The organism is Aliiroseovarius crassostreae, assembly GCF_001307765.1.
Lineage (GTDB): Bacteria > Pseudomonadota > Alphaproteobacteria > Rhodobacterales > Rhodobacteraceae > Aliiroseovarius > Aliiroseovarius crassostreae.
The window spans coordinates 565,201-622,871 of record NZ_LKBA01000019.1; the positions used below are offsets into that span (position 1 = coordinate 565,201).

Here is a 57,671-nt window from a genome sequence, read left to right on the forward strand (position 1 = left end):
GAGTGCGGAATTGGACGATCATCTGACAGAAGACCGGTCTGATCCGCCGTCTGAAGGGGCAAACCAGCCGCCAAATCGGCGCAATGGCAGCAGCCAAAAGACGGTAACGACCGGCAGTGGCAAGGTTGTTCTGGACATTCCCCGCGACCGCAACGGCAGCTTCGATCCGCTGCTGATCGCCAAGTATCAGCGGCGGTTTTCCGAGTTCGACACCAAGATCATCAGCATGTATGCGCGCGGCATGACGACCCGGGAAATCCAGGGCCATATTGAGGAGATTTACGGCGTTGAGGCGTCCCCCAGCCTGATCTCGGCGATCACCGACGCTGTCATGGACGAGGTCACTGCCTGGCAGACCCGCCCGCTGGAACCGTGCTATCCGGTCGTGTTCATGGACGCGATCCGGGTCAAGATCCGCACCGATGGCGTGGTCATGAACAAGGCGGTCTTCGTCGCCCTGGCGATCCTCCCGGACGGTACGCGGGACGTTCTGGGGCTGTGGTTCCAGGCCAATGAAGGCGCCAAGTTCTGGGCCAAGGTTCTGAGCGATCTGCGCAATCGCGGTGTTCAGGACATCCTTATCGCCGTCGTTGATGGGCTCAAGGGCTTCCCCCAGGCCATCGAGGCCGCCTTCCCGCAGACCCAGGTCCAGACCTGCGTTCGGCATCGGTCTCGAACCGATGGCGACCAATGCCTCACTCCATCTTCTTCGCCATTCCATGAGCTTTGCCAGCTACAAGGACCGCAAGGCGGTCGCCACAGCGCTGAAGGCGATCTACACTGCCATCGACGCTCAAGCTGCCGAGACCGCGCTGGCCGAGTTCGAAGAAAGCGATCTGGCCGCCCGTTACCCGGCGATCGCGCCGAGCTGGCGGCGGGCCTGGAGCGAGGTTATCCCCTTCTTGGATTACCCGCCGGAGGTGCGCAGGCTGATCTACACCACCAACGCAATCGAGGCGCTGAACTCGAAAATCCGTCGAGCCGTCCGCACCCGGGGTCACTTCCCAAGCGATGAGGCAGCCGCAAAATTGATCTATCTGGCCCTGAATGCTACATCACAGGAGTGGAAGCGCTCCGTGCGTGAATGGCATGCAGTGAAAAGCCAGTTCGCGATCATGTTCGAGGAACGCTTCCCGATGACGTAACAAACGCGTCAGAGCACAAAATATCTGACAGTCTCCTTCAACGGGCGGATGAGAGACGAGCTGTTAAACGGCGAAATCTTCTACTCGCTTCAAGAAGCACAAATCATCATCGAAAGCTGGAACCTCTCGGTGAATGCTGGCATTCACCTGCCGGTCAGCGGGAAACATTACAACACCAAACGACCCCATAGTGCATTGGGCTACCGCCCACCTGCGCCAGAGGCCATCGTACCGATGGACCAAAGGCCGATCATGCACTAACTTGCAATATGGACCACTCAAGTGGGGCTGCTCAATCAGAACGAGGGAAGTTTCGGGTGGCAGGTCGGCGTCACTCCGCGATCGGGCACCAAACGCCGCAACAGGCGTTCAACAATATGACTTGGAAAATGGCCGCATAGGGTCAATAAAGCGTTTCGACTTTAACCTGAGACAGGGAAAAATCGAAACGCTACAAGAGATATCAATGTTGTGGACGTTCGGAATAAATATGTGTGTCAAATTTATCCCGAAACGCTTTAGTGAAACTATCCGGTTATTGGGACAAAAGCCAATATCGCTTCTTATGTATTTCAGAACAATTCAACATCATTGCGTTTTACAATACCAAGTTTGATCAGCGGCAGATCCCTTGCGACCAGTTTTTGGCGGACAAAGCCGGTTCCTGGCCAAAACTCAAGACGACGCGCTTTGTTCCCTCCCAGGTCCCCCCCAAAATACGGGATATTCTCTTTTTTGAGAAAGTCGATGACAAATTCACCATTTCTCACGCCGGCATCTGAAAGCCCTGCTATCATTTGGGCGCCTCCAAAAACTTTTGCCTTCATGTTATTTCTGCGCGCGCCCATGTGAAGCATACCGTTTATCAGTAGTTCCATTCCATTCACACCGTGCCCCAAAACCTCTTCTGCGTTCTGAGTATCATCACAAAAAAGCACATGATTCATGCCGCCAATTTCTAATGCTTTATCCCACAGACAGACAGATACACATGACCCCAACAACGTTGAAATAACCGCTTCAGGCCCCTTTTCTATAGCGAAATCACCTTGCGATATGTAGGTTCGCACAACTTTATTGTGTGGCGGTGAGAACGGCTTCATTTCAATTCGTCCTCTTCAAGCTGGAACACATATCAAGAATGGCGTTAGGGAGCTGAACGAGAGGTAAAACAACGTCGACACCTCCTTTTTCGATCGCAACCCTTGGCATTCCGAAAACTACAGAGCTTTTTTCATCCTGAGCAAGGCAAGTCGCCCCTTGGGCCTTTAACTGGGCCATGCCTTCCGCGCCGTCAGTCCCCATACCAGTCAAAATGACCCCGACCACCCGATTTGCCATAGCTTGGGCAGACAGCATCATTTCATCAACCGAAGGGCGGTGCCCCGTACGTTTAGGAGCTTTGAGAAGGTGAATTTTCGGATCCTGAGGATTAACCAAAACCAAATGCGTTTCGCCTCCTGGTGCTATCAAGATCTCTCCTGGAAGTGGTCGGTCTCCTTCTTTTGCCAAACGAACTTTTGGTTTTGCAATTCTGTCTAGCCGATTGGCAAATTTGACTAAGAACTGTGCTGGCATATGTTGGGTAATCAAAATGGGAGGACAGTTCACTGGCATTTTTTCAACCAGGAACTCCAACGCCTCCACTCCTCCCGTAGATGCCCCAATTAGAACAGTTTTTCCATTCCAGTCACTAAACCCCTGTTGCGATGTCAGGTTTTTTCTTATCGCGCGCCCAACAGGGTCTATGCGTGCTTGCGCTGCGGCGTGGATCGTTTGCGGAAGGCTCTCAAGTGAACTTTGCCCGGCACCGGGACCAGGTTTCAATATGCATTCAAAAGCACCAAGTGATAATGCTGTGATAGCGGCTTCACTGCCTTCAGCAGTCAATGATGAGAACATAACAACCGGCATAGGCTTTGCGCGCATCAATCTACGCAAGAACTCCAACCCGCTCATCCCCGGCATTTCAACGTCAAGCGTCATTACATCCGGAGATTTGGTTTTCACCAATTCCCGAGCTTCTAACGCTGACGCGGCTTCCCCCACGACCACTAGACAAGGGTCTTTTTGAATCCCAAAGCGTATCAGGCTTCGCATAGTCGGACTATCATCCACAATAAGAACCCGTGTAGGCGGTTTCTTTGCGGCAACATTCCATGATCCTTTAAGATCAAAACTCATCCCAATCCTCATAGGTATGGTCTGCTTCGATCTGCTGTGCGATTGCTACGGAGCTTTTGGGGGCCGCGAGGGGGTGGGGATGGAGGGCGCTCTCTTCGGTTTGTAAAACGGGTTCGACAAAAACATCACTTTCAATGATTTGTGCCGCAGGTCGTTCCGCCTGATCAGTTTTGAAACGAGACATGGTGCTGGTCAGCGTTTGGGCCTCACATGTCAAAGAATGGCTGGCTGCGGTTGTTTGTTCAAACATCGCCGCATTTTGCTGCGTCACCTGATCCAACTGGTTTACCGCCTCATTGATTTCCGCAAGACCTGCGCTCTGCTCTCGTGCAGATATGGCAATTTCACCAACATTTCGGCTGATTTCACTAACACTTTCCACAATCCCGACCAGGGCTTCTCCCGCTTGGTCCACCAGATGCACGCCACGTTTCACCTGGCTGCCTGAGGCGGAAATCAGTTCATTGATTTCTCGTGCAGCGTCAGAAGAACGTTGCGCCAAGGCCCGAACTTCCGAGGCGACCACCGCAAAGCCCCGCCCCGCCTCACCGGCTCGTGCCGCTTCGACCCCGGCATTCAACGCCAACAGGTTGGTCTGGAACGCAATATCGTCAATCACGCCGGTAATTTTCGAGATTTGCAAGGACGAGGTTTCAATCTCCCCCATGGCCTCCACGGCCTCCCGCACAACCTCGCCAGAAACTTCTGCATTTTTCCGCGCACTTTCAACCACTTCACTGGCATGCGCGGCACCATCGGCTGCGGAACGCACCGATGATGTCAGCTCATCCAGCGCCGTGGCTGTCTCCTCCAGCGTGGCCGCCTGCCTTTCGGTTCTCTGCGACAGGTCATCCGCCGCATTCGAAATCTCGGACGCTTCCCCCTGGATCATCTCAGCATTCTCAACCACCCCACGCATCGCTGTAAGAAGGTTATCAACAGCCCGGTTGAAATCATGACGAAGCTGTTCGTAATTCTCGGAGAACGCATCCGTGATCTCGGTGGTCAGATCCCCATCCGACAAACGGCTCAACCCATCGCGCAGCGCGTCAACAACGCGGTTCTGCGCCGCCTCCATCTCGGCACGACGAACCTCCGATGCCTCTATCTCCCGCCGCGTCTCCGTAACATCCGTCGCTATCAAAACGATGCGCATCAACCGACCATCAAGATCCCGGACAGGAACAAACCCACCGTCGATAACCAATTGCGATCCATCACTTCCTGTCAAAACAAAGTGGTCATATAGAGATGCGCCCTGAGAAACCTGTTTAATCACCTGTTGAAATTTCTTACTATCTCCGTCAGAGCCGGAATAAAGCTCCTCAAACGCCAAGCCAGGCAGACTTTCAATCTCTCTTCCCAGAAGATCAGAAAAGTGAGCGTTGCAGCTCATGATCTCTCCATCCAAACTGAGATCAACTTTAATCTGGTTTTCGTCAATCGCCTTCATCAACGCATGGTTTACAAAACTGTCCGATATATCCGACCATTCTGCCACATACCCGATGAGAATTTCTTCCGCATCACGGACATCATTGATCATCACGCGATAGCGGCTTTCACCAACGACAAGATCAACCATACAAGGGAGATTTTCAGCGGCTGCAATTCTGTCCAGAACGGTCGGATCTGTTGCTGCCTGCAGAAACGTTTCCAGGCTTTCCCCTTCGACACCGCCCATTGGGAACCCCTTAATACAACTCAGAAATTCCTCTCTTTTTTCGGCAAAAAGCGCCTCCATGGCTGGGTTGATCTCTTGAATGCTCAAGGTGTCATCCATCATCATGAGATTGGTAGAGACATCCCGGAACGCAGTACTTCGGAACTGATTTTGCTTTTCAAGTTCAGCACCCGTAGCAAGTTCTTCCGCAAAGTCACACAACGCTCCGGCCAAATTCCCCATCTCATCACCATGGGCAGCAGCTTTGATTTCCACATCATACTGCCCTTTGGAAATTTTGCGAACAGCCGACCCAATTTGTTTGAGCGGCCCGACGACAACCTTCTGAACTCCAAACATGATCAGAATAAGCGCTACAAGAAAAACCCCCGCCGAAATCGCAGTTGTACGCACTTGTTCAACGCGCACAAGTTCTCGGGTTTTCTTTGCATTCCAAGCGAACGCCAGAACTCCATAGAACTTTTTCCCATCCTCAGAATGTATCGGGTAAGCATAGTAAAGGCCGTCATTCGCCTCTTGCGAGCGTTGCGTTTGCACTGCCTCCGCAACCAGACTTTCCAAAATGGGCATGTCATTCAGCTCTGGTCCCATCTGAGCCAGAACACGGCCATTCTTTGCGACAGCAATGACTGTAGGGGAATAAGGATCTTCGGGATCAACAACTGTCATCAGCCGGTTCTGTACCCCGTTTGCACTCATCACCTGGAATGCCCCCAGCAAACTCTGTCCCAGCAAACGGGTGATTTCCTGGTCTTTCGCCGATGTAAGTTTATCAACGACCTCGTCACTCCCCTTCAAAGAAAGAAAAACCATAGACAGAGCTGCGACGCCTATGGATGCAACTATCGTCGCTGTCAGTTTGACAAACACGGAGTTCAGTTTCTTGGGTGAAAATTTTCCATGAGCATCGGTGGTCATATTTGGTCCCATTCCTTTTGCCGTGTAACCTCGTGAACTGGTCTTCGCCAGACTAAGGCGCGGAGTGTTGAAATGGGGTTAAGATCAATCGCATCCGTCCGGTAAAGGAGCGCACCGGATTAGATTGGACTTGTCCCGGTTTAGTTCCGGACCAAGAGCTCTCATGTTAAGCGGCTTTCCGTTCGAAAGTCACGGGGCTTTTGTATCCAAGGGCTGAGTGCCGTCGGCGTGGGTTGTAAAAACCGTTGATGTACTGGAACAGCGCCAGTTCGTATTGCCGGCGAATGTACCAGGGTTGCGGCCAGGCCAGCTCGGCCCTCAGTGTTTTGAAGCAGGTCTCAAGGGCAGCGTTGTCATAGCAATTTCCCTTGCCGCCCATCGAGACCTTGAAGCCGCGCTGTTTCAGCGGCTTCTGGTCCTCATGCGAACAATATTGGCTGCCGCGGTCGGTGTGATGGATGCAGCCTTTCGGGGGGGCAGATTGATCGCCGTGAACGGTAGCCGATCGGTTACTCCAGGCAGGCCGCAGAGCTGGCGCTGGCTGAGTTTACCGTCGCACTGGTCGATGAATGCGACCCTCACGTCTTTTGCCTCGCGAAAAGGCCGTGGCCTTTTTTAGCACGCCCCTCTCCTCCTTCAGGATGCGGTTCTCCCGTCGAAGCCGTTCACTCTCCCGTGCCAGATCCTGATCGGGCCCGGAAACAACCGCTTCTTCGTCAAAGGATGTGATCCATTTGTTCAGCGTTGAAAGGCCCCCCCAAATCCGCAGAAACCTGTCGCCGCGTCAGGCCGCGCGTCAGCGCGATACGCACCGCATCCCGCTTGAACTCTTCACTGTGTCCGTTTGCCATAGTTCAAGGCAATATTGCTCTCAAAGGGCCGGAACTGAACTGGGACAAGTCCAACGAACCTCTGAACGTTGCGCATTCCCCGATGGCACCCGCCAAGCTGCAGTTTGCTCTGAATTGCAAACAGCGCAAGGCGATGGAAGCCAGGTAACGCAAAACGGCCAAGTCCGGCAAACCGATCGCGTGTTGAGAAATGAACCACAAGGACATCCCCCCGCGATACGGTCAAAGCCTTCTACCCCAGTGACTACGGTTTCAAGAAATTCGAGTGGGTCAAGAAGCCCACTCACATTCCCGAGCCACGCAAGCAGACACTCTATGGCATTGAGGTCGTGGACATGCACGGGAACCCCGCGCCGTTCATTGCGCATCCAAAACCGTTTAAGGATTCGCTGAACTGACGGGCACGAAGCCAGGCTTGGGTGGCGCTGCTATCAGTCAACGGAGCGCGGTATCAGCAGCCCATCGCGCCAAAAAAAGACCGCCACATAGCGATCAAGTTCACACAGACGTTTCCGCGCCGCAAAAATGCCCCGGGACAAACCGGAGAAACATTTTCCGAGCCGCTTAGCCAACCGGTTTCAGGCTTTTGGCGAAATACGCCGCATTGAGCTGATAATGATGGGCCGAGGCCAGAAGTGACTGCTTTGCCGCCTCATCAATCTCTCTCACGATCTTGCCGGGGCTGCCCAGCACCATGGACCCGTCCGGGATCTCTTTGCCTTCGGTCACCAGCGCCCCTGCCCCGATCAGGCATCCTTTGCCGATTTTTGCGCCATTCATCACTGTCGCGTTCATGCCGATCAGGCTGCCATCGCCAATTGTGCAGCCATGCAAAAGCACCTTATGGCCAACGGTGACATTGGCACCAATGGTCAGCGGAAACCCAAGATCGGTGTGAAATACGCAGTTTTCCTGCACATTGGTGCCGTCGCCCACGTCGATCAGCTCATTGTCGCCACGCAGGGTGCAGCCAAACCAGACCGACGCCTTGGCGCCGATCCGAACCCGACCGATAAGATTGGCATCCGGGGCCACCCAGGCCGCCGGATCAATCTCGGGTGTTACGCCATCCAATGCATAGATCATGTTTCATTCTCCTCAAATTCCGATTGCAGCCCGCGCACGAAGTTCAGAAGTCCGGGCTGCTGCGCCCGGCGCAGGCGTTCCGCGGACACGATGGTTTTCAACCGGTCAAACGTCGCCTCCAGATCATCATTGACCAGAACGTAATCATACCCGTCCCAGTGGCTGATCTCGTCCCAGCTTTTCTGCATCCTTTTCTGGATCACCTCGTCACTGTCCTGTCCCCGGCTGACCAGACGACGCCGCAGTTCCGTGATCGAGGGCGGCAGCACAAAAATCGACAGCACATGGTCACGCAGGGCCGAGTTGGAAATCTGCTGGGCGCCTTGCCAGTCCACGTCAAACAGGACATCACGACCGCTTTCGATCGCGTCGCGCACCGGACCTGCTGGTGACCCGTAAAAATTGCCGAACACATGGGCGTGTTCCAGCATCTCACCCTCTGTCACCATACCCTTGAAGGTGGGCTCGTCCACGAAATGGTAATGCACGCCGTTCTCCTCGCCCTCACGCGGGGCGCGGGTCGTGGCTGACACTGAAAAGCGCAAACTGTCATCCCATTGCATCAACTGTCTGGCTAGGGTGGATTTCCCGGCCCCTGAGGGCGAGGACAGGATGATCAGCAAACCGCGACGGTTTTCGAAATTGGCCATGAGACTTACTCCAGATTCTGCACTTGCTCACGCATTTGATCGATCACATGTTTGAGGTCCAGCCCAACCGTGGTCAACGCGTTGAATTGCGCTTTTGAACAAAGCGTGTTGGATTCGCGGTTGAACTCCTGCATGAGGAAATCGAGCTTTCGCCCCACCGGCACCGAACTTGCGAGGTGCTCGCGCGCGGCTGAGACATGGGCCCGTAGGCGGTCCACCTCTTCGCGCACATCGGATTTGACGGCAATTAACGCAAGCTCCTGCACGATCCGGTCCGGCTCAAGCCCGTCTGTGTTGTCCAGAACCCGCGCCATGGCATCGGCAAGCTGAGTCTTCTGTGCCTCCTGCCGCTCAGACAAAAGCTGTTCTGCCTGATCTACAAGCTGGGCCACCTCATCCACCTGTGCAGACAGGATCGCGACCAGTTCAGCCCCTTCCCCTTCACGCGCGTCTACAAACTGGCGGATGAGGTCGGGTATTTGCGCGCTCAGAGCGTTCATGAGCTCACCGGCCTCCTCCTCTCCACCTGACTTCACCTCAAGCACGCCACGCATGGTGGCAATATCTGACGGGCTGACAGGGGCCACGGGCAGTCCCCGGTTCTCGGCCTCTGCGCGGATCGTTCCCAGCAGACCAAGCGCCTGCGCAAGCCCGGCAGGACTGATCGCGGCCTGCCCGCCTTCTTCCCCTCGCGAAACACGCAGCCCAAGTGAGATATTCCCCCGTGTCACATGCCCTTTGAGAGCTTTGCGAATGGCTTCATCCAGCCCGGGGATCCAATCCGGAAGCCTCAGCCGGAGATCCAGACCGCGAGCATTGACCGAGCGGATGTCCCAGTTCCAGCTATAGGTTCCATTTTCTCCGGTGGCGCTTGCGAAACCTGTCATTGATTGGGCCATGGGGCATCCTGTTTGGTTAACCATTTGATAAGATTTATCACCACATTTTAACAGAATATGCCATATTAAGAATGTGGTGAGCATTACCTCGATTTCAGTTAGCAGACGGCCAGCACCGGAACAAGCTGCCAGAAGGCTCTGAGCGTCACTCATCCAGACCGGCCTGTGGGACAGAGACATGAAGATCGACTATGTAAAAGGCGGGAATGTGATTTCAATCACCGCCGCGCGAACCGGAATGAAATTTCCGGCGGTGGCACAGGCCGAAGGCTACTGGGAAGGGCTGCGTGGCAACCGTCTCGTGCCGGCCCGATCTGAACTTGACCCGCGTGGCCTTTCCAACATTCTAGAACACGCCTTCATTTTGGAAAAAATCGCGCCAGGCATGGCCAAGATCCGCCTTTCCGGGCAGGGTCTGAATGATATTTTGGGGATGGAAATGCGCGGAATGCCGATCTCATCCCTGTTCCTGCCCGAGGCGCGGGCCGAGATTCAGGAGGCGTTGGGGCGTCTGTTTGACGGGCCTGCCACCCTTCATGCCAGCCTGACAAGCAAGGGCAGCTTTACCCGTAAAGCATTGGATGCGCAGCTTTTCATGGCTCCGATGCTGGATGATCAGGGCCGGGTAACCCGTGCTCTTGGTGCGCTTCAGATCAAGGGGGGCGTTGATCGGGCCCCGCGCCGCTTTACCTTTCAGGACCTGTCGGTCAGGGACATTATCGTGGATGACCCGAGCGGTATTACGGAGAGTTTGCGCCCGGTCTTTCGCCACACTGAGGATGCATACAACTTCCCGACCGCCGAAGGTGATCTCGGTTTCGCCTCGCGGAAAAATGCTGCAAAAGGCAATGCTGACAAAGACACAGGCAACACCGAAGACCAAGCTGGCACAGCCAAGACCATCCGCCGCGGCCATCTATGGCTGGTAGGTGAAGAGTGAGCCTGCGTTGGCCGCAGACAGCACCTTGGTAGTTGCGGCAGCTTTTGCGTAAGAATACTTGAAGTTATTTCAGTATAACATTGATAAAAAAGAAAAACCCCGGCGAAGCCAGGGTTTTCCTTTTAAAGCGTTTCGGCGTGAGGCCTCATCCGGCCTTGCGCGTTTCGTTCGGTTGACGCAGGGCCGACAGTTCCTCTGCCACCAGGAACGCCAGTTCCAGCGACTGAGACGCGTTCAGGCGGGGATCACAGGCGGTGTGATAGCGATCCGAAAGATCCTCGTCCGTCACGGCGCGCACGCCGCCGGTGCATTCGGTCACATCGGTGCCGGTCATTTCGAAATGCACCCCCCCCGGAATGGTGCCCTGATCCTGATGCACGGCAAAGAACTCCTGCACCTCTTTCAGCACGCTGTCGAACGGGCGTGTTTTATAGCCAGAAGCCGATTTGATCGTGTTGCCATGCATCGGGTCGCAAGACCAGACCACATTGGCCCCTTCGGATTTCACCGTTTCGATCAGGCGCGGCAGATGCTCGCTCACCTTGCCAGCCCCAAAACGCGCAATCAGGGTCAGGCGCCCGGCTTCGTTTTCCGGGTTCAGCTTCTCCATCAGCACTTTGAGGTCGTCTGCGGTGGTGGTCGGGCCACATTTCAACCCGATCGGGTTGATCACACCGCTCAGAAACTCAACATGTGCCCCGTCCGGTTGACGGGTCCGGTCGCCGATCCACAGCATGTGGCCGGAGCCTGCAACGGTTTTGCCGGTGGTTTTGTCCTGACGGGTCAGGGCCTCTTCATATTCCAGCAGCAGCCCTTCATGCGAGGTGTAGAAATCCACTGTCTGCAGCGTGTGCATCCGGTCCGAGGTCACGCCTGCCGATTTCATGAAATCGAGGCTGTCCTGGATCCGCTCGGCCATGGCGCGATATTTTTCGGCCTCGCCCCCCTCGGTGAATTCCAACGTCCATTGATGCACCTGATGCACATCGGCCAGACCACCGGTGGAATAGGCGCGCAACAGGTTCAGTGTTGCCGCCGACTGCGTATAGGCCTGCAACATTTTCTTCGGGTCGGGGATGCGGGCATCAGAGGTGAAATCCAGTTCATTGATGATATCCCCGCGATAGCTGGGCAGTTCCACCCCATCCACGGTTTCGGTCGGTGCCGAGCGCGGTTTGGCAAACTGACCGGCCATACGGCCCACCTTGACCACCGGCACCTTGGCGCCGAAGGTCAGGACCATGGCCATCTGCAGCATCACCTTAAACGTGTCACGAATGCCGTCAGCCGAGAAGTCAGCAAAGCTTTCGGCGCAATCGCCGCCCTGCAGCAGAAACGCTTCGCCGCGGGATGCCTTGCCCAATTCCCGTTTCAAGCGGATCGCTTCGCCAGCAAAGACCAGCGGAGGATATTTGCCAAGCTGCGCTTCGACCTCGGCCAACGCAGCCGGGTCGGTATAGTCGGGCATCTGAACTCTTGGCTTTTCACGCCAGGCCGACTTATTCCAATCCGTCATCATCTTTGCTCCATGTTCAATCAAGCCCCCTCCTCCGGGGCAATAAGGCCCTCTTGATAGCGCCTCTATGTCCGAGGTGCAAACAGTGATATGTTTCAAGAATGTGTCGTCCGAACGGCAAAACGCCTTGAAGCTGCCGGTCAAAACTGGTGTGGTGTCCTTCATGTCAAAATTCAGCCTCATCAAGCAAGTGAGTCGCCAATGAACCACAGCCTGTCCAAGGAGAAGCCACAGACGAATCCGAGCATTCGGTTCGTATTTGTACTGGTGAACGAATTCACCCTGCTCAGCTTTGCCGGTGCTCTGGATGCGTTGCGTATTGCCAACCGGGCGGCGGGACGTAACCTTTACGAATGGCGACTGCTTGGTGAAGGCGGTGAAACGGTCAGCTGCTCTGCCGGGGCCAGCTTTAATCTGGATGGGGATCTGGAAGAGCTGAAGCGCGACGACGTGGTCGTAATCTGCTCTGGTGTCAATGTCCAAAACAACTGCAGCCCCAAGCTTTTGAACTGGATCCGCCGCGAAGCACGTCGTGGGGTTCAGGTCGCAGGGCTGTGCACCGCATCTTATATCATGGCCCGGGCAGGGCTTCTGTCTGACAAACGCGCCACCATCCATTGGGAAAATCATGATAGTTTTGCGGAAGAATTTGATGATGTCGACCTGACCAAGCGGGTCTTTGTCATCGATGGGCCGCGCATGACCGCTGCGGGCGGCACCGCGTCAATTGACCTGATGCTGAAGCTGATTGCGCAACAGCAAGATGAAGATATCGCGAATATCGTGGCGGATCAGCAGATCTACACGTCTATTCGAACTGATCGGGACAGCCAGCGCCTGTCGGTGCCAACGCGGATCGGGGTACGCCATCCCAAACTGTCCGAAGTGATCCAGCGTATGGAAGGCAATATCGAGGAACCGATTTCACCGTCGATCCTGGCCTCGGAAGTCGGCATGTCCACCCGGCAGCTTGAACGCCTGTTCCGGCGCTATCTGAACCGCTCTCCCAAACGCTACTACATGGAATTGCGCCTGCAAAAAGCGCGCAACCTGTTGATGCAGACGGATATGAGCGTGATCAATGTGGCGCTGGCCTGCGGGTTTTCCAGCCCCTCGCATTTCTCGAAATGCTACCGGTCGCATTATGAAACAACCCCCTATCGGGAACGGGGCAGCCAATCAGGATCTGCCAAGACCTGATCTTCTGTCCAGTTTGCCCAGTATCGCCCTTTTATCAGTATGAAGAAGATTTTCATCCGAGTGATCGCCGCGCTGATTTTGGCGGCATGTGCCTATGTGACATGGATCGTTCTGGTTCTTGGGCACGGGCTTTTCTCTTTTTACAACATGATCTGGGGCGAAGACACCAGCCACCTGCCCCGGGTGGATCTGGTCACGCTGGTCGATTTGGAAACAGCCGAGCGTATTGTGTTTCGAAACGGGCGCAAAGGGTGGTATCTGATCGACACGCCGTCAGACGCATCCACCCAGACCATCGGATTTTATGGTGATCGCCTGTTTGAAAGCCTGTTCTCCACCCCTCATCAACCGATGCATTGCGGCTCAGAGCGCGGTAAAATTCTGTGGGCGGTAAAGGATGACAATCTCGTCCGCGAATATGCGTTCTGCAATGCCAACAGAATGGATTTGACACCGCTCAAAGCCGTCGCCCAAAGGGTCGACATGGTCGATGAGGTGCTCCCCTATCATCAGGCCGCAGCACTGATCGAAAGGGTGGATCGCAATCCCGTCGATCTCTGGGTCACACGCCCCACCCTGGCCGGTCAGTTCACCCATTCCCTGTCTATCGATCTGCCCTACATCTGGGAGAGCCGGACTGAGCGGGGACTAAACCCGCGCGATATCGAAGCCGACATCCGCGCACGTATCACGAATGAACTTGCGATACCGGATACGGAGTATCACCTGACCCTGACGCTTGATCGAACCCCGTTCGACCTTGATCAGAACGTGCTGCTGGCCAGACAGGATGGGCAGGTTATGAGCACGAACGCGTTTGCAGGCATTTATCGGCCTGTTCTCCGTTTTCTCTGTAATCAGGACCGATGTAACCAGCTTCGCCGCACCCGTTTCGCCGATATCGCAACCACGTTCCGGCCTGACATCCTTGACGCGGCGTTAGGTGCAGCGCAGGAGGTCACCTCCAGTCCAACCGATGAGGTCCCGACCCTCACCACCTTGCGAAACACCGCGCAAACCGTTGGATTTCCGCAAGAAACCACATTCAGATTGCGTTATGTTTCCTTGCCCTAGACCGGATGGAAAGCCGTAAGAAACCTGACGGATTTCCACTGCATTTCTTCGCATGCGGGTCTTTTCATTTCCCCTATTCGGTCATAATGTGACGGTTGGGAGAATTTTCCAATTGGGAGAAAGATATATGAAAAAGCTGCTGATGGCGACTGCCGCCACCGCTCTGATGACCGGCACCGCAATGGCTGATGACCATGTGGTCAAGCTGGGCACGATCCTGGGCTATACCGGGCCGATCGAAAGCCTGACACCGCATATGGCCGGTGGTGCTGAGCTGGCCATGGCTGAAGTGTCGGACTCGGGCCTGCTGCTGGGTGGCAAGACCGTGGAATCGGTGCGGGCGGACTCGACCTGCGTGGACAGCGCCGCAGCCACCGCTGCTGCTGAAAAACTGATCACCTCGGATGGTGTCAAAGGTCTGGTTGGTCCGGATTGTTCCGGCGTTACCGGTGCGGTTCTGGCCAACGTGGCCGTGCCGAACGGTATCGTGATGATCTCGCCTTCGGCCACCTCGCCGGGCCTGACCGACGCCGAAGATAACGGTCTGTTCTTCCGCACCGCCCCGTCGGATGCGCGCCAGTCCGCAGTCATGGCCGACATTCTGAAAGAAAACGGCGTGGGCTCGGTTGCTGTGACCTACACCAACAATGACTACGGCAAAGGCATGGCCGACGCGTTCAAAGCCGCGTTTGAAGCTGCTGGCGGCGAAGTCACCATCGTGGCCGCCCATGAAGATGGCAAAGCCGACTATACCGCAGAAGTTGGCGCCCTGGCATCGGCTGGTGGTGACGTGCTCGTGGTTGCCGGTTACGTCGACCAAGGTGGCGCAGGCATCGTGCGCGGTGCCCTCGACACCGGCGCCTTTGACAGCTTCCACTTCCCCGATGGCATGATCGGTGAAAACCTTGAAAAGAACTTCGGCGCCGAAGTTGAAGGTTCGACCGGTCAGCTGGCTGGCACCGACAGCCCGGGTGCGGCCACTTTTGCCGAGCTTGCCGGCGACAAATTCACCGTGGGCAGCCCCTATACCGGCGAAAGCTATGACGCTGCGGCCCTGATCCTTCTGGCCATGCAGGCTGCGGGTTCCGCCGAATCCGCCGACTACATGTCGAAGGTGGAAATGGTTGCCAACGCGCCGGGCGAAAAAATCTATCCGGGTGAGCTGGCCAAAGGTCTGCAGATCCTGGCAGATGGCGGCGACATCGACTATGTGGGCGCAACCGCGGTTGAGCTGATCAACGGTGGCGAAGCCTCGGGCGGATACCGCCAGATCGAGATCAAAGACGGTAAGATCGAAACGGTTAAGTACCGCTGATCCTGCTGGCATAACCAAAATGAAGCAGCCCGGATTTTTCCGGGCTGTTTCAGTAAGATACACGACCATCTAAAGGTTGTGAGAGGGGAAGACATGATCGTCATAGAAGACGTTCACAAGCACTTTGGCGGCTTTCGGGCCGTGGATGGTGCAACGATGCGGATCGAAGATCGCTCGATCACCGGGTTGATCGGCCCTAACGGCGCGGGCAAGACGACGCTCTTTAACGTGATCGCTGGTGTGCTGAAACCGACCTCGGGCCGGATCACCATGGCGGGCGAAGACATCACCGGCCTGCCGCCGCATGAACTGTTTCACAAGGGCCTTCTGCGCACGTTTCAGATCGCACATGAGTTTGGCTCGATGACCTGCCGCGAGAACCTGATGATGGTGCCGGGCGGGCAGTCGGGTGAGGCGCTCTGGAACACCTGGTTTGGCCGCAAACGCATCGCCGACGAGGAACGCGCCCTGCGGGCCAAAGCCGACGAAGTTCTTGAATTTCTGACCATTTCCCATATCGCCGACCTGCGGGCGGGTGAGATCTCGGGGGGGCAGAAAAAGCTTCTGGAACTGGGCCGCACCATGATGGTCGACGCCAAGATCGTGTTCCTGGACGAGGTCGGCGCAGGCGTGAACCGCACGCTGCTTTACACCATCGCCGATGCGATCAAACGCCTGAATGAAGAGCGTGGATACACTTTTGTCGTGATCGAACATGACATGGATTTCATCGAGAAACTCTGCGACCCGGTTATCTGCATGGCCGAGGGCAAGGTTCTCGCTCAGGGCACATTGGCTGAAATCAAAGCCAATGAGCAGGTGATCGAGGCCTATCTCGGCACCGGGCTCAAGAACAAGAAAGAGGACGCGTAATGACGGCCCCCTTCCTTATTGGTGAAGGGATGACCGGTGGCTATGGCAAACATGGCCCGGACATCCTGCATGATTGCACCATCTCCGTTGATAAAGGAGAGATTGCGGTGATCGTCGGCCCCAATGGCGCGGGCAAATCGACCGGCATGAAAGCCGTGTTTGGGATGCTCAACCTGCGCCAGGGATCGGTGACACTGGATGGCGAAGACATCACCCGCCTGACGCCGCAGGCGCGTGTGCGCAAAGGCATGGGTTTTGTGCCGCAGAACCACAATATCTTTGGCTCCATGTCGGTGGAAGAAAATCTCGAAATGGGTGGGTTTATCCGCACCGATGATATTTCGGAAACCATTGAACAGGTCTATGAGCTGTTCCCGATCCTGCGCGAAAAACGCCACCAGGCGGCAGGTGAGCTTTCGGGCGGTCAGCGTCAGCAGGTGGCCGTGGGCCGCGCGCTGATGACCAAACCCACCGTTCTGATGCTGGATGAACCCACCGCGGGCGTTTCCCCGATTGTGATGGATGAGCTGTTTGACCGGATCATTGAAGTGGCACGGACCGGGATATCGATCCTTATGGTTGAGCAAAATGCCCGCCAAGCCCTTGAGATCGCAGACAAAGGCTATGTTCTGGTTCAGGGGCGCAATGCGCATACCGGCACTGGCAAATCCCTTCTGGCCGACCCCGAGGTCCGCCAATCGTTCCTGGGGGGCTAATCAATGGATTTCCTCAATGCAATTGTGGCGCTCAGTAACTTTGTTCTGATCCCCGCCATTTCCTACGGCTCGCAGCTTGCCATTGGCGCGCTGGGGGTCACGATGATCTATGGCATCCTGCGCTTTTCCAACTTCGCCCATGGTGACAGCATGGCATTTGGCGCGATGGTCACGATTTTCGTAACCTGGTGGTTCCAGTCGATGGGCGTCTCGATTGACCCGCTGCCCACCGCCCTGCTTGCCCTGCCCTTCGGCATTCTCGGCACGGCGCTCATGGTGCTGGCCACCGACCGAGTTGTGTATCGTTTTTACCGACGGGTAAAAGCCAAACCGATCGTGTTCGTCATGGCCTCGATGGGGGTGATGTTTATCATGAACGGGGTGGTGCGTTTCCTGATCGGCCCCGGTGAACAACGGTTTGCCGATGGCGCGCGCTTCATCATTAAAGCCCGTGAATTCAAAGAGATGACGGGTCTGCGCGAGGGATTGGCCTTCAAGACCAGTCAAGGGATTACAATCATCACCGCCGTGCTGGTTGTGGCGGCTCTGTTCTGGTTCCTCAACAAGACCCGGACCGGCAAATCCATGCGCGCCTTCTCTGATAACGAAGATCTGGCGCTTCTGTCCGGCATCAACCCGGAACGTGTTGTGATGGTGACCTGGATCATCGTGGCAGCACTTATCACCATCGCCGGTGTTCTTTATGGCCTCGACAAAAGCTTCAAACCCTTCACCTATTTCCAGCTTCTTCTGCCGATTTTCGCCTCTGCCATTGTTGGCGGTCTGGGCAATCCGCTGGGGGCCATTGCTGGCGGGTTTGTGATCGCCTTTTCCGAGGTCACAATCACCTATGCGTGGAAAAAAGTGGCAACTTACTTGTTGCCAGAAGCACTGGAACCTTCCGGTCTCGCACAGCTTCTTTCCACCGACTATAAATTCGCGGTCAGCTTCGTGATCCTGATCGTGGTTCTGCTGATCAAGCCCACCGGGCTTTTCAAGGGGCAATCGGTATGACGAAAGACATGCGCACGCCACTCCTGTTTGCCATCATGGCCGTTCTGTTCGTGCTGGAAGGAAGCACGACATTCTGGGTCTTTTCGGGCAGCTGGAACACCTCGCTTGCCATTCTCAACATGGCGCTGATTTCGGCGATCATGGCTTTGGGGGTAAACCTGCAATGGGGCTATGCCGGGCTGTTCAACGTGGGGATCATGGGGTTTGTCGCCCTTGGCGGTCTGGCCACCGTGCTGATCTCGATGCCTGCAACCCCGGGTGCCTGGTCTGCGGGTGGGTTCCGGATCGTGTTCGGCCTCATTCTGGGGGCCGCAACGGTGGTCGCCGGGATCATGACCTTCAAACGCATGGCCCCTGGACGGGTGCGGGGGCTTGTTCTCTTCGCTGTTCTGGCCGCGGGGTTCTTCCTGTTCCGTTATGTGTTTGATGCCGGTGTCGCCGGTGTCGAAGCAATCAATCCGGCCTCGACCGGCAATATCGGGGGCCTGAACCCCGGCGGACCCGACGGCTACAAGGATCACGGATATATGGCGATCCTCGCCTGGCCCGTGGGCGGCCTTCTGGCGGCAGGGGCGGCCTGGTTGGTAGGTAAAACTGCGCTGGGGCTGCGGTCTGACTACCTTGCCATTGCCACGCTGGGCATCGCCGAAATTGTGCTTGCGGTGATCAAGAACGAAGACTGGCTTGCACGCGGCGTGAAAAATGTCATCGGCCTGCCACGTCCCGTGCCCTATGAGATCGACCTGCAAAACAGCGCAGAGTTTATCGCGAGGTCCGAAGGGCTCGGCGTGGATGTCACCACCGCCTCGACCATTGCGGTAAAACTGTCCTACGGCCTGATCTTCACCGTCATTCTCGTAGGCCTTCTGGTTCTGGCGCAATTGTCGCTGAAGTCGCCCTGGGGGCGGATGATGCGCGCGATCCGGGACAATGAGGTCGCCGCACAGGCCATGGGCAAAAACGTCACCAAACGCCATCTTCAGATCTTTGTGCTGGGATCCGCGATCTGTGGCCTGGCCGGCGCCATGATGACCACGCTGGATGGTCAGCTTACACCGGGCACCTATCAGCCGCTTCGCTTTACCTTCCTGATCTGGGTCATGGTGATTGTTGGCGGGTCAGGGAACAATTTTGGCGCCGTTCTGGGCGGTCTGCTGATCTGGTTCTTCTGGATCAAGGTGGAACCGATCGGCAATTGGCTGATGCAGGTGGTGACGATGGGAATGGCGGATGGCTCCGCTCTCAAGGCCCATTTGCTGGACAGCGCCGCACATATGCGTCTGTTCTCGATGGGGATTGTCCTACTTCTGGTGCTGCGTTTCAGCCCGCGTGGCCTGATCCCTGAAAAATAGGACCTGCAAAAATGACGGCGCCCCCCCATCCTTGTGTTGTTCTTCTGGCAGCAGGCCAGTCGCAGCGGATGGGGGGGCAGCCCCCAATCGACAAGCTTTTGCTGCCCCTCCCACGGGCAGGCTTGCAAAAGACCCTCCTAGAAGATCGGATCGACGCGGTGCGCGGCAGCGGGTTGGACCTGGTTCTGATCCTGCCTCCGGAACAGAGTTTTCCCGGTCGCTGGAACATTGCCCGCACATGCGGGATCACCCCGGTCACCAGCCCCCACGCACATCTTGGTATCGGAGAGAGCCTCTCTACGGCCATGGCACATATTGATGGCCGGTATGACAGTGTTCTGATTGTTCTTGCGGACATGCCGAAAATTACATCAGGCAACATGCAAACCGTCGCACATGCGGGGCAATCGGACGAAATCTGGCGTGGTGCTTCGTGTCAGGACAGCTCGAGCCAAAACACGCCGGGCCATCCTGTCCGTCTTCCCCGGCGTCTGTTTCCCCGGATTGCACAGCTATCCGGTGACCATGGGGCACAGAAGATACTGGCCCGGGAAAAGGTCCATCTGATCCCCCTGCCCGGCGACGCCGCTATTCTGGATCTCGATACCGAGGAAGATTGGATTAAAGCGTTTCGGTTTTAACCTGATACAGGGGGAAACCGAAACGCGGTAAGAGATCTCAATGTCGTGGGTGTTTCGGAATAAACATGTGTCTCCAGTTAATCTCGAAACGCTTTAGCAGGCTGCTGAAATAGTCCTGCCTCGACAGCGGTTTGAGAACATGATTCACCATCCGGGATGGTTACGGCGGGGGGGGTATGATGCGCGGAACGGACGAGACGAGCGGGTCGCTGTTCAGCTATGTCGATCTTGAGGAGCGCATCCCGCCGCGACACCCGCTGCGCAAGATCCGGCAGGTGGTGAATGACGCGCTTGCCAGCCTCGATGGCGAATTCGAAGTGCTTTACACGGATTTCGGCCGCCCCTCGATCCCGCCGGAACGGCTGATCCGGGCGAGCTTGCTCCAGATCCTGTTCTCGATCCGCTCCGAACGGCAGTTGATGGAACAGATGGATTACAACCTGATGTTCCGCTGGTTTGTGGGCCTCGGGATCGACGATCCGGTATGGGTCCCCACGGTATTCACCAAGAACCGCGACCGGCTTCTGACCACTGAAATGTCGCGCAAGGTAATGGCGGCGATCCTGGCGCACCGCGAGGTCGCGCCGCTGCTGTCGGACGAACATTTCTCGGTCGATGGAACGCTCATCAAGGCTTGGGCATCGATGAAAAGTTTCCAGCCCAAGGCTGAAGCCGCTCCGCCTGACGATGAAGGATCCGATGATCCGCCCGCGCCTGTTGGCCCCCTTGAGACCGCGCCTTCCGAGACCCCAGCCGAGACAGACCCGATGCCCCGCAACAAACGCCACCACCGCAATGCCGAGGTCGACTTCAAGGGCGAGAAGCGCTCGAACGCGACGCATGCCTCGACCACCGATCCGGATGCGCGCCTTTACAAGAAATCCCCCGGCACGGGTGCCATGCTGTGCTTCATGGGGCATACTCTGATGGAGAACCGCAACGGGCTGGTCGTGCAGGGTGATCTGACCCAGGCCCCTCTCGGCAGATTGCTGCGCAATCGCCTGCCGGGCAATGGACGGTCATGCCGAGCGCAAGGCGGCACTGGACATGATCCATCGACATTCCCCCGGATCGACGCGGCAGCTGACGCTGGGTGCCGACAAGGGATATGACGCGGCCGGGTTCGTGTCCGACCTGCGCCAAGCCTGCGTCACGCCCCATGTCGCCCAGAAAACGAGATTTTCAGCAATCGATGGCCGAACCACCCGGCACGAGGGCTACGCTCTATCCCAGCAGCACCGAAAGAAGATCGAAGAGCCGTTCGGATGGGCCAAAACCGTCGGCGGCATGGCGCAGACCATGTATCGGGGCGTCGAACGCATCCGGTCCCGCTTCATCCTGACCATGGCCGCCAACAACCTTGCCCCGCTGCCGAGGTTGCTGGCGGTATGAAGGGAAAGATGGCCCCAGAAGCGAGCCGTGGGCGCGCCGACAGACATGACACTTCAGTCGAACCGGACCTGACGACGGGAAAGCGTTCCGGCTCAGCGACTATTTCAGCGACCTGTTAGGCATCAGCAGCGATCCTGTTCAAGCTGAACCAGAACACCGGCCTCGCGCTCATCAAGCACTATCCGATCCTGCAGATAATTGGCAATCGACTGATCATGCGCGAGCCGCGGCAGAGCGGCAATGATCTCACTTGCAAAATCCGGTGAGACTGCTTTGATCCGCGCAATATCAGGCACAAGGCTCTCAACCCAGAAATCCCCTGCATGGATCAGTTCGAACCCGTCAAACAGCAGGTGGCACAAGGTTGGTGTTGCCGAGTTTTCCAGTTCCAGGCGGTTCGAAACCGCCAGCCCCCGCGCCGGGCACAGCACTTCTGACTTGCCGAACAGAAGCTCCGCATGGGCAGAGTTAAACAACACAAGATGATCCGCCGTCATCAACATCTGACTGCGGCTGTGGTTTTCATTCAACACCCGAACCAAAGCCGCGTCACGCGCGGCATGACGGGAGCGACCGATCCAACGGAGCGGTTGAAATCCGTGATCCTTCGTTTTCACCAGATCTCCTGCACGAAGGTCACGCGCCAGCACGGTCCCGCGAGCGGTTTTTACCGGCGTATTGCAAGACAGGCCGGATGTGCTGAATTTCTCAGACGCACGGCTCACCGAGGAGATTGGCTCTCCATGGGTTTGCAAAACGTCCAGATAACTCAGTTCATTTTCAACAAACCGGCCTGTATTGCGGAGAAGTACCATTGGCTCACCTCGGAAAAACACTTCGTCCCTCGAACTTACTGATCAAACATGCCCAAAATGTGAACAGACAGCATAAATTACAGATAAATTCGACTAAATTTCAGTGCTTTACCGACCAAGCCACCCTATTTTTGCCGCGGAATTGCCCAATTTTCACTCAGGGGATGAAAACATAAAAAGGGCCCACGCCTAATGCGTGAGCCCTTTGGTTTCAGCCCCCCGCTGAAACCTGAAGAAAGCGATTTCTAAATCGACTGATTCCTCATTTCAGCAATTCCGCCTCATGCTTTTTCAACGTGCGGCGAGCCGCCGAGAAACCTTCCAGCCCTTCCCGTGTTTCCAATTCCGGGAAAAGTTCGAAAAGCTCGTTGCGCTGCGCATTTCCGATCCCCTTGAGCGAGTGATCCCCCGGCTGGAAGCTTTCGGTCCATGCCCCGTCCGACAGAACCACTTCGTGATTGTCGAACATGAAATGGAGATAGGTGGTGCCGCGCGGCTCGACCTGGAAGATCCCCTTGTTGTTGACCAGATGCTTGGCCGCTGCCAGCACTTCGCGTTCGTCGAAATAAAGCGCGGTGCGGTCGTTTGCGACCAGAATACGGTGGTTCGGGCTGACCATCATGTCGCGTTCCGGCAACCCATTGCCCAGAGAGCCCGCCGTGATCAGGATCGGCTTGAGGTGGTTGGCCCCCTGCATTTCCTGCCAGCTGATCGGTTTGGCGCCGGTCCAGCGGATTTCCTGAATGCCATTGTCACGGGTAATCACGCGATCACCAACCTGAAGTTCTTCGACCCGGCGTTCACCTTTCGGCGTTGCAATCAGCGTGCCCGGCGTGAAGCAGGGGATGACGTTCTCAATATTGAAGAACTCCATCGTGCCGGTGCTGATGCCATTTTCATCGAAAAACTCGACCACACCATTTTCGGCATTGTTCGGGTCATAGGTGACATGGAGTGAGCCGTTTTCGGGCGCAGAGCCGCTCAGATCAAGCGTGTCGTAATCATCTCCGCCTTCGTTGCCATCCACGTAATCGCCGGCATTCACGTTGACAAAGGTATCCCGGTCATCGCCACCGAACATACGGTCATTGCCGGCCCCGCCGTCGATCAGGTCATCGCCCTGACCGCCCAGCAGGCTGTCATCACCTTCGCCGCCATAGATGCTGTCTTCGTCGATACCACCGTCGATCGTGTCATTGCCGGCATCCCCATACAGGATATCGTCATCGTCCTGACCGTAGATGACATCATGGCCTTCGCCACCATGGATCGTATCCAGCCCATTGTCCGGGCGCGGATCACTGGCGTCGATGATGTTCAGATCATCCGTACCGGAGCCAAGCCCGCCCCAGATCGTGTCATTGCCGGTTCCGCCGTCGATATCATCCGCACCGTGGCCCCCAATGATCGAGTCATTGTCCGCGCCACCATCGATGATGTCATCATCCAGACCACCGTCAATGCTGTCTTCTCCGGTGCCGCCGGTAATGGTATCGCGGTCATCTCCGGTCGAGATGGTGTCATTACCCGCCCCGCCATCAACGCTGTCGCGGTCATTTTCCATATCGGTGTCTTGCGGGACATAGGGCTCGAACCCGTAATCCGAGGCAGGTTCCGATCCGGATGTGTCAATGAGGTCATTGCCGTCCCCGCCCAGAACCGTATCGGAGCCGTCACCGCCGGTGATGACATCATCATCCGCACCACCATCGATCAGGTCGTCACCTCCCTCACCATGGATCGTATCGTCACCATCGCCACCATTCAGCGTGTCATTGCCATTGGCCCCGGTGTCGATCACCTCACCCGGCACAGGCGAGCTGTATTCGTAATGGGCATTGTCAAAGGTCACACCCGAATTGGTGAGGTCAATGGTCACGACAACATCGTCGAAATCCGCATCCCCCAACCCGTTCAGATCTTCAAAACCAATGGAAATCGAGCCATCGGGGTTTTCGCTGACGCCGGTTGTGTGCACAAGCCCATCCGGGTTCAGATCCACATTGTCGCCATAGCCGGACGAGTAGAACGTGCCTTGGGGGCTGACAATCCCGACACCGATCGTGGCACCGGGGGTGGTGGTATATTCAAAACTATCACCGATATTGTCATGGGCGTTCGGCGTCAGTGTCACCACATTGGTGATCTCTCCGGTGTCCGGATCAATCGTGTAGGCAAAGACTTCATTCTCGAACGCTGCATTCGAAATGTTGATCGAGACAGTGATCGGTTCGGGCCCGGCAGTGGGGTCAAAATCACTGTCGCCATAGATCAGATCGTCGCCAACGCCACCTTCAACCGAGTCATCTCCGCTGCCGGCATAGACATCATCATTGCCCAGACCGGACAGGATCGTGTCGTCCCCTTCGAACCCCAGCACGATATCATCGTCGGGATCTTCCCCCGGCAAGATTGCATCGCCATTGTCGATCATGTCGCCATGGGGATCGCCGGTATAGTTCACGTCGATCAGATCATTGCCATCGGTGCCCTGAACAATCCCGTCCAGGGGCTGCTCGTCAACCGTTACGGTCACATTGGCGCTATCCGTGCCGCCATTGCCATCGGACACGGTATACGAGATGGTCGCCTCTCCTTCGAAACCCGGGTTCGGGTCAAAGGTCAGCGTTCCATCCGTGTTGATTGTCACATCCCCATCCGGCGAGCTGGCGCTGATCACGGTCAGAAGATCGCCATCCACATCCGTATCATTGTCCAGAACCGGGATCACCACGGAGCTGTTATAGGCCGTGGTCGCGCTGTCATCGACCGCAACAGGCGCATCATTCACCGGGGTCACTGTCACACCAACACTGGCTGTATCCGTGCCACCGTTTCCATCCGAAACGGAATAGGTGATGCTGTCCGGCCCGTTGTAATTGGGGTCCGGGGTATAGGTCAGGGTTCCGTCTGGATTGATTGTGACAGTGCCATGGTCGGCCGAGGCCGAGGTAACCGTCAGCGGGTCCCCTTCCGGATCGGTGTCATTATCCAGAACGGCAATCACAACCGAGCTGTCTTCATCCACGGTTGCCAGATCATCATTGGCATCCGGCCCCTGGTTCGGAGGCAGGATCACATTCTCGATATTGATGAAATCCATGGTGCCGGTCGGGGTGCCATACTGGTCAAAGAAGGTAACCGTCCCGTTTTCAGGATTGCTGGCGTCATAATCCACGCGCAGCGGACCGGACCCGGACAGATCCAGCGTATCGAAATCATCCCCGCCTTCGCCACCATCAACGAAGTCACCGGCATTGGCACCGATGAACAGGTCACGGTCATCATCCCCGTGCAGTGTATCCTGACCGGTGCCGCCAATGATCGTGTCATTATCCGCACCACCATAGATCAGGTCGTCCCCTTCGCCCCCATGCAGCTCGTCATTTCCAGCCCCGAGATCAGATCCACCGCTGCTCTCAGCATCAAAATACACATCGGTGATGTTGATGCCCGAATTGTTGCTGCCATCCTGCGAATGCACGATCTCGATCTTGTCGACCGGCCCCGCGATGGAGATCGTCGCAGAATACTCGTCGCTGGTGTCTGCAAGATAGCCACCTGAGCTGTCGATGGTCTCATTACCCGCATGACCGTCGGTGTCCTTGAGCAGCAGCTTGGAACCGCCATCAATATCAACCTCGACCCGTTCCCCATTCACATAGGCATAAACCTTTACAACACCATCGCCATCAATATCGTTGATATTAAAGGAAATATTTTCGACATCCGACGAAAACTCAAGTGTGTAGGTTGCGGTATTCCCGGCCCCATTCAACACGTTGTTGAGCGAGCTGTTGGCGTTGATCACCTCACCATCGCCATGGATATCGCTGATGTTCTGCTGGTCGGTGGAGAATTCGGTCACCGAGCTAGAACTCTGGTTCACGAGGGTGAAACTCACATCCACATTGCCCGTGTTCTGGGTGAAGCTGGTCAGCAAGTCGTCATTATCAATGCTTGTGCTATCATCGGGATCCGGGGCTTTGTCCCACTCGAAGCTTTCCCGGACCGTCTGGGTGCCTGACGCATTGTCGCTGTCACCATAGATCCGATCATTCCCGGCCCCGCCATAGACGGTATCATCCCCGGCGCCCGCGAAAACATCATCATCGCCTTCGCCGGATTTCACCAGGTCATCGCCCCCTTTTGCGATGACAATATCGTCCTGCGGCGCTTCACCTGGTAGGATCGCATCGCCATTGTCAATCATATCGCCATCGGGATCACCGGTGTAATTGACATCAATCACATCCGCGCCTTCGGTCCCCTCGACAATCCCGTCCTGCTGGGGGTCTGGCGCAACCAGCGTGGTATTGTCCACGCTCTGATCGGTATGCCAGCCGGAATAGTTTGCGCCATTGACCTGAACAATCTCGACATTCGAGATCTCAAGATTATCCAGCGTGCCTCCATTCAGCAGATCAGAGATGAACAGGTCACCGTTCTGCATCTGCATGGCCACCACATCAACATAGCTTTGAGAGCCATCGGCCAGGGTCAGCAGGACCTTCAGCTCCATCGTGCCATCGGTATACTGATTGGTGGAACCCGATCCCAGATTGTAGCTGATATAATCGCAATTGGGGTTGCACTCATCATCTTCCATGACACCGTCATTATCGATGTCGACCGCGGTAACCTGCACCAATTGCATCTCGGAGTAATCCTTGGATACCCCCACAAGATTACCCGCGTATTCAGAGGCATAATCCCCCTCATAGCTGTCGGTCGTGGCAAAATTTCCAAGATAGATCAATGTCGGATAAGTATAAGCAGTCATTTCAATTGGTCCCTTTGCTCACATCCGCTGCGGTCCCAGGCTTGGCAGCAAAAATCACATAAATAGTAGAGAGAACGCCGGATACTCCGTCGAAAAGCCGTGCTGACAACACGGCTAATTCTCGCGTGGCATGACCAAACGGCGTTTGATAAAAATTGTCCGGAACTGGCAGTGCATATACCAAGTCTGGCAGTGCATATGCCAAGGATGGACGCAGCGCCCCCCGATTGCACATGCAGAAAAAACCACTATTCACCTAACGTTCCCCTCAACCTCAAAAGCACTTGGCATTCCCAATAACCAATGTGCCAAAACTCCACATTACCGCGTAAGAGATGCGCAGGACGTTCCGACCACTATTTCCAACCGAAGAGGCGTACCAACCAGGTTGACCCTGTTCCGGCACGGTCTCGAAATGTCGGACCACATCGCGTCTATTTCGTCCCAAACCCGTCCGACCTTGGTGGCCGGTTAGCAGAAACCGACCCAGTCATACGAACACACTCCTTACACACCCTATTGAGGAGAAGTCAGACCAGACAAAGCCACAGCATGAACCACCGGTAGAGTGCCTCTACCCGCTTTCATGCGTCACCCTGTCAAATGGCTGTGCAGCACAAATTACGGACACACTCGCCACACGGACTTCTCCATGTTTTACGTGCGGCCGCCCCCGTGGCCTTATGACATTACCCCCCAGTCGGGCTGTTACAATTTATCGAAATCTACTCTCATTCAAAAGAGGAAAATGCACCCGACCTACCCGTAACGTCTCAAAATAGTTAATTTTTATGGAAGGTGAGGAGAGAATGAGAATTTAACCATGAAAGGAATTGTTTCCACCGCGACCACGAATTACAACCCAGAGATGTTGCATTCTGCAAGAAAAGACAGATACAGACAATTTCACACCACCTTTAGGATGTATTTTGGCCCGGACCACCTCTCCTTAAGCGCGGGTTTGTTTCGATCTAAGCGATAGTATCGGGGATGACTTAAGGTAAAGATTAACTCTAAATTTTTTTTAAACTCGACAGCATTCTGCCCCGGGAAAACCCGTTTTCCGGGCGTCAATTTCCGGTTTCCCCGAACATTGAAATCAATTCAGAAACAACTTTTTTCGGCAAATTCGATTCGAGAGCCAACTATATTTTAAAGCGTTTCGATTTTAACCTGACACAGGGCAAAACCGAAACGCGGCAAGAGATATCAATGTCGTGGGCGTTTCGGAATAAATATGTGTCTCAAGTTTATCCCAAAACGCTTTAGGGTCCTGACCTTAGAGTCGAAACGCTTTACTCGGGCATCGCTTCCAAAATGGAGCGGTGACGTGAGCGATCTTTTCTGGTTGATCGACGCGACCCTCCTGAAGGCACACCGCACAGCCTCCAGCCCGGGGCTGAAAAAAGGGGGGGCGGGCGCTGCTGGAGGATCTGCCGCCGGCCAAACACTTGCTCGCTGATCGCGGTTACGATGCCGACTGGTATCGCAAAGCGCTTGAAGACAAAGGGATCAAGCCCTGCATCCCATCGTTATGTTAGTTATCACATAGTTTAATAAGGTCCATTTCAAAGGTTTGATACCGGAAGAGGCTGTAAGTCCCGAGATGCTCCGTGATGATCCTGACGGCGAATATTTGGCCGGATTTCTCGGATCAGCGTTTCTGTTGCCTCTTGGTCCAAGCATGAATGGTGCTCGTGCCAATGCGACGCGGCTCAGGAAAATGCTTCGCCACCTCTTGTGCTATCTGAACGTATGTCAGGCGGTCAATACGCGCAAGAACGTGGGCAGTCTGGACTTGTCCCGGTTTAGTTCCGGACCAAGAGCTCTCATGTTAAGCGGCTTTCCGTTCGAAAGTCACGGGGCTTTTGTATCCAAGGGCTGAGTGCCGTCGGCGTGGGTTGTAAAAACCGTTGATGTACTGGAACAGCGCCAGTTCGTATTGCCGGCGAATGTACCAGGGTTGCGGCCAGGCCAGCTCGGCCCTCAGTGTTTTGAAGCAGGTCTCAAGGGCAGCGTTGTCATAGCAATTTCCCTTGCCGCCCATCGAGACCTTGAAGCCGCGCTGTTTCAGCGGCTTCTGGTCCTCATGCGAACAATATTGGCTGCCGCGGTCGGTGTGATGGATGCAGCCTTTCGGGGGGGCAGATTGATCGCCATGAACGGTAGCCACGATCGGTTACTCCAGGCAGGCCAGCAGAGCTGGCGCTGGCTGAGTTTACCGTCGTACTGGTCGATGAATGCGACCCTCACGTCTTTTGCCTCGCGAAAAGGCCGTGGCCTTTTTTAGCACGCCCCTCTCCTCCTTCAGGATGTGGTTCTCCCGTCGAAGCCGTTCATTCTCCCGTGCCAGATCCTGATCGGGCCCGGAAACAACCGCTTCTTCGTCAAAGGATGTGATCCATTTGTTCAGCGTTGAAAGGCCCCCCAAAATCCGCAGAAACCTGTCGCCGCGTCAGGCCGCGCATCAGAGCGATACGCACCGCATCCCGCTTGAACTCTTCACTGTGTCCGTTTGCCATAGTTCAAGGCAATATTGCTCTCAAAGGGCCGGAACTAAACCGGGACAAGTCCACTACAAACTGGCCTGCTTTTCCTCCGCCACAGTGGCAGGGTTTTACCCTGCCGTTGACATGCGGCGAGAATAGCTTGCTCATCTTCTGATAAACCATCCGCTCCACGAGATCCTTGAAAAATACCGGATAAAGTGTCGCCAATTGGGTTTATGATATTGTTGGGTATCCAGCTGCCGACACCGCTAACTGCATTGCCGATCCCTTCCGCTATCGAACTTATCGCATTTCCGATACTTTCAGCGACTGAGCTGATTGCATCGGATACCCCACCCCAAAAACTCATGATTATAATCCCCTTGAAAGGTTGCCACCGATGCTAGGCCCGTCATCATAAAATTCGCTCACACCAAGCGCGAGATTATGTGAATATTGAAAAACATTAACCGGATGAGAAAATCGTGATCTGGCATTGCGCCTTACCCATTCACGTTCCGCGTCATTTATTGGCGCGCGGTTGGTTCTCACTCGATAACCAATAACGCGGCCCCGATAGTCATAACCCACAGATACTTCAGCCTGGTAAGCGACCTCTGAAAGGGTCGCTTCAGCTATCACATGCTTTTTAAATCCGAGTGAGGTGCGATCTGCACGGTACCTATTATGCACTTCTTCTGAAACTTGCTCCAAGGTTAAATCCTGCGCAGCGGTTACACATTCCCCGGAACGACACCCTGGAAATCTCACACGCCACGCATCGCCATGCCTAGTGATTTGGTCAAAATATATGTCAACTGCAGGCAGCCCAGTATCCTCAAACTGAGCCAGGAAATCGCGGATAACAGTCTGAGGGCTATCACCACGCCTGACACCCATAAGCGCGTATCCCGGCGAACGCACCACAGCGCGCCTGGTGATAGAGGATGTTAAACGATAGTCAGGCATCCTGCGTAACACCATTGCTTGAAACTGCGCGTCTGTTTCTAAGCGTGGATCATATGACGATTGACCAGAGGCGCAGCTTGCCAAACCGAAAACGCTAACGGGGAGTAGTGACATTAAGGTGCGCCTATTGAGGTTGGAAGCGGCCATCCGTAATTCTCCATATCTTTGATGTAGGGGCAAGCCCCTTGTCAAGGTAAGGATTTCCATGGCTGAAGTGTCACATCAGCTGATGGCGCTACGTTTTGAACCGTAATTATTGGTGCCGTCCGAACCTAAAACGGCGGTTTTTGTCACGTACAATCGGAGCGTGAGAATGGCGGAGCAGTACTCGGCCACGGTAGCGGCGGCATAGTGTTGTCGCGGGCGGCGTAAAAGTCGGCCACTTTTGCCCTTTCGGATTTCGGGAGGGTTTGGGGATATTCCCCGTGGATTTATATTTGAAGGTTCGTCCCGCTCACTTTGAAGAAGGGTTGAGCGGACGCCGGATTGCCCGGGATTTTGGGATCAGCCGGGACAGAGGTGGTCGCGGAAATTTGGGCCAGTCGTTAAGGTGGATCGCATGACGAAAGTGATGATCCAAAATGAAGAAAAGAAAGAACCATTCGCCCGAGTTCAAGGCCAAGGTTGCGCTTGAGGCGATCCGCGAAGAAATGACGTTGGCTGAGCTGTCCAAGAAGTACGGCGTCCAACATGAAACGTAATGGGCATCAATGTGGTCGGCACCGTGTACGACGGTTAATGCGTCTGATGCGTTTGGTTCCGATCTATCAGGAACCAAACGCCAGCAAGAAGCATCCACAGCATAAGGTCTGGCCATACTTGCTGCGCAACATGGTGATTGATCGTCCGAACCAAGCCTGGTGCGCGGATATTGCTTACATACCCCCTCTCGGCAGATTTGCCCTGCAAATCGCCTGCCGGGCAATGGATGCGGCGCGGGTTTTTGTACCTTATCGCCATTATGGATTGGCACAGCCGCAAAGTGTTGAGCTGGCAGCTATCGAACAGCATGGACGCAGATTTTTGCGTGGAGGCTCTGAAAGAGGCTTTGGCCAATCACGGCACACCGGAAATCTTCAACAGTGACCAAGGCAGCCAGTTCACCAGTGGCGCATGGATCGACGTGTTGGTGGACGCAAAGATAAAGATCAGCATGGATGGGAAAGGCGCTTGGCGTAACAACCGGATGATCGAGCGACTGTGGCGCTCGTTGAAGTACGAATGCGTCTATCTGAATGCCTTTGAGACAGGCTCAGAAATGCGCACCGGGATCGGCAAGTGGCTGAGCTACTATAATTCCGAACGCCCGCACTCGACACACAGCTTATTGACCCCCGATGAAGCCTATGCAAGCAAAACACAGCCGATGAAAATAGCAGCCTAATGAACCCCTGATCCACCTTAAACCGGCTGCAAACTGGTCTAAAATTTAGGACAACCTCTTTGCTCTTTGTTAACAGAACCCCCGGCAGTAGTTGAACTTGGCAATGCCTACCAAAACTGACAGCAGAAAAGTTCGATCTTGGGCATTAACCAAGCAAAATCGAACTGTAGGACTAGGGTCATTAACCTTTGAATGAGCGCTCATACAGTCTGACTTGAGGCCAAAGTCTTCGCGGACATTGCCCCAAAGCCCCCTAAAACTTCCTATTTTTCTACGGAACTTTTAAACTAGGAAGTACTGCATCAAGCTAAGCACTTAATTTTAAATGATTTCCACACACATGGTCGTTCGCGCGGCATAGTTTGATAGGTATAATGACGTCCTCTGTGGCCGCCATGATCTTGATCCCAAAAACACGTTTCACGGGTTGGTCCGCCGTTACTTCCATGGCGCGCTCAAACCACCTTTCAACGAAGAGAAGCGGGCCGAAGCCGGCTTGCCCCCCGACTTCTACTGGCCGCTTGCCGAAGAGACACCGAAACGTGCAGGGGGCACGCCCCCATAACCACAGACCCACCCGGGATCGGATCGGCGGCATCCTGCCCGGATTGCGACATAACTGCCTTGGGGGGCAAAATTTCTTGCACCAACGCCGGTCGCACGGTAATCCCTTTCCGAACATTTAACGGGCCACGCGAAAAAGGTCCGAAAATGCCGGGGAATGGGAAGCCTCAACCGGGGCGAAAAGCGAGGTCTGTCTTGAAGACACGTCTGATCGACAAAATGAATCACGGGCTGGAGCGTTTCTTTCCGGAGCAGCGCCTGTTCCTGCGATCGGATGATGGCACCCGGTTTATTCGCCTGACCCCCATGACCCAGCTGATCGGCTGGACCGGCTCAACCCTGTTTGTCGCATGGTCCATTATCGCCACCGCCGTGTTCCTGATGGACAGTATCGGTTCGGGCAACCTGCGCGATCAGGCCGAACGCGACAAGCAGCTTTATGAAAAGCGCCTGCAAAGCCTGTCAGCCGAACGTGACACCCGGGCGGAAGAGGCCGCGGCAGCCCAGGCACGTTTCAGCGAGGCGCTCACGGAAATCTCGGACATGCAAAGCGAGCTTCTGGCCTCGGAAGAACGCCTGCGCGAACTGGAAACCGGTATTGGCGTCATCCAGGGCACCCTGCGCCGCACCCTGAGCGAACGGGATGATGCGCGCGACAGCCTCGAAGCAATGATTGCCGAGAAAGCCGGTGAAGAACAAAAGGCCTCACCGCTTCCGAAACAGGCGCGTGACACCCTGACATTCCTGACAGCCGCCCTCGAAAACACCGCGGTCGAACGGGATCTGCTGGCAGAGCAATCCCTTGAAGCGCAGCAATACGCTCAGGAAATGTTCTATGAAAGCCGTCTGCGCGACGAGCGCAACGACCAGATTTTCCGCCAGCTTGAAGATGCGGTCTCGGTCTCGATGGAACCGATGGACAAGATGTTCCGCCAATCCGGCATGTCAGTGGATCAAATCCTGAGCCAGATCAAACGTGGCTATTCCGGCCAAGGTGGGCCAATGACGCCGCTGATCCTCTCGACCCGTGGCGGCGAACCCGATGCCGATGCCACGCGCGCCAACGAGATCCTGAGCCGGCTGGATCAGATGAACCTTTACCGCATTGCGGCACAGAAAATGCCCTTCGACATGCCGGTGAAATCCGGTTTCCGCTTCACCTCCGGGTTTGGGCGGCGCTGGGGACGCATGCATAATGGCACCGATTTTGCAGCCCCGATCGGCACACCGATCTATGCACCGGCCGATGGGGTCGTCACCTTTGCCGGCTGGAGCTCGGGATATGGCCGTCTGGTCAAGATCCAGCATGAGTTCGGAATTGAAACCAGATATGCGCATCAATCTGCCATTCGGGTGAAAAAGGGCCAAAGGGTATCGCGCGGCGACAGAATCGGTGATATTGGAAACTCTGGGCGGTCCACCGGACCACATCTGCACTACGAAGTGCGAGTCGGCGGCAAGCCCATCAACCCGATGATCTACATCAAGGCAGGACGAGATGTTTTCTAAATCCAGGATCAATGAACCGGGCCCCAAGGCCGGCGACACCGACGCAAAAGCAGCCGCCCCCGAAAAGCCCGCCATTCCGACCCCTGCAGCCCCTCCGGCCGCAGCCCCCAAGGCAAAACCGCCTGCATCCACCCTGTCCTCGGACATCGTCATCAAGGGTGACGTCCGCTCGACCGGCGATATCATTATCGAAGGCACCGTCGAAGGGGATATTCGCGCCCATCAGCTGACGGTTGGCGAAGGTGCCACGGTCAAGGGCGAAGTGGTTGGTGACGATGTGGTCATCAATGGCCGGATCATCGGCCGCCTGCGCGGGTTGAAAGTGCGCCTGACCTCGACCGCACGTGTCGAAGGCGACATTATTCACAAGACCATCGCCATCGAAAGCGGCGCGCATTTCGAGGGATCCGTGCAGCGTCAGGATGATCCGCTGTCCAAAGGCGCCAAGCCGATCCCATCGGCCCCTGTGGCCCCGGCGGCTCCGAAAGAATAAGAGCGCTCTACACATGTAGAAAGGCCGCCCCGGGGCGGCCTTTGGCGTTGCAGGCAGATGCCTTTTCTTAAAGCCTTGCCAGATATTGTTGGATCACAGCAATACCTGGAAACGCCCCCTCAGCCCTCAAAACTCATGGTGCGACGGTAAAGATGCCAGGTGGCATGGCCCAGCACCGGCAGCGCGATGAAGAGTCCAAAAAACAGCGGCAGCATCCCCAGCAGTGTGACCACCGTCACGATCCCTCCCCAAAAAACCATCGGCACAAGGTTTTGCATGACCGCCTGAAAAGAGTGAATCATCGCCGAGATAAAATCCATTTCACGGTCCAGCAACATCGGCAGGCTGCACACGGTGATCGAGAACGCCACAAAGGCCATGGCGCCCCCCACCAGCGTTCCCACCGCCAGCATGGAAATCCCGTTTCGGTTCAGCAGCGCGTCCTGCCAGTTCGAAGTGATATTGGTCATGGGCTGCAACCCCATGAACAGCATGAACACAATATGCGCGACAAAGATCCAGAACAGGAACCCCATGATCAGCACCATGGCAATCGACGGAAATTGCCTGTCTTTCTGGTTGACGACAGACCCGAGGATCTGGGCCCAATCCAGCTCGTCCCCCTGCTCCAACCGGCGGCTGACCTCGTAAAGCCCAACCGCGAGAAACGGCGCGAGGAAGGGAAATCCGAACGCGACGGGGATGATCCAGTAGCTTTGCCCCATCACCTCAAACTCAAGATAAAGAACAATTCCACCCAGCACATAAAACAGCGCAAAGAAAAGACCAAAGGCCGGGGCACGCCTGAAATCGGTCCAACCATTCCTGAGCGCCGCCATCACGTCAGAGATTGTGATCTGGTTAATCGTTGGGGGCGCAGAAGCCTCCAGTTCCGTTGCATCCGTCATTCTTTCTCCCTGCGTTTTTTCTTTATCTCGCGCGTGGTTACGAGTGTTACGAGGGAATGGCGTTCCGTCAAGTTCCTGAACATGTGAATTTGTTGCAATGGATATAAAAAAAGGGGCCGCGAGGGCCAGCCCCTGACGGTATATGTTGAAAATGCGGCCGCTGTTGGCCGCATTTTTGCTTAGCAGGCTAAATGAATGTCTAATCAATCATCGAGAACGCGGCCAAGAGCCTTCTTCGCAGCCGTTACGCTCTTCTTCAGAGTAGCCATTTTCAGTTCGATGGCCGATAGATCATTCATTGCCTTCTCGACATCGGTTCCGCTCAAGAGAGTCGGCATGCGAGCAATGCTCTCGACATCACCTCCTGTGACACCTCCATCGCGGCCCTGGAGGATACCAAGGCGGTGTTTACAAGCTGTCCGCTTCTGCCCTGCGGGACAAGTGCAAGTGCACGTTAGATTTGTTCCTTCTCGAACAACGCTCACGTGGTAGATTTCCCCGGTGGATGATGAAGCTACTTCAAAAGAAAACTGTTCTGCCATCAATTCTTCCTTGCCTAATAGTTTGCTGAATAGAGATAGCTCATTTCGCCCGAGAGGAGAAAGCTTCTTCTGTAGTTCACTCGGCCGGCCATCGAAAAAATCTTCGAGACATCCTTTGGAAAGCCTTGCCTTTGGAAGCCGACTAAGTGCTTGTTTCATTGAAAGAAGCTGGCCGAGAAATGGCCAGCCGAATATTTTATCAACATTTACCGTCAGGGGCTGGGCCGCGAGGGCCCCCTTTGCAAAGATCCGCCACCCCGATCAGTCGGTAGCGTTCGCTTCGGCACGAGATTTCCCCGCAACGTCCTGGGCCAGAACAGCGGCCATGAAGGCATCCAGATCCCCATCCAGAACCCCTTTCGTGTCCGAGGTTTCGTGGCCGGTGCGCAGGTCTTTGACCATCTGATAGGGCTGCAGGACATAGGAACGGATCTGGTTGCCCCATCCCGCGTCCCCTTTGTTTTCATGCGCTTCGTTGATGGCAGCGTTCCGCCGGTCCAGTTCCATCTGATAAAGGCGCGATTTCAGCGCCTTCATGGCAATGTCCCGGTTCTGGTGCTGGGATTTTTCCGAACTGGTGGTCACGATCCCCGTCGGGATGTGGGTGATCCGCACCGCCGAATCCGTGGTGTTCACGTGCTGCCCCCCCGCACCGGATGAGCGGTAGGTGTCGATGCGAATGTCAGAGGGGTTGACCTCAATCTCGATATTGTCATCCACCACGGGATAGACCCAGACCGAGCTGAAGGACGTATGACGTTTCGCAGCTGAATCGTAGGGCGAAATCCGAACCAGGCGGTGCACACCGCTTTCCGATTTCAGCCAGCCATAGGCATTGTGGCCGGAAATCTTGTAGGCGGCGGACTTGATCCCGGCTTCATCGCCCGCACTTTCCGATTGCAGTTCGACCTTGTAACCATGCGCTTCGGCCCAGCGGACATACATACGCGCCAGCATCGACGCCCAGTCGCAGCTTTCCGTGCCGCCAGCACCTGCATTGATCTCAAGAAACGTATCGTTGCCGTCAGCTTCACCATCCAGAAGCGCCTCAAGCTCAGCCGCAGCAGCCTTTTCGACCAGCGCCCGCAGACCGGCTTCTGCCTCTGAGACAACCTCGTCATCCTCTTCCATTTCGCCCAGTTCAATCAGGTCAATATTGTCCTGCATGTCCTGCGCCATGGATTTATAGCTGTTCACCGCATCCAGAAGCGTCTGACGGTCCCGCATCAGTTTCTGCGCCCGCTCCGGATCGTTCCACAGGTCGGGATCTTCGGTCATCGCATTGAACTCTTCCAGCCGGTGCTCTGCTGTTTCCCAGCCGATCCGCTCGCGCAGGAGGGCCAGAGATTTCTCGATGGCATCTACGTTTTTCTGAGCTTCTGCCCGCATGGGTTCATCCTCTGTTTCAATTCCGTTCCCCGCAATAGCAATCAGCGGGGCGTTGGGCAAGTTGTGATCCGGGGAAGGATCAGGGGAAGGATGGAATATTTCATCCGGTGTTTGAGCGGCGCGGGCGCGAGAGGGGCCCTGCCCCTTGCACTGCGTGCTCACCCCGGGATATTTCTGTCCAGAAAATGAGAAGGCCCGGGCAGCGCGCGGCCATTGTGAAAGAGATGCAGCTTTTGCGGCTGGATTGAAAGCGACACCCGCCGAGAGCGCAGCCCTGTGTGATCACCGGGCAGTTTGGCGACGATCTTGGGCGTATCGGCGTTTTCTATGGCGAGATGGACATGGCTGACATCCCCAAGAGCTTCGACCCGCTCCACCGAGGCGCTCAGAAGGTCGGGTTCGGGAGACAGGGCGATATGTTCAGGACGCACGCCAAGTGTCACGAAGGCGCCTTCCAGATCCGGGCTGGAGGGCATAGGGGCGCGCACCGCACCGCCCCCGGCAAGTGTGACCTCGGTGTCTGCCCCTGTCCGGCTGATCTGCGCAGGCAGCATGTTCATCTCGGGACTGCCGATGAACTGCGCCACAAACTCGGTTTGCGGGTGGTCATAAAGCTCCATCGGTGTCCCGATCTGAGCAATCCCCTGATCAGAAAGCACTGCAATCCGGTCCGCCAGTGTCATGGCTTCGATCTGGTCATGGGTCACATAAATCATCGTGCTCTCGGGCATCTCGGCCTTGAGTCGGGCAATTTCGCTCCGCATGGAGACCCGAAGCGATGCATCGAGATTGGAAAGTGGTTCGTCAAACAGGTAAAGTTTCGGATCGCGCACCATTGCGCGGCCAATTGCAACCCGCTGCTGCTGGCCACCGGACAATGTTCTGGGCAGGCGATCCAGATATGGCGAGAGGCGCAGGCGCTCGGCGATCCCATGGACCTTGGCCTTGATTTCGGGCTTTGGGTACCTGGCGATTTTGAGCGCATAGGCCATGTTATCAAACACGCTCATATGCGGATAAAGCGCATAGTTCTGAAACACCATGGCCACTCTGCGGGCGTTGGGCGCAACGCAGCCCACCTCCTTGCCCGCGATATGGATGTCACCATGGGTGGGCTTTTCCAGACCGGCAATGAGGCGCAAAAGCGTGGACTTACCGCAGCCCGATGGGCCGACCACCACAAGCAGTTCCCCCCGGCGCAGCTCAAGATCCAGATTGCGCAGCACGCTGACGGATCCGAAGGATTTTGAAAGGCCCGAAATTTTCAGCCCGATCTGTTCATGTTCCCTGCCCTGCATGTTGGTCATTCTCTTGCCGCCGCCCCGCTCAGAAGGCCGTGAATGAAACAACGTTGCAAGACGAAAAAGACCAAAAGCGGCACGATCATCGAGACGAAAGCGGAGGCGGCCAGCAATTCCCATTCGCCGCCATGTGTCCCCATCATCTCAACGATCCGGCCCGTCATCACAAGATGCTCCTCTCCCGCACCCAAAAACACGCGGGCCACCAAAAGATCGTTCCAGACCCAGAGGAACTGAAAGATCGACAGGCCTGCCAGCGCGGGGAATATCAGCGGCAGGACTATCGTGTGAAAAATCCGCAATTCCCCCGCCCCATCAAGGCGCGCGGCTTCGATCAGCTCGGCCGGCAGCCGTGCCATCGCGGCGCGCAGCAGAAAGATGGCGAAGGGCAGGCCAAACCCGGTATGGGCCAGCCAGATCCCCGGATAGGATTTCCCCAGACCCGATTGATTGTAAAGGGACAGAAGCGGGATGAACGCGACCTGAAGCGGCACCACCAGCAACCCGACAATGCTGGCCAGAAGAAGTGGCCGACCGGGCAACTCCATCCAGGTCAGCGCATAGGCCGCAAATGCGGCAATCAGCACGGGCAAAATGGTGGATGGCAGCGTGACGGTGAGCGTATTGACAAAACTTTGCCCCATGCCTTCGGCGCGCAGCACCTTGAGATAGTTTTGTGCCGTGAATTGCGGCGGGGTTACGACCACGACAAAGATCCGCTGCGGCTTCAATCCCTCCGGCCGTTCCGGGTAGGTGATGACAAAATCACCGCTCTCCTCAACCCGGACCTGATACCCGGAGCGATGGAAAGCCACCTGCCCGGCGCGCATGGCCGACGGGGCCGCGGCGATCAGGCCGAACCGCAGCACCCTGCCCTGCTTTCCATTGAGGAGATTGCCCGTCAGCACCCAGTCCTCCCCCTGTCGGATCGCCCCCTCTGGCGCAGGTGCGCGCAGTTTCAGGACCTGTTCAGAAGGCTGCAGCGCCGTCCACCACCCGCTTGCCGATACCGCATCCCGATCCCGAAATGAGCTGACCAGCAGCCCGAGTGTCGGCATGATCCACAAAAGGACCAGCAGAACCGCGACAGAATTTGCGACCCAACGCAGGGGAGTATGATGCGACACACCTCTCATCAGCGCGACGCGCGGCCCGTGGATCGGATCATCCAGACCATCACAGGTGTCACCAGAAGCATGATCACCACGGCAACCGCAGACGCCCGCCCCGGATCGGCCGCCCGAAACATCCAGTCATACATGAGATTGGCCAGAACCTGTGTGCCCCATTGCCCATTGGTCATTGCAAAGACAATATCGAAGACCTTCAGCACCGTCACCGTGATGGTGGTCCAGACCACTGCAATCATTCCCCGGATCTGTGGCAGCTGGATCTGCACAAAGATCCGAAACGTCCCTGCACCGTCAAGACGGGCGGCCTCCTGCGTATCCGAGGGAAGCGTTTTCAGCGCGGCAGACAGGACCACCATCGCAAATCCGGTCTGGATCCAGATCAGAATGGCCATCAGAAAAAATGTGTTCCAGATGGGCGTGGCAATCCAGGCCTGCGGCGCACCACCGGCGCCCGTGACGATGGCATTCAACAGGCCGATCTGGTCGCCCTGCCCTGCCCCTCGATAGGCATAAACAAATTTCCAGATCACCGCCGCGCTGACGAAACTGATCACCATGGGCATGAAAATCAGGCTCTGAACGACACCTCCCCAACGGATCCGGTTTGTCACCCCTGCCAACACAAGGCCAAGCGCGGTCGAAACTGCGGGGACAACCATCAGCCACAGAATGTTGTTGCCGAGGCTTTCACGAAACTTGTCGTCCCGCGCAAGCCAGACATAGTTGTCACCCCCCACCCAGTTGCCGCCTACATCCATCACGGACAGGCGCAATGTCTGGAATACGGGGTAGACAAGGTAGATCAACAGCAACCCCAGCGCGGGCAGCAGAAATAACCATGGGCGGATCAGACCGCCCCAGCGCAAGTTGCGGCGCGCGTTTTTACCTCTGCCGGGCAGGCAGCAGTCCAGAACAAAGTTCGACAAGAAGAAATACCCTGCACAGACAGACAGGCTGATCACGATCAGACCAGTTACGGCAAAGATCTGCGCCATGTCTTCCTTTCCACATGCCGGTGCTGCCCTGGGCGCCCCAAGGGGACGGGCGGATTATTTGAGTGTATCCCAGGTCTTCTGAATGTCACGCGCCACAAATGCGGCCTCCTTACCGCTGGCATAGTCGATCATGCCGGTCCAGAACGCCCCCGCCCCGATCGCGGCGGGCATCAGGTCGGAACCGTCAAAGCGAAACGTATCCGCATGAAGCAGAATATCGTTCATCTTGGCCAGGGTGGGATCGGTGTAAACACTTGTATTCACGCCTTTATGCGGGGTCAGAAAGCTTTTCTGCGCCATCCAGACCTCATGCGCGATTGGCGTTTTCAGAAACTCCATGAAAGCCTGCGCCGCAGGGCTGTCTTTCGTGATCACCCATAGAGAACCGGACCCAAGCACTGGCTTGCCCAGATCTTTGTCCGCAAAAGCCGGGAAATAGAAGAAATCAGCGTCCAGCCCAACTTCGACACTGTCAGGGAAAAAACTCGGGATAAAGCTGGCCTGACGATGCAGGTAGCATTGGGGTGGCGCGGCAAACAAGCCTTGAGGGCTGTCGCGAAAATCGGTGGTGGCCACCGCCTGCGCGCCCCCGGCAACATAGGCATCATTGCGCGCGATCCGGCCAAATGCCTCGATCGCGCTTACCACTTTCGGATCGTCAAAGCGCATATCATTGCGCACCCAGGCGTCATAGTCCTCGGGTGAAAAACTGCGCAGCATGAAATCTTCGACCCAATCGGTTGCCGGCCATCCGGTGGCCCCGGCAGAACCAAGACCGATGCACCATGGGGTGCCCCCATCCGCCACAATCTGATCCGTAAGGGCGATCAGCTCCTCCATCGACCCCGGCACGGAATAGCCTGCCTCCTCAAAGTTTTCCGGCACATACCAGACCAGGGACTTCACATCGACCTTATAGACAAACCCGTAAAGTGCCGGTGCTCCCTGCGGTCCCCGAAAGGTGCCAAGATCCACCCAGCTTTGACCGGCCGCATAGTTTTCAAGCGTCCAGGTGACCGTGTCCTCAGACAGTGGGGTCAGCTTTCCCCGCGCGGCAAACTGCTCAACCAGACCCGGCTGAAACAACATGGCGATGTTGGGGGGGCTCCCCGCTTCGATATCGATCACGATCTGCTGTTCGATGCTGTCAGATCCCGCATAGCGCACATCCGCCCCGGTTGCCTGTTCGAAATAGGCAATCACATTTTCCAGCATTGCCTGATCCGGGCCAAGCCAGCCCCCTGAAATGGTCAGAACCTCTCCCGACAGATCCAAATCGCTCAAGGCATGATAACTGTCCCAGGAAAAAGCCCCACTGCCCGGTGGAAAGATCAACGCTTCTGCAGCGCGGGCGGTTCCGCCCCCCAAACAGATCGACGCAACAGCCCCTGCAACAAGAACCTGCCTCATATACCCTCCAAGCCCATCAACTGGCACATATTTGCCCGAGATTGGCCCCGGACAAACCATGGCCTGCCAGTGCCGACCAGTGCCGACCAGTGATCAAAACTCGCGCGCCTCACTCTTCTTGTCAATGTATTGCGCGCAAGTTTTACAACCAGAGCAAATACCCTACCCCCCCCTGCCTTCCCGGCCCTGAACCCCTTGCGCAGAACACGGCCACGTTGCGCAACAGGCGAGTGGAAACTGATCGCGATACGGCCGGGGGCTGCTCTTCGCGGGAAATTGCTGTTGTCGTAAGCCATTTTTTAACTCCCACTGTTTTACATCTGTTTCAACTGGAACAGAAAAGGGCGAATTGTGACACAGATTTGCACCCATGCTGCGGGGGCCCCGACATGAGCGACACAACACTTTCCCTTGACCCAAAGCTCGACTTGCGCGCTGCAGCCCCGCTAAAGGACGCCATTTTAGAACTGCGCGGACAGGACCTGACCTTGGACGCAGCTGGGGTTACCCATCTGGGCGCACTTGGCCTGCAGGTCATTCGTGCCGCAGCCAAAACATGGGCTGCCGACGGGAAAACGCTGGATCTGATCAACGCCTCAAACGAGTGCGAAGACCAAATGATCCTGCTGGGCTTTTCTTCAAAGACGATTTGCCAATGGGAGGCCGTGTAACATGCAAGTTCTGGCAGTGGATGACAGTCGCACAATGCGGGATATGCTCAAACTGACCCTGAAAAGCCAGGGGATAGACGCCCATCTTGCGGAAGATGGAATGCATGGGCTTGAGGTGCTTGAGGATATTGCCCCGCCCGATGCGATCATCACCGATATCAATATGCCCCGCCTTGACGGATTTGGCTTCATTGATGCCGTGCGTGCGCAGGACAGGTTCAAGGCAATCCCCATTCTTGTACTGACCACCGAAAGCGCAGAAGACATGAAATCACGTGCCCGCTCAGCCGGAGCCACCGGCTGGATCGTCAAACCCTTTGACCCTGACAAACTTGTCAAAGCTCTCAAAATGGTAGCGGGGTAAGGCACATGTCGGATCCGATGGCTGAAATCAAGGCTTCCTTTTTCATCGAATGTGAAGAACTCCTGGAAGGTCTGCAGGATGGTTTGCAGGAAATGGATGACGGGCAGTCAGACAGCGAGACGGTCAATGTTGTTTTCCGTGCAGTTCATTCAATCAAAGGCGGCGCCGGCGCCTTTGGATTGGACAACTTGGTAGAATTCGCCCACCATTTCGAAACCGCATTGGACGAGGTTCGCACAGGCAAACTCATCGCCGACCAGAATGTGCTCAAGCTCTTTTTCCAATGCAGCGATCTTTTGGCTGACCTTATCCGTGAAGCGCGCGATGGCGACCCCCACGAGGTAAGTCGAACCGCACCCGCAGTCGCCAATCTTTCCAAACTGGTGGGAGACACAGCTTCGCAACAGGAAGAAGACGTTGATTTCCAGCCCATGGCGCTGTCCCTGGATCTGTCTTCGTTTGAAACAGCTGACCCAGCGTCTCCCACACCCGGCTATCAAATAACTTTCAACCCAGAAAATGAGCTTTACGCACTTGGAAATGAACCCCTTTTCCTGCTCCGGGCCCTTCGCGATCTGGGCGATATTGAGGTATCGTGTGAGAGTGACGGCCTCCCAAGCCTTGAAGATCTCGATCCCGAAACAGGGCACATGACCTGGAAGATCAAACTGGAAACGTCAGAGGCCGAAACAGCCGTCACCGAAGTTTTTGAGTTCGTTGAAGGCATCTGCATCCTGGAAGTCTCAACCCTGGATGCCCCCCTCTCATCTCTCTGCAATGACCTGCCGCCATTTGAAAACCTGACCACTGGTGGCAACCCGCCATTTCCAGACCTCCCTCCACTGCCCGCAGCACTTTCAACATCCGAAAGTTTCTCAATGCCCCAGGAGCCCCCAGAGGAGCAAAAGTCCGCCACAGACGGCGACCAGACTGCACCGGTTTCTCCTCCAACAGCTGAACCTAAGCGCCCCTCCCCGGTTACCCTTCCGAAGGGCCCCACAAAGCCCGCGTCTGGCAGCACAACCCCGCGGGCAACGGTGCGGGTCGATCTCGAACGCATTGACCGGTTGGTCAATCTGGTTGGAGAAATTGTGATCAATCAAGCAATGCTGACACAAAGTGTCGAAGAAGCTGGGCTGCCCCCAAATTCAACAGTGCGCACTGGTCTCGAAGAGTTCCTGCAATTGACCCGCGACATCCAGGAAAGCGTGATGATGATTAGGGCGCAGCCCGTCAAATCTCTCTTTCAACGCATGGGGCGTATTGTCCGTGAAGCATCAGCCGCGATTGGGAAGGATGTCCGCCTCAACACGGATGGTGAGAATACAGAGGTTGATAAGACGGTCATCGAGCGGCTGGCTGATCCCTTGACGCACATGATCCGAAATGCAGTCGATCATGGTCTGGAAGAGAACAGGGACCGCGAAGCTCGTGGGAAACCCTCTCAAGGACAAGTTTCACTGTCTGCGACCCATCGGTCTGGCCGTGTGGTCATAGAAGTCTCTGATGACGGGGCCGGCATCAACCGCGAAAAGGTTCATAAACTCGCGGTAGAGAAAGGCTTGGTTCCCGCAGATCTGCAGCTCACGGAAAGCGAAATTGACAACCTTCTGTTTTTACCAGGGTTTTCGACGGCCTCCGAGGTTTCCAACCTTTCGGGGCGCGGTGTCGGAATGGACGTTGTCCGCAGTGCCATCCAGGCACTGGGGGGGAGGATCTCGATTTCCTCCGAACAAGGTAAAGGAACAACCTTCTCCATTTCGCTCCCCCTAACTCTTGCAGTTTTGGACGGCATGATCGTCACCGTGGCGAAGGAAACCCTGGTTGTCCCTCTAAATTCCATCTTGGAAACACTCACTCTTACGGGTCCTGATCTGAAAGAGTTTGGCCCGGAAACACAAGTGGTGAACATCCGAAACACATTCGTCCCGCTACTCGATCTGGGTGCAGAACTTGGTTATCGCGAGCCATTGGACAGCTACACGGGCACCGTAGCATTGCTCATCACACAAGAGGATGGCTCGCGTGCAGCCCTAGTGGTCGATGCAATTGACGATCAGCGTCAGGTTGTCATCAAGGGGCTGCAAGACAGCTATGGCCGTGTTCCAGGAATTGCGGCCGCAACGATCCTCGGCGACGGCAAAATTGCACTGATCCTCGACCCGGTCGACCTTGTTTCCAAAGCCAGTGGACGTACGCGCCCAGCCTCCACCCATGCCACAATCGCAGGATGACCCCATGACTGAAGCTACAAAAAACCTCGACACCCATAGCGATGGCAGCGAAATTGAGCTCCTATCATTTCTGGTCGGCGGACAAGACTATTCAGTCGATATCATGAGTGTTCGCGAAATTCGCGGCGGCGCACAGGCAACCTCCCTACCCCATGCCCCAAACTATGTGAAAGGGGTAATCAATCTTCGAGGGACAGTGCTGCCTATTGTGGATTTGGCAAAGCGACTTGGCATGCATGAAGACAAAAACACCGAGCGCAATGTTATTATTGTCGTAGCAATCGGTGAGCGCACCGTTGGCTTGGTTGTCGATGCCGTATCAGACATCCTGGCAATTTCCGAACAGGACATGCAGCCCCCCCCTGAGATGCGTGCAGACCAGAAGCGCAACTTTGTTTCCGCGCTTACAATTGTGGAAGATCGCATGATCCGCATCCTTGATCTCAATGCGGTGCTTCCAGAAACCAACGAGGAAGCCGCGTGACTGTTGAGCATCATCATAGCACACAGAATCTCTCGGGGCCGACACTGGACGAGCATTCCTTTCAACGCATCGTCAAATTTGCTTACGAGACCGCCGGGTTATCAATTTCCTCAAGCAAGACGGCAATGGTCCGTACAAGATTGGCCCGACGCCTCAGGGATCTCAACTTCAATAGTTTTTGTGACTACTGCGACTACTTCTTAAGCTCTGGAGGAATGCAAGAAAGATCTGAACTAATCTCAGCACTCACCACCAACGTGTCGTACTTTTTCCGCGAAAAACATCACTTTGATATCCTTTCTCATGAGGTGATCCCCTCCCTCATACAATCCGATTGTGCGCAAGAACCCATTCGATTTTGGTCGGCCGGCTGTTCGAACGGACAGGAGCCGCTTTCTTTGGCAATCACACTTCGAGAAAGTGGATTAGCTAACCGCGCCCAAAATCTCAAAATTTTGGCCACTGATATTGACCCCCGCGTCATCCGCTTTGCCCAGTCATCAGAGTATTCAGAAAGAATGATGGAAGGCGTGCCACATCATCTGGCCGAAAAATACTTTTCCCGGGTCAGTCAAAACAAGAACCACGATTTGGTTTGGAAAAGCAAAAGTACAATTTTGGACCTGATTTCTTATCGCCAACTAAACCTCCTAGAACGCTGGCCCATGAAAGGAAAGTTTGACGTTATATTTTGCCGAAACGTCGTGATCTATTTCGATCAGAAAACTCAGGATATCCTGTGGGAAAAATTCGCCAACGCTCTTCGGCCGGGCGGGTGGCTATTTCTTGGGCACTCAGAACGGATCTCGGACAGCCACCAAAACAAATTCAGAACATTTGGCACCACAGCATATCGTTTGCAAAACGAAATGCATCCTTCAAAAAGGCAGGATTAAATGGCACTTAGAGATCAACTGCGAATAATTGTTGTGGATGACATGTCCACAAGTCGCGGTATCATTACCCAAGCTCTGGAAGCATTTGGTGTGAGACAGATTGAGACTGCAAGCGACGGTCAGGATGCTTTGCAGAAAATTTCTACATGGCCGGTCCATCTGGTCATCTCAGACATGAACATGCCAGGGATGAACGGTTTGCAATTGCTTCATGCTCTTCGCTCGACACCCCAGACAAGGGGGGTAGGTTTCTTGCTGATTACAGGCAAGGCAGATCGGGAAATAATTGAGTATGGCAAAAAACTCGGCATGAACAATTTCGTAAAAAAGCCTTTCCAGCTAGATCAGCTTCGCGGCGCAATTGAAGCAATTGTTGGCAGGCTGTGAGGGGCTGAGCTATGGGAATAGATACACCACCTCATCACCCTAACAAGCTTGTAATACAAGAGACTTTGTCTGCAGCATCTACAGAACTCTGCACGCTGGCAGCCTTGAGCAAAGAAATTCAGTGGGCCATCTCATCACTGTTGGAAAAAGCTCAGCACCCCGATCTTTTTGTCGAACTCCAGATATTACAAGATATTGATCGACTACAGCAAACCTTGGTTGATCTCGGGAACATGATGCGCGTTTTGAGTGCTAACTCCGCATTAGCTTCAATAGATAGGGAAACGTTGATGCAAACTGTTCAACTTGAGAGTTTAAAAGCTAGGCTATTCGTCAGAGAAAACACTGTTTGTGAACAATCGGATGGCGAGGTAACTTGGTTATAAACCGTTCGCCTCATTAATTAACCGTGAGCTGGACCTGTCGCGCTTTCGTGCCGCGCCAAGTGCTCGTTTAAGCCAGCTTCCGTTCGAATGCCACGGGGCTTTTCCAGCCCAGTGCTGAGTGACGGCGGCGCGGATTATAGAACCCGTTGATGCATTCAAAGATCGCCATCTCAGCCTGCCGTCGTGTTTCCCATGACCGTCGCCAGATCAGTTCGGCCTTGTTGGTTTTGAAGAACATCTCGACGGCTGCATTGTCATAACAATTTCCTTTTCCGCTCATGGAGACTTTGAAGCCATGCTGGCGCAGGATTTTCTGATAGTCATGCGAACAGTATTGGCTGCCGCGATCGCTGTGGAAGATGCAGCCTTTCGGCGGAGTCCTGAATGCTACCGCCATCTTCAACGCCCGGATCGCCAAATCGCGCTTCATGCGATTGCTGACTGCCCAGCCGATCACACGTCGAGAATGCAGGCCCAGAACGACGGCCAGGTAAAGCCAACCCTCGCGGGTCCAGATATAGCTGATATCGCCCGCCCATTTCTGGTTGGGTCGCTCCGCTGTGAAGTCACGCTCCAGCAGGTTTGGCGCGATGTTGAACGTGTGATCGCTGTCTGTGGTCGCCTTGAACTTGCGTGTTCTCTCAACGGTAATCCCGTTTTCGCGCATCAAGCGACCGACGCGCCGGTGCCCGACATCGACACCGACGTCCTTCAGTTCCTCGGTCATTCGCGGCCTGGCCGTCACCGGGATCAGCCACAGGCCACGTTGCAGAACCAAAGCGGGCTGGTGTTCCGTCTCCGCACGCACTTCGTCACCACGCCAGAACGCTGATGATTGCTGCAGGCGTTCCATATACCGAAGGGGCGCTTCTGTTGGGTCAACGGCTTCCAGGTGCCTCTGGTGGGTATGTGCATCAGACGCATTTGGTTGAAGCCCTTCGGCCCCATTCTCAAACTTTTGAAGATTTGGTTTTGGCCAAGGCCGGTGTTGCGTGAATGATGGCGCGATGCCTTAACACGTTGGCATATCAAGACCTTGCAAGCTGATAACCTGATTTCATCGCTGTCCATTTGGACGCATCTGGATATTGGAGTTATCAGCATGAGCAACCCACAAACTGACACCCCTTGGATGACAACCGAGGTCGCTGCCACATACCTTTCGGTCTCGCCTGGCACCATGCACAATTGGCGTAGCAACGGCACTGGTCCTTCTTACAGAACCGTTGTCTCGTCGCAGACGTGGATTGCCGCCATGACGTAGTGGGGCAGCGGCTCGAACTCGAAGCGAAGGCGCAGGAAGTCGAGAAAGACTTCCTCGAAACACGGAGTTTGAACTGGCTGTTTTTCCACGGGACTCACTTTCGGGGACAAAGGGCAGGCCAACACGGCGCAACCCAGAACCATTCGAAAGGTAATACCATGAATGAAAAGCTTAAAGCGGCTATGAGAGCATTGCGGAACGCAGGTGCACGCGACGGCAGTGAGGTGCATTGGAAGGACGCTGACACGGATCAGATTCACACCTACCGGCTTGTGTTCATCGAAGATGAAAACCAGCCCCAATGGGTCGAGGTGATCGCATGACCTCCGAACCCAGCGAGACGCTGAATTCTCAAGCGGTCGGCTTTGAGTGAACCGACCGGAAACGCTGCTTCAGGCAGCAAGAAGGTAGTCAGAGAGCGGCTGCCCAGGGGCGCAGTCGATACGATACAGAAGGTCGGTGAGTGCCTCGGTCAGTAGGCAAATCTCTTCGACATAAGGATCGCTGGGATCCAGATCCGCAAAGTATGCCGCCTCGATACGATTTTCGTCGTGCACGTAGTATAGAGAAAGCAGCTTGTGCAGTTCGACGATGCCGCGCTGGAGACGGCGTGTCATCGCATTGGCGCTACGAATTTCATCCAGCAGGGATTGGGTGCGTTTCAACGCAAACTGTCCTGCCAGGACGAGCGATGCGCTCTGCAGCGCCTGATCGTGCTGGTAGGTAAAGTTCTGGACTTCGCGGAGCGGGTTCAGGGAAAAAATGCACATGGGAATCCTCCTGTGCTATGCCAACCAACCGAGCGTGACTGGCTTCAAGAGCGCCTTTCTTCTCCTTTCCGGCACTTGGTTTTGATGTGATCATGCTTTGGGGTTTTCGCGGGGTTCATCATGACGCCCCAGAAAACCGCAAACCTGATCATGTGAGCTTGATGTTTTCCACGCCTAAGAACAGAAGCGTAGAAAGGGGTAGTATGGCGCTTATTTGATGCGGTCTTTTTTACGATTTGACGCATCTGCCCCCAGTTGCCGAAATCTGTTTGGTTCGTGGAACCGATGAGCAAAAGATAAGAGAGGCAATTTGGGGACAAAGTTCACACAAAAAAGCCCTCAAGTCATTGTGACTTAAGGGCTTTTTATGGCTCCGGCGGTAGGGATCGAACCTACGACCAATTGATTAACAGTCAACTGCTCTACCGCTGAGCTACGCCGGAACTGAGCCGGTGTATAGCTTTCGCCGTTTCCCGCTGCAAGAGGGGAAATTCACTTTATTTCGAAAATTATTCAAGCCCGAGATTGAGTCCCGCTGGAGAAAGGGGAACCGGGATTTGGGTTATATTGTCAGTGGTTATCAGCTTGATTTCCGGGCCGATCACATCCGTGCGAACCAAGCCTAGCTTGGCGATAAGGGCCAGACGGATCCCGAGCCCCCATTACGCGACGGGATCGTCAAAGGCAACCGCCTACACGGTACTCCCCGATTGTTGGACAAGATTTGGCGTAAGTTAAGCTACTCTTTACTCCTGCTGATCGGGTTGGTTGTCGTCTTTTCTCAGCCAATAGACCACGGCCAGGGGTTTGCCGCCAAGGGCGGAATGAGGGCGCTTGCGGTTGTAGAACTTGATCCATCTGCCGAGAGGGGAGATGCGGACGCCGGATCGGCGCAGCTGGTCGGTCCAGACAAAGGACGTGAACTGCGAACCCTGATCGGTGTTCATGATCTCTGGCGGGCCGAAGCGGGCGATAGCCTCCTTCAGTGCCTCGTACCGTTGCCCGACAGGCGATTTGCTACGCAAATCTGCCGAGAGGGGCAGAACTCGGCCTCCAGCGTATTCGAGATGCGCCAAGCCAACACCTTGCGCGTGTGCCAATCCATGATCGCCACCAGATACAGGACCCTACGCCGCATCGGCAAGTATAGGTGATGCCCCCTGCCCAGACCTGGTTCAGGCGTGTCACGTGTAGCCCCCTGAGCAGATAGGGGTAGGTCTTGTGCCCCTTCGCGGCCCTGCCCCCTCTTGCACATGCTTAGGGCGTAGACTCATAAGAGCCAAATGACTGTTGCGGCGATGTGGGCTGCTACCAAGAAGGTTTGTTGGCATCGAAATGTTCGCAGGCTGAGTTGTCGCCAGTCCTTCAGTCGGTTGAACATGCGCTCGACGATGTTGCGGGTTTTGGAGAGGTCTGCGTCATATTCGAATTGCATTTTGCGGTTCTTTCGAGGCGGGATGCAGGCGGTTGCCTTGGCGTCGCTCAGCCAGTCGCGCAGGTGATTTGCGTCGCAACCTCGGTCTGCAATGACGGTGGTTCCCCTGGCAACATATGGCTCAAGGCATTGAGTCGCATGGGTAATATCGGCTCGATGCCTGCGGTCAGATGCAGCTTTGAATTCAACCCGCCTTTTGTCTTGCCGATATCCCGTCCTTCGCCGGTGTTTTTTTGGCACCATTGGCTGCGATGCGATGCGTTTTGACATGGCTGGCGTCGATCATCAGCGTGGAAAGATCTGCCGTCTCCCGCACCAAAGTTTCGAACACATGCTCGAAAACGCCTGCTTCAGACCAGCGTTTGTAGCGGTTGTAGAGCGTCTTGGCGGGGCCATATTCCGGCGGCACATCGGACCAGCGATAGCCTCGCTGAATGCAGAAAATGATGCCCGATAACACGCGCCGGTCGTCGACACGCGGAACACCGCGCGGCGTATTGGGCAGCAAGGGCCTGATTTTATTGTACTGTTCTTCGGTGAGCCAGAAATGCGACGACATGAAACCTCCCAGATTTCACATCTTGAATCACATCAGCGTTTATAGGTCTACGCCCTAGCATGTGCGAGAGGGCAGCGGGTGTTGGGCTTCTGGTAGACCGGCATGAGGCCCATCAACCGCATGAGCCGACATATGCGTTTCTCATTCACCAGATGGCCTTCGTTGCGCAGATGCCAGGTCATTTGCTGGACCCCGAAGAATGGCGTTTCCAGGAACTGCTCATCGATCTGGCGCATCAGCATCAGGTTCAGCGCCGTCTCGCCCTTGGGCCGATAGTAGAACGACGACCGCGAGATCGACAGCAGCTTGCACTGCTTGCCGATCGACAGATCGCGATTGGCAGGCTCAACCATCGAGCGCCTCACTTGCCGGTCCACGGTTTGAGCTTTCGTGACAAAAAATCGTTGGCCACAGCCAGTTCCCCGATCTTGGCATGCAGTTCTCTCTCCTGCTCTTCGTCAATCTCGGGGGCTTTCCTGCCGCCGCGCTCGAATACGCCGGACGCACCTTCCAGCAATGCCTGCTTCCATGTGTGGATCATCGTCGGATGAACCCTGAACCGGCTCGCCAGCTCGGCAACCGTCTGCTCACCCTTCAGCGCCTCAAGCGCCACCTTCGCCTTGAACTCAGGCGAATGCTGCTTCCGTTTCGACCTCTCTGATCTCCTCTTCGTCGAAGATCAGCAGACCGCAAATCGTAGCCAACGTCAGTGTCCGAATTTCGGGGGGTAGCTCAGTTTCGGGGTCACGCCCCTCTTTTTTTGGCACAGGGAAGCATCGGAGAGCTATAGGCTTTCTTGAACTGGGTCAGAGTTCAAGCCATCAGCATGCACCACCACCGGCTCAGGTTTTCAGTTAATAAATGTAAATGGAGTGCCCGTTTCAAGATCAAGACCCGCCCAGAAAATTTTGCGGGCAGGCCTTGCTGGATCAGGCTGCGTTTTGCGCGTTTACCACAACCACATCAACGACGACATTTGCAAAATCCTCCACCGCGCGGCCTTCAAGCGTCATTACCTTTACCGAGCGGTAGAACATGTCGACGCCGGTCCCATCAGCATTTTCCTGGAAACTGACATGATCGGGGGACGGGTCATCGTCTTCAACGATCACCCCAAGAGTATCCAAACCGCTCTCGAAATCGGTCACAACCGGCGCGTTACCTTCTTCGGCGCTGTTTTGGATCGCGTAGAACGTATCGGCTTTTTCGCCGCCTGTCAGAACGTCGGATGCCCCGCCGATCAGGATGTCTGCCCCCCACCCTCCGGACAAGGTATCCGCTGCAAGGTCATCGATCAAAACCTCGTCATCCGACGAAAAGCCCCCGCCCCAAAGCGCGTCAGCGCCTTCGTGACCAAACAACTGATCTTCGCCTTCGCCGCCAACCAGAATATCGTTGCCTTTGCCGCCGCTCAGCAGGTCATTCCCCGCCCCGGCCAAAAGGGCATCATTGCCCGCACCACCGTAGATCTCGTCATCTCCCGCGCCCGTGATTGCATTATCGTCGCCACTACGTAGAGTTGCCACAATATCCTTCTTGCTGTTTTGTTCGTTGACCTCATCAGCATCTGAACTGCCGTTGATCGTCACAGGCCCGTTGCCATCACCGTCGGTCACTGTCACATCAGGAGTTTCAGCATCCTCCACCTCATCATCATTGTCGGACCAACTGTCGATGATAAAGCCACCTGCAACCAGGGGGATCAGGGCAAACAACCACAACATGTCTTCTCTCCAATTTCACTTTTCAATTGTGGATAGAAAGTAAAGAGCTAGCCAGAGGTTGACAATGTTAAAATCGGGCAAAAGTATGGCGCATCGTTTCCCAGTCAAAAACAGTTATGTCCTGCGGGTCTTGCACTCTCAAGCCGCGGTTGGCATTTCCGCAACTTTTAGCTTCAAGAAACTGAAATCCATTCCCTGCGTGGTCAGGTTGTCCCCGGCCACATGAACAATTGCCTCATCCTCCCCGGCCTGAATGGTCAAAGCTATCCCCTCAGGCGTCGTCTCGGCACTGACCTCTACCTCGTCTCCATCGCCAACACCCTGAAGGTAAATAATAATCTGGTCTTCATCCGGATCAAAACCTTCGATACTGGGAACAGCATCATTATTCATGTCATGAATAAGATGAAGGCTGTCCGCGCCTGCGCCCCCGATCAGCGTTTCATCACCATAGCCGATCAGCGTGTCGTTCCCCTCTCCTCCTTTCAGAAGGTCAGGAGCATGATCATCAAACACTTCACCATAGGTTTCGCCCAGCGTATTGCCAGACAGGAAGTCATCCCCTGCCCCCCCTTCAATCACATCTTCTCCACCTCCGCCAATGGCAACATCATCACCGTCCCCGACAGAAATGAAATCGTCGCCTTCGGTGCCGACCACCGTGTCATCCCCAGCATAAGCCAGAAGATCCGCCCCCACGTCCTGCGAGCTTTTATCAATGAGATCATCACCTTCCGAAGGTTTGTCACTCACCTCCTCAAGGCTTCCCATCATTCCCAGAGCCAGACCAAGCAATGGCAAAACCAGCGCAATACCAAACATTTCCAACCTCCATACAGCGATCCTTCAAGGGCAGGCTGGAGGGAAATCTCTAAAAAACGACTAAATGGAGAATTGTTTCCAAATTAAAAATAATCGGAACTTGTCTAAAAATGTATTTATCGACGTGACACCCCGCCACAAACGAAAAAAGCGGGCCGAAACCCGCTTTTCCAATCCCGAAAGATTTTGGGGTCAGCGCGGCGCCATGCGGATTGCTCCATCCAGGCGGATCACCTCACCATTCAGCATCGGGTTTTCCACAATATGCCGGGCCAGAGCGGCAAACTCATTCGGATCGCCCAGACGGGACGGGAATGGGACCTGCGCGCCAAGGCTGTCCTGAACTTCCTGCGGAAGCCCCGCCACCATGGGCGTTTTGAAAATTCCAGGCGCAATGGCCATCACGCGGATGCCGTCGCGCATCAGGTCGCGCGCCATCGGCAGGGTCATGCCCACGACCCCCCCTTTTGACGACGCGTAGGCCAGCTGACCAATTTGCCCGTCAAACGCTGCAATGGAGGCGGTACTCACAATGACACCCCGTTCTCCATCCTCGGTAACCGGATCGGCAGAGGCCATGCCAGCCGCCGCCTGACTGGCGCAGTTGAACGTACCAATCATGTTCACGGCAATGACTTTCGCAAACAGGGCCGCATCATGGGCCACGCCCTTGGACTGGGTCTTGGCCGCAGGTGCAATCCCGGCGCAGTTCACCATGATCCGTTCCTGACCATGGGCTGAGCGCAGCGTTTCAAACCCCGCAGCCACAGACGCCGCGTCGGACACATCCACCTTGGCAAAGGCACCACCAATTTCTGCGGCCATGGCCTGCCCGGCATCTTCGTTTAGGTCAAAAATTCCAACTTTGGCCCCGGCTTTGGCAAGTGTACGGGCAACGGTGCCCCCCAGGCCTGACGCCCCACCGGATACGACGGCAACAGTGTTTTCGGTAATCTGCATTTGGGTCTCCCAACCTCTACCACGGCTCAGTCGTGACCCGCTTAACAGGAATTGCACAACCGTTCAATTCAGCGAAAAAATGACGCAGCGTCCTGCATTCCACACGCTTTGCCCCCATCCACAGGTCCAAGTGACTGCATGGCCGCAAACTGGGTCAGGTAGACATCCCCACTGAGCGATTTGAGGAAATGGGTGTGCGACAACCGGTCCATGACCGGTCCCTTGACCTCAGAAAGGCTGAGAGTGATCCCCATATCCCGAAGGCGCAGGTTCAGCTCCTCCAATGTCTCAAGCGCTGAGAGGTCAATCTCATTCACCGCTGAACACATCAGGACGACATGCTTAACCTGCCCCCGAGAGACCCGCTCCAGAAGATAATCCTCGATAAATCTGGCATTGGCAAAATAGAGGTTTTCATCAAGACGCAGCGTGACAAGGGCCGGATGGGTCCAGACATCATGCCGGTCGATATTGCGAAAATGCTGGGTGCCGGGCAACAACCCGACCTCAGCGATATGCGGGCGCGAGGTTTTGTGCAGGTAAAGGACAATCGACAGAACCACCCCGGCAGACACGCCAAGCTCGACCCCGAACCCGAGGGTCAGCAGGATGGTGACCAGAACGGCGGCAAAATCCCCGCGATGATACGACCAGGTTGCCCGCAGAATTTTGAAATCCACCAGGCTGAGCACGGCGACAATGATCGTTGCGGACAGCGTGGCCTTGGGCAGAAAATAAAGGAATGGCGTCAGGAAAAGCGCGGCAAGCGTGATGCCAATGGCCGTGAACGCCCCCGCAGCCGGGGTTTCGGCACCCGCATCGAAATTCACGACCGAACGTGCAAACCCGCCCGTGACCGGATACCCACCACTTATGGCGGCTGCGATATTCGAAGCGCCAAGCCCTACCAGCTCCTGATCGGGCACGATACGCTGGCGTTTCTTTGTGGCCAGCGTCTGGGCCACTGATACGCTTTCGACAAAACCGATGATCGAGATCAAAAGCGCCGCACCGATCAGGTCCGACCACAACCCGAGATCGAAACTGGGAGAGGTCAGCGGAGGCAGTCCCTGCGGCACCGCCCCGACAATTGCAACCCCGTGTCCCTGCAAATCAAACTGCCATGAGAGCCAGGCCGTCACGACCACCGCCCCAACCGGCCCGGCTTTGGTCAGAATATCTGCCAATCGCGTGCTGGCGCCCAACCGGGTTGCCGCAGATTTCAGCCCCTTGCGCACCCAAAGCAAAAACGCCACGCTCCCCCCTCCCAGGGCAAAGGTGATCAGGTTGATCTCGTGCAGATGGGTCAGGATCGTCGACACGATCTGAAACAGCGAATGACCATTCGCCTGAATGCCAAGGATATGTTTCAGCTGACTTGCGGCAATCAGCAGGCCAGAGGCGGTGATAAACCCTGCAATCACCGGATGGCTGAGGAAATTGGCCAGAAAACCAAGGCGAAACACGCCCATGATCAGAAGAATGCCCCCCGACAAAAACGCCAGCGTCATGGCCGCCAGTGCGATCTGCGCCGGATCACTCAGCCCCAGCTTGCCGATTGCCGCGGCCGTCATCAGGCTGACCACCGCAACCGGCCCCACCGCAAGCGCACGAGAGCTGCCAAATATCGCATAGGCAATCAGCGGAAGGATCGAGGCGTAAAGCCCCATTTCCGCAGGCAACCCGGCCAGAAGCGCATAGGCCAGAGATTGCGGGATCAGCATGATGGACACAATCACTGCCGCCATGGCATCCGCCGACAGGTCCTGACGGCGATAGCTGCGCCCCCAATCCAATATCGGAATGTGGCGGGACAGGCCCGCCCGACAGGGTATCAAATTAAACATGGAAAATCCGGGGAGAGAAACAGGAGTGAAAACGCCCCGCCGATGGGCGGGGCGGGAAAGGTTATCGGTTGGCTTCGCAGGTCATCCAAAGGATTTCGCAACGGGTGCCAGAGCGGCAATAGGCAAAGATCGGCCCCGGAGCCTCCTCCATCAGCCGGGTAAATTCGCCCATCACTTTCAAGGCGTCTTCGCGGTTGCTCATGGGCAGGAAAGAGGTTGCCATGCCTTCCGCTTTGGCGGCGGCCTCGATTTCGGCCCAGCTCGGTTGTCCCGGGTCTTCGTTATCAGGTCGATTACAGACCAAGGTCGTAAACCCGGCCTGTTTGATCGCCGCCACATCCGACACCGCGATTTGCGGCGCCACGGTCACGCGGTCGCTCAGCTTCTTTGCCATCATTTTGCTGCCCTCATATTTCCCCGAAAGGATCCTGTTTACCGCCACCGGATGGGGTTTTCCCAATCTGTCAAAGCGTATTCACCGGCACCTTGAGAAAGGTGCGGCCATCCTTGTCCGCCGGTGGCATTTCTCCGGCGCGCATATTGACCTGCAATGAAGGGATAATCAACTTGGGCATATCAAGTTGCGCATCCCGCTGCGTGCGGAAGGCCACGAATTCTTCTTTCGTCTTGCCGCCTCCGACATGGATATTGTGCATCTTTTCCGCCCCAACGCTGGTTTCCCACTGAATGTCGCGCCCGTTGGGGCCATAATCGTGGCACATGAACAGACGGAT

General features: G+C 55.6%; 44 protein-coding genes, 1 tRNA gene and 12 pseudogenes (2 of these 57 only partly in view). 25 read left to right on the forward strand and 32 right to left on the reverse strand.

Going from position 1 to position 57,671, the window contains the following annotated elements:
* Nucleotides 1-1,145 (forward strand): annotated as a pseudogene (locus AKJ29_RS15465) (IS256 family transposase) (it extends 116 nt beyond the left edge of the window).
* A 33-nt stretch (nt 1,146-1,178) separates the two neighbouring features.
* A pseudogene (locus AKJ29_RS15470) lies at nt 1,179-1,406 on the forward strand (integrase core domain-containing protein); the annotation flags it as partial.
* Between the two features lie 311 nt (nt 1,407-1,717).
* Here AKJ29_RS15470 and AKJ29_RS15475 read toward each other — a convergent pair.
* The 7 genes and pseudogenes from AKJ29_RS15475 to AKJ29_RS15510 form a co-directional block, all read right to left on the reverse strand.
* Nucleotides 1,718-2,248 (reverse strand): chemotaxis protein CheD, encoded by a 531-nt coding sequence (locus AKJ29_RS15475; RefSeq protein ID WP_074963850.1) that lies wholly within the window; start codon nt 2,246-2,248, stop codon nt 1,718-1,720.
* Between the two features lies 1 nt (nt 2,249).
* Nucleotides 2,250-3,329, reverse strand: a complete 1,080-nt coding sequence (locus tag AKJ29_RS15480; protein WP_074963851.1) for a protein-glutamate methylesterase/protein-glutamine glutaminase — start codon at nt 3,327-3,329, stop codon at nt 2,250-2,252.
* A complete protein-coding gene (locus tag AKJ29_RS20360; protein WP_055192345.1) occupies nt 3,319-5,931 on the reverse strand; it encodes a methyl-accepting chemotaxis protein in 2,613 nt (870 codons plus the stop codon). Before AKJ29_RS20360 ends, AKJ29_RS15480 begins: the two co-directional genes overlap by 11 nt.
* 166 nt (nt 5,932-6,097) lie before the next feature.
* Nucleotides 6,098-6,782 (reverse strand): annotated as a pseudogene (locus tag AKJ29_RS20635) (integrase core domain-containing protein).
* A gap of 564 nt (nt 6,783-7,346) precedes the next feature.
* The gene (locus AKJ29_RS15500; RefSeq protein ID WP_055192347.1) at nt 7,347-7,868 is read right to left on the reverse strand and encodes a gamma carbonic anhydrase family protein; all 522 of its coding nucleotides are present in this window, start codon (nt 7,866-7,868) and stop codon (nt 7,347-7,349) included.
* Nucleotides 7,865-8,518: a guanylate kinase gene (gmk, locus tag AKJ29_RS15505; protein ID WP_055192350.1), complete on the reverse strand. Its 654-nt coding sequence runs from the start codon at nt 8,516-8,518 to the stop codon at nt 7,865-7,867. Before gmk ends, AKJ29_RS15500 begins: the two co-directional genes overlap by 4 nt.
* A 5-nt stretch (nt 8,519-8,523) precedes the next feature.
* Nucleotides 8,524-9,417 (reverse strand): YicC/YloC family endoribonuclease, encoded by an 894-nt coding sequence (locus AKJ29_RS15510; protein WP_055192352.1) that lies wholly within the window; start codon nt 9,415-9,417, stop codon nt 8,524-8,526.
* Between the two features lie 178 nt (nt 9,418-9,595).
* On the opposite strand from AKJ29_RS15510, the gene AKJ29_RS15515 reads away from it, so the two are divergent.
* The gene (locus AKJ29_RS15515) at nt 9,596-10,357 is read left to right on the forward strand and encodes a PAS domain-containing protein (RefSeq protein ID WP_055192354.1); all 762 of its coding nucleotides are present in this window, start codon (nt 9,596-9,598) and stop codon (nt 10,355-10,357) included.
* A gap of 145 nt (nt 10,358-10,502) precedes the next feature.
* Here the strand turns inward: AKJ29_RS15515 and AKJ29_RS15520 are convergent, their stop codons facing one another.
* The gene (locus AKJ29_RS15520) at nt 10,503-11,873 is read right to left on the reverse strand and encodes a class II 3-deoxy-7-phosphoheptulonate synthase (protein ID WP_055192498.1); all 1,371 of its coding nucleotides are present in this window, start codon (nt 11,871-11,873) and stop codon (nt 10,503-10,505) included.
* Nucleotides 11,874-12,074: 201 nt separating this feature from the next.
* Here AKJ29_RS15520 and AKJ29_RS15525 point away from each other — a divergent pair, with 201 nt between their 5' ends.
* The 9 genes and pseudogenes from AKJ29_RS15525 to AKJ29_RS15565 all read left to right on the forward strand — a co-directional run bounded on the left by AKJ29_RS15525 (nt 12,075) and on the right by AKJ29_RS15565 (nt 21,450).
* Complete coding sequence (locus AKJ29_RS15525) at nt 12,075-13,073, forward strand: GlxA family transcriptional regulator (RefSeq protein ID WP_055192356.1); 999 nt, start codon at nt 12,075-12,077, stop codon at nt 13,071-13,073.
* Between the two features lie 39 nt (nt 13,074-13,112).
* Nucleotides 13,113-14,147, forward strand: a complete 1,035-nt coding sequence (locus AKJ29_RS15530; RefSeq protein WP_055192359.1) for a hypothetical protein — start codon at nt 13,113-13,115, stop codon at nt 14,145-14,147.
* A 127-nt stretch (nt 14,148-14,274) separates the two neighbouring features.
* Nucleotides 14,275-15,462 (forward strand): ABC transporter substrate-binding protein, encoded by a 1,188-nt coding sequence (locus AKJ29_RS15535; RefSeq protein WP_055192361.1) that lies wholly within the window; start codon nt 14,275-14,277, stop codon nt 15,460-15,462.
* Between the two features lie 93 nt (nt 15,463-15,555).
* Nucleotides 15,556-16,335 (forward strand): ABC transporter ATP-binding protein, encoded by a 780-nt coding sequence (locus AKJ29_RS15540; RefSeq protein WP_055192362.1) that lies wholly within the window; start codon nt 15,556-15,558, stop codon nt 16,333-16,335.
* Nucleotides 16,335-17,051, forward strand: a complete 717-nt coding sequence (locus AKJ29_RS15545) for an ABC transporter ATP-binding protein (protein WP_055192364.1) — start codon at nt 16,335-16,337, stop codon at nt 17,049-17,051. Before AKJ29_RS15540 ends, AKJ29_RS15545 begins: the two co-directional genes overlap by 1 nt.
* Before the next feature lie 3 nt (nt 17,052-17,054).
* On the forward strand, nt 17,055-18,065 hold the full coding sequence (locus tag AKJ29_RS15550; protein WP_055192366.1) for a branched-chain amino acid ABC transporter permease: 1,011 nt from the start codon (nt 17,055-17,057) through the stop codon (nt 18,063-18,065).
* Nucleotides 18,062-19,417, forward strand: coding sequence for a branched-chain amino acid ABC transporter permease (locus AKJ29_RS15555; RefSeq protein WP_055192368.1), 1,356 nt, complete (start codon nt 18,062-18,064; stop codon nt 19,415-19,417). Before AKJ29_RS15550 ends, AKJ29_RS15555 begins: the two co-directional genes overlap by 4 nt.
* An 11-nt stretch (nt 19,418-19,428) precedes the next feature.
* The gene (locus AKJ29_RS15560; protein WP_055192370.1) at nt 19,429-20,058 is read left to right on the forward strand and encodes a nucleotidyltransferase family protein; all 630 of its coding nucleotides are present in this window, start codon (nt 19,429-19,431) and stop codon (nt 20,056-20,058) included.
* A gap of 179 nt (nt 20,059-20,237) precedes the next feature.
* Nucleotides 20,238-21,450, forward strand: a pseudogene (locus AKJ29_RS15565) (IS5 family transposase).
* A gap of 122 nt (nt 21,451-21,572) precedes the next feature.
* On the opposite strand, the gene AKJ29_RS15570 reads toward AKJ29_RS15565, so the two are convergent.
* Together AKJ29_RS15570 and AKJ29_RS19000 are read right to left on the reverse strand one after the other, a co-directional pair.
* On the reverse strand, nt 21,573-22,265 hold the full coding sequence (locus tag AKJ29_RS15570; protein ID WP_055192373.1) for a Hint domain-containing protein: 693 nt from the start codon (nt 22,263-22,265) through the stop codon (nt 21,573-21,575).
* A gap of 262 nt (nt 22,266-22,527) precedes the next feature.
* On the reverse strand, nt 22,528-27,048 hold the full coding sequence (locus AKJ29_RS19000; protein WP_082392632.1) for a Hint domain-containing protein: 4,521 nt from the start codon (nt 27,046-27,048) through the stop codon (nt 22,528-22,530).
* Between the two features lie 1,348 nt (nt 27,049-28,396).
* On the opposite strand from AKJ29_RS19000, the pseudogene AKJ29_RS19490 reads away from it, so the two are divergent.
* Nucleotides 28,397-28,577 (forward strand): annotated as a pseudogene (locus AKJ29_RS19490) (IS5/IS1182 family transposase); the annotation flags it as partial.
* A 305-nt stretch (nt 28,578-28,882) separates the two neighbouring features.
* On the opposite strand, the pseudogene AKJ29_RS20640 reads toward AKJ29_RS19490, so the two are convergent.
* Both AKJ29_RS20640 and AKJ29_RS19505 read right to left on the reverse strand, forming a co-directional pair.
* Nucleotides 28,883-29,570, reverse strand: a pseudogene (locus AKJ29_RS20640) (integrase core domain-containing protein).
* Nucleotides 29,571-29,909: 339 nt separating this feature from the next.
* Nucleotides 29,910-30,653: a hypothetical protein gene (locus tag AKJ29_RS19505; RefSeq protein WP_139231539.1), complete on the reverse strand. Its 744-nt coding sequence runs from the start codon at nt 30,651-30,653 to the stop codon at nt 29,910-29,912.
* A gap of 525 nt (nt 30,654-31,178) precedes the next feature.
* Between AKJ29_RS19505 and AKJ29_RS15595 the strand changes: the two are divergent.
* The 4 genes and pseudogenes from AKJ29_RS15595 to AKJ29_RS15605 all read left to right on the forward strand — a co-directional run.
* Nucleotides 31,179-31,890: pseudogene (locus AKJ29_RS15595) on the forward strand (IS3 family transposase); the annotation flags it as partial.
* Between the two features lie 382 nt (nt 31,891-32,272).
* A pseudogene (locus AKJ29_RS19010) lies at nt 32,273-32,455 on the forward strand (DUF455 family protein); the annotation flags it as partial.
* A gap of 194 nt (nt 32,456-32,649) precedes the next feature.
* The gene (locus AKJ29_RS15600) at nt 32,650-33,963 is read left to right on the forward strand and encodes a M23 family metallopeptidase (RefSeq protein ID WP_235477610.1); all 1,314 of its coding nucleotides are present in this window, start codon (nt 32,650-32,652) and stop codon (nt 33,961-33,963) included.
* The gene (locus AKJ29_RS15605) at nt 33,953-34,456 is read left to right on the forward strand and encodes a bactofilin family protein (RefSeq protein ID WP_055192374.1); all 504 of its coding nucleotides are present in this window, start codon (nt 33,953-33,955) and stop codon (nt 34,454-34,456) included. Before AKJ29_RS15600 ends, AKJ29_RS15605 begins: the two co-directional genes overlap by 11 nt.
* 119 nt (nt 34,457-34,575) lie before the next feature.
* Here AKJ29_RS15605 and AKJ29_RS15610 read toward each other — a convergent pair whose 3' ends face one another.
* From AKJ29_RS15610 to AKJ29_RS15635, 7 genes are all read right to left on the reverse strand, one after another.
* The gene (locus AKJ29_RS15610) at nt 34,576-35,364 is read right to left on the reverse strand and encodes a DUF2189 domain-containing protein (RefSeq protein ID WP_055192376.1); all 789 of its coding nucleotides are present in this window, start codon (nt 35,362-35,364) and stop codon (nt 34,576-34,578) included.
* Nucleotides 35,365-35,567: 203 nt separating this feature from the next.
* Nucleotides 35,568-36,065: an SWIM zinc finger family protein gene (locus AKJ29_RS19510; RefSeq protein WP_139231503.1), complete on the reverse strand. Its 498-nt coding sequence runs from the start codon at nt 36,063-36,065 to the stop codon at nt 35,568-35,570.
* A gap of 102 nt (nt 36,066-36,167) precedes the next feature.
* On the reverse strand, nt 36,168-37,295 hold the full coding sequence (gene prfB / locus AKJ29_RS15615) for a peptide chain release factor 2 (RefSeq protein WP_055192501.1): 1,128 nt from the start codon (nt 37,293-37,295) through the stop codon (nt 36,168-36,170).
* 158 nt (nt 37,296-37,453) lie between these two features.
* On the reverse strand, nt 37,454-38,602 hold the full coding sequence (locus tag AKJ29_RS15620; RefSeq protein WP_235477611.1) for an ABC transporter ATP-binding protein: 1,149 nt from the start codon (nt 38,600-38,602) through the stop codon (nt 37,454-37,456).
* Nucleotides 38,599-39,732 (reverse strand): ABC transporter permease subunit, encoded by a 1,134-nt coding sequence (locus AKJ29_RS15625; RefSeq protein ID WP_055192378.1) that lies wholly within the window; start codon nt 39,730-39,732, stop codon nt 38,599-38,601. The genes AKJ29_RS15620 and AKJ29_RS15625 overlap by 4 nt, the downstream gene beginning before the upstream one ends.
* Nucleotides 39,732-40,724 (reverse strand): carbohydrate ABC transporter permease, encoded by a 993-nt coding sequence (locus AKJ29_RS15630; protein ID WP_055192379.1) that lies wholly within the window; start codon nt 40,722-40,724, stop codon nt 39,732-39,734. The genes AKJ29_RS15625 and AKJ29_RS15630 overlap by 1 nt, the downstream gene beginning before the upstream one ends.
* A 54-nt stretch (nt 40,725-40,778) precedes the next feature.
* Nucleotides 40,779-42,134 carry an ABC transporter substrate-binding protein gene (locus tag AKJ29_RS15635; protein WP_055192381.1) on the reverse strand — a complete coding sequence of 452 codons (1,356 nt, stop codon included), beginning with the start codon at nt 42,132-42,134 and terminating at the stop codon, nt 40,779-40,781.
* Nucleotides 42,135-42,523: 389 nt separating this feature from the next.
* On the opposite strand from AKJ29_RS15635, the gene AKJ29_RS15640 reads away from it, so the two are divergent.
* Genes AKJ29_RS15640 through AKJ29_RS15670 form a run of 7 tightly spaced genes read left to right on the forward strand, consistent with a single transcriptional unit; the run spans nt 42,524 to nt 47,556 of the window.
* On the forward strand, nt 42,524-42,805 hold the full coding sequence (locus AKJ29_RS15640; RefSeq protein ID WP_055192383.1) for an STAS domain-containing protein: 282 nt from the start codon (nt 42,524-42,526) through the stop codon (nt 42,803-42,805).
* Between the two features lies 1 nt (nt 42,806).
* The gene (locus AKJ29_RS15645) at nt 42,807-43,169 is read left to right on the forward strand and encodes a response regulator (RefSeq protein ID WP_055192385.1); all 363 of its coding nucleotides are present in this window, start codon (nt 42,807-42,809) and stop codon (nt 43,167-43,169) included.
* A 5-nt stretch (nt 43,170-43,174) separates the two neighbouring features.
* Nucleotides 43,175-45,403 (forward strand): chemotaxis protein CheA, encoded by a 2,229-nt coding sequence (locus tag AKJ29_RS15650; protein WP_082392633.1) that lies wholly within the window; start codon nt 43,175-43,177, stop codon nt 45,401-45,403.
* Nucleotides 45,404-45,407: 4 nt separating this feature from the next.
* A complete protein-coding gene (locus AKJ29_RS15655) occupies nt 45,408-45,887 on the forward strand; it encodes a chemotaxis protein CheW (RefSeq protein ID WP_055192504.1) in 480 nt (159 codons plus the stop codon).
* Nucleotides 45,884-46,783 carry a CheR family methyltransferase gene (locus AKJ29_RS19015; protein ID WP_074963813.1) on the forward strand — a complete coding sequence of 300 codons (900 nt, stop codon included), beginning with the start codon at nt 45,884-45,886 and terminating at the stop codon, nt 46,781-46,783. Before AKJ29_RS15655 ends, AKJ29_RS19015 begins: the two co-directional genes overlap by 4 nt.
* Complete coding sequence (locus tag AKJ29_RS15665) at nt 46,784-47,170, forward strand: response regulator (protein ID WP_055192389.1); 387 nt, start codon at nt 46,784-46,786, stop codon at nt 47,168-47,170.
* 11 nt (nt 47,171-47,181) lie between these two features.
* Nucleotides 47,182-47,556: a hypothetical protein gene (locus AKJ29_RS15670; protein ID WP_055192391.1), complete on the forward strand. Its 375-nt coding sequence runs from the start codon at nt 47,182-47,184 to the stop codon at nt 47,554-47,556.
* A 67-nt stretch (nt 47,557-47,623) separates the two neighbouring features.
* Here AKJ29_RS15670 and AKJ29_RS15675 read toward each other — a convergent pair.
* Nucleotides 47,624-48,292, reverse strand: a pseudogene (locus AKJ29_RS15675) (IS3 family transposase); the annotation flags it as partial.
* A gap of 686 nt (nt 48,293-48,978) precedes the next feature.
* On the opposite strand from AKJ29_RS15675, the gene AKJ29_RS19755 reads away from it, so the two are divergent.
* On the forward strand, nt 48,979-49,143 hold the full coding sequence (locus tag AKJ29_RS19755; protein WP_161805458.1) for a hypothetical protein: 165 nt from the start codon (nt 48,979-48,981) through the stop codon (nt 49,141-49,143).
* A gap of 69 nt (nt 49,144-49,212) precedes the next feature.
* Here AKJ29_RS19755 and AKJ29_RS15685 read toward each other — a convergent pair whose 3' ends face one another.
* The 12 genes and pseudogenes from AKJ29_RS15685 to AKJ29_RS15740 form a co-directional block, all read right to left on the reverse strand.
* On the reverse strand, nt 49,213-49,590 hold the full coding sequence (locus tag AKJ29_RS15685; protein ID WP_139231511.1) for a hypothetical protein: 378 nt from the start codon (nt 49,588-49,590) through the stop codon (nt 49,213-49,215).
* Nucleotides 49,591-49,958: 368 nt separating this feature from the next.
* Nucleotides 49,959-50,033: transfer RNA gene (locus AKJ29_RS15690), tRNA-Asn, on the reverse strand.
* 303 nt (nt 50,034-50,336) lie between these two features.
* Nucleotides 50,337-50,814: pseudogene (locus tag AKJ29_RS19515) on the reverse strand (transposase); the annotation flags it as partial.
* Nucleotides 50,815-50,860: 46 nt separating this feature from the next.
* Nucleotides 50,861-51,584 (reverse strand): annotated as a pseudogene (locus AKJ29_RS19025) (IS5 family transposase).
* A gap of 47 nt (nt 51,585-51,631) precedes the next feature.
* Nucleotides 51,632-51,937, reverse strand: a complete 306-nt coding sequence (locus AKJ29_RS15705; RefSeq protein ID WP_082392634.1) for an IS3 family transposase — start codon at nt 51,935-51,937, stop codon at nt 51,632-51,634.
* A gap of 8 nt (nt 51,938-51,945) precedes the next feature.
* Nucleotides 51,946-52,221, reverse strand: a pseudogene (locus AKJ29_RS15710) (transposase); the annotation flags it as partial.
* A 292-nt stretch (nt 52,222-52,513) separates the two neighbouring features.
* On the reverse strand, nt 52,514-53,308 hold the full coding sequence (locus tag AKJ29_RS20450) for a calcium-binding protein (RefSeq protein WP_055192402.1): 795 nt from the start codon (nt 53,306-53,308) through the stop codon (nt 52,514-52,516).
* Nucleotides 53,309-53,446: 138 nt separating this feature from the next.
* Nucleotides 53,447-54,130, reverse strand: a complete 684-nt coding sequence (locus AKJ29_RS15720; RefSeq protein WP_055192405.1) for a calcium-binding protein — start codon at nt 54,128-54,130, stop codon at nt 53,447-53,449.
* A 192-nt stretch (nt 54,131-54,322) separates the two neighbouring features.
* On the reverse strand, nt 54,323-55,090 hold the full coding sequence (locus AKJ29_RS15725) for an SDR family NAD(P)-dependent oxidoreductase (RefSeq protein ID WP_055192407.1): 768 nt from the start codon (nt 55,088-55,090) through the stop codon (nt 54,323-54,325).
* A 68-nt stretch (nt 55,091-55,158) separates the two neighbouring features.
* Nucleotides 55,159-56,937 carry a SulP family inorganic anion transporter gene (locus AKJ29_RS15730; protein ID WP_055192408.1) on the reverse strand — a complete coding sequence of 593 codons (1,779 nt, stop codon included), beginning with the start codon at nt 56,935-56,937 and terminating at the stop codon, nt 55,159-55,161.
* A gap of 61 nt (nt 56,938-56,998) precedes the next feature.
* Nucleotides 56,999-57,334, reverse strand: a complete 336-nt coding sequence (locus tag AKJ29_RS15735; protein WP_139231508.1) for a protein tyrosine phosphatase family protein — start codon at nt 57,332-57,334, stop codon at nt 56,999-57,001.
* Nucleotides 57,335-57,401: 67 nt separating this feature from the next.
* A protein-coding gene (locus tag AKJ29_RS15740; RefSeq protein ID WP_055192412.1) for an MBL fold metallo-hydrolase crosses the window boundary here: on the reverse strand, nt 57,402-57,671 show its 3' portion. 618 nt of this gene lie beyond the right edge of the window; 270 of the gene's 888 nt are visible here — the last part of the coding sequence; its start codon lies beyond the right edge, outside the window — the gene reads right to left on this strand; the stop codon is at nt 57,402-57,404.

Bases quoted from the DNA above. Each gene is read 5' to 3' on its own strand.
- AKJ29_RS15475 (WP_074963850.1), bottom strand. From the start codon at position 2,248: ATGAAGCCGTTCTCACCGCCACACAATAAAGTTGTGCGAACCTACATA.
- AKJ29_RS15480 (WP_074963851.1), bottom strand. From the start codon at position 3,329: ATGAGTTTTGATCTTAAAGGATCATGGAATGTTGCCGCAAAGAAACCG.
- AKJ29_RS20360 (WP_055192345.1), bottom strand. From the start codon at position 5,931: ATGACCACCGATGCTCATGGAAAATTTTCACCCAAGAAACTGAACTCC.
- AKJ29_RS15500 (WP_055192347.1), bottom strand. From the start codon at position 7,868: ATGATCTATGCATTGGATGGCGTAACACCCGAGATTGATCCGGCGGCC.
- gmk (WP_055192350.1), bottom strand. From the start codon at position 8,518: ATGGCCAATTTCGAAAACCGTCGCGGTTTGCTGATCATCCTGTCCTCG.
- AKJ29_RS15510 (WP_055192352.1), bottom strand. From the start codon at position 9,417: ATGGCCCAATCAATGACAGGTTTCGCAAGCGCCACCGGAGAAAATGGA.
- AKJ29_RS15515 (WP_055192354.1), top strand. From the start codon at position 9,596: ATGAAGATCGACTATGTAAAAGGCGGGAATGTGATTTCAATCACCGCC.
- AKJ29_RS15520 (WP_055192498.1), bottom strand. From the start codon at position 11,873: ATGACGGATTGGAATAAGTCGGCCTGGCGTGAAAAGCCAAGAGTTCAG.
- AKJ29_RS15525 (WP_055192356.1), top strand. From the start codon at position 12,075: ATGAACCACAGCCTGTCCAAGGAGAAGCCACAGACGAATCCGAGCATT.
- AKJ29_RS15530 (WP_055192359.1), top strand. From the start codon at position 13,113: ATGAAGAAGATTTTCATCCGAGTGATCGCCGCGCTGATTTTGGCGGCA.
- AKJ29_RS15535 (WP_055192361.1), top strand. From the start codon at position 14,275: ATGAAAAAGCTGCTGATGGCGACTGCCGCCACCGCTCTGATGACCGGC.
- AKJ29_RS15540 (WP_055192362.1), top strand. From the start codon at position 15,556: ATGATCGTCATAGAAGACGTTCACAAGCACTTTGGCGGCTTTCGGGCC.
- AKJ29_RS15545 (WP_055192364.1), top strand. From the start codon at position 16,335: ATGACGGCCCCCTTCCTTATTGGTGAAGGGATGACCGGTGGCTATGGC.
- AKJ29_RS15550 (WP_055192366.1), top strand. From the start codon at position 17,055: ATGGATTTCCTCAATGCAATTGTGGCGCTCAGTAACTTTGTTCTGATC.
- AKJ29_RS15555 (WP_055192368.1), top strand. From the start codon at position 18,062: ATGACGAAAGACATGCGCACGCCACTCCTGTTTGCCATCATGGCCGTT.
- AKJ29_RS15560 (WP_055192370.1), top strand. From the start codon at position 19,429: ATGACGGCGCCCCCCCATCCTTGTGTTGTTCTTCTGGCAGCAGGCCAG.
- AKJ29_RS15570 (WP_055192373.1), bottom strand. From the start codon at position 22,265: ATGGTACTTCTCCGCAATACAGGCCGGTTTGTTGAAAATGAACTGAGT.
- AKJ29_RS19000 (WP_082392632.1), bottom strand. From the start codon at position 27,048: ATGACTGCTTATACTTATCCGACATTGATCTATCTTGGAAATTTTGCC.
- AKJ29_RS19505 (WP_139231539.1), bottom strand. From the start codon at position 30,653: ATGGCCGCTTCCAACCTCAATAGGCGCACCTTAATGTCACTACTCCCC.
- AKJ29_RS15605 (WP_055192374.1), top strand. From the start codon at position 33,953: ATGTTTTCTAAATCCAGGATCAATGAACCGGGCCCCAAGGCCGGCGAC.
- AKJ29_RS15610 (WP_055192376.1), bottom strand. From the start codon at position 35,364: ATGACGGATGCAACGGAACTGGAGGCTTCTGCGCCCCCAACGATTAAC.
- AKJ29_RS19510 (WP_139231503.1), bottom strand. From the start codon at position 36,065: ATGAAACAAGCACTTAGTCGGCTTCCAAAGGCAAGGCTTTCCAAAGGA.
- prfB (WP_055192501.1), bottom strand. From the start codon at position 37,295: ATGCGGGCAGAAGCTCAGAAAAACGTAGATGCCATCGAGAAATCTCTG.
- AKJ29_RS15620 (WP_235477611.1), bottom strand. From the start codon at position 38,602: ATGACCAACATGCAGGGCAGGGAACATGAACAGATCGGGCTGAAAATT.
- AKJ29_RS15625 (WP_055192378.1), bottom strand. From the start codon at position 39,732: ATGAGAGGTGTGTCGCATCATACTCCCCTGCGTTGGGTCGCAAATTCT.
- AKJ29_RS15630 (WP_055192379.1), bottom strand. From the start codon at position 40,724: ATGGCGCAGATCTTTGCCGTAACTGGTCTGATCGTGATCAGCCTGTCT.
- AKJ29_RS15635 (WP_055192381.1), bottom strand. From the start codon at position 42,134: ATGAGGCAGGTTCTTGTTGCAGGGGCTGTTGCGTCGATCTGTTTGGGG.
- AKJ29_RS15640 (WP_055192383.1), top strand. From the start codon at position 42,524: ATGAGCGACACAACACTTTCCCTTGACCCAAAGCTCGACTTGCGCGCT.
- AKJ29_RS15645 (WP_055192385.1), top strand. From the start codon at position 42,807: ATGCAAGTTCTGGCAGTGGATGACAGTCGCACAATGCGGGATATGCTC.
- AKJ29_RS15650 (WP_082392633.1), top strand. From the start codon at position 43,175: ATGTCGGATCCGATGGCTGAAATCAAGGCTTCCTTTTTCATCGAATGT.
- AKJ29_RS15655 (WP_055192504.1), top strand. From the start codon at position 45,408: ATGACTGAAGCTACAAAAAACCTCGACACCCATAGCGATGGCAGCGAA.
- AKJ29_RS15665 (WP_055192389.1), top strand. From the start codon at position 46,784: ATGGCACTTAGAGATCAACTGCGAATAATTGTTGTGGATGACATGTCC.
- AKJ29_RS15670 (WP_055192391.1), top strand. From the start codon at position 47,182: ATGGGAATAGATACACCACCTCATCACCCTAACAAGCTTGTAATACAA.
- AKJ29_RS19755 (WP_161805458.1), top strand. From the start codon at position 48,979: ATGAATGAAAAGCTTAAAGCGGCTATGAGAGCATTGCGGAACGCAGGT.
- AKJ29_RS15685 (WP_139231511.1), bottom strand. From the start codon at position 49,590: ATGTGCATTTTTTCCCTGAACCCGCTCCGCGAAGTCCAGAACTTTACC.
- AKJ29_RS15705 (WP_082392634.1), bottom strand. From the start codon at position 51,937: ATGGTTGAGCCTGCCAATCGCGATCTGTCGATCGGCAAGCAGTGCAAG.
- AKJ29_RS20450 (WP_055192402.1), bottom strand. From the start codon at position 53,308: ATGTTGTGGTTGTTTGCCCTGATCCCCCTGGTTGCAGGTGGCTTTATC.
- AKJ29_RS15720 (WP_055192405.1), bottom strand. From the start codon at position 54,130: ATGTTTGGTATTGCGCTGGTTTTGCCATTGCTTGGTCTGGCTCTGGGA.
- AKJ29_RS15725 (WP_055192407.1), bottom strand. From the start codon at position 55,090: ATGCAGATTACCGAAAACACTGTTGCCGTCGTATCCGGTGGGGCGTCA.
- AKJ29_RS15730 (WP_055192408.1), bottom strand. From the start codon at position 56,937: ATGTTTAATTTGATACCCTGTCGGGCGGGCCTGTCCCGCCACATTCCG.
- AKJ29_RS15735 (WP_139231508.1), bottom strand. From the start codon at position 57,334: ATGATGGCAAAGAAGCTGAGCGACCGCGTGACCGTGGCGCCGCAAATC.